The sequence below is a fragment of the Pseudoalteromonas sp. J2K-J031 genome (assembly GCF_058197095.2).
The window spans coordinates 346,028-403,698 of sequence record NZ_CM200280.1 but is presented as its reverse complement, the minus strand read 5'-3'; the positions used below and the strand labels follow the sequence as shown (position 1 = coordinate 403,698).

The following is a 57,671-nucleotide window of genomic DNA, read 5'->3' as shown; positions in this document are numbered from 1 at the left end:
CATCAGCGACATCAGAGGAAACAAGTAACCTCATCGCCTTTCGTGAGCAAATCAATCAACAAATGCAAAATAGCGCTCAGTGGATTGATAATTTAATTGCTGATGTTCCCAGTGACCAAAAAGCTGCCGCTAAAGGCTATTTACGCTTAGGGTGGCTTCCTCGCAATAATGATTGGAGTGAAACACAAGTTCGTTTTACCGTATCACTGAGTTTACCCAATTGGAAAAAACGCTTAAAGCTGATTGTTGATAATGATGCAGATGAATTTGGGCGCTTGCCATTTGAAACAGAAAACCCCATTGCTGGCAATAATAATCAAGGCAATGACATTAATGCATCATTGCAATACTTAGTTGAAAAAAATGATAATTTGAATATCGATCATCGTATTGGTATTTCACGTACCCAGCTTTATGCTCGCAGTTCTGCTGTGTGGGAAAAACAAATTGAAAGCCATTTTTTTTCTGCTAGGGCAGGTCTTGAGTATTTTTATTCTGATGGCTTTGGCCAATTTCTTAAATTAGCCTACGACAAAGAACTTTCGCCTACACTGAGTGTAAATTGGTCGGCAAACTTGCGTCATTTGCAAAGTGAACCTGAGAGTGAACTTAGAAGTGGCTTATATTTAAGTTATTTACCTGATCAAAAGCGTGCCATGATCACGGGCGTTAACGTAAAACATACTTTTAACGGTTTCAAAAATTACACCGTGTCTTATCGCTACCGCCAGCAATTTCTTCATAGTTGGCTTTATTACGAAGTCGAGCCTTTCTTAGAGTATCGTGAGTTAAAAGATTACAAAGAGGAATTTGGTATCGCGCTGCGAATTATCGGCTATTACGGTCAATAATACCGACAACGTAACATTCACTTTTAGCATAACAATTATGTAAAACATGCTGTTATCTCAGCCCATAGTCGGGTATCTTCAATCTATCGGTTTTTAATAATATGCTATTGAAAAATAGCGTATCTATTTATTTTTTGGTCAGAACATGCCACTGTTTCTCTCTCGTTTTTCTCGTTTTTTTGGCAGTACTTACTGGTTTTTAGTGAGTGTTTGCATATTTATTGTTTTACTCTGGCTAAGTTGGCAAGTGTTAAAACTACAGAATTTTCATTATTCATTATGGTATGACTGGCTTGATATAAAACAGCATATTGAGCTTTATGGCCCGCAAAATATTCATTTTTTAGGACTTGAACATTTAGCCAAAACAGAACATATCGCGTTATTTAGTTACATTGTTGATGCAATTGACCACCATGGGGAAGGCTTATCTCAGATCACCTTTTATAATGGTTCTGTGTTACAACCGTTATTAACTCAAGCAGAAATAACGCATTTAGAAGATGTGGCTAACCTGATTAATGTTACAAATGGCGTTGCTTTCGTTAGTTTTTTTGCGTTGGTTTTATTGCTAGCTTTACCTCGCTTTATCACTGGTCGCTATCCTAAGTTTAAAGCCTTGGGCTTGTTCAAGATTTACTTTTGTCTGCTTTTTTTAGTGGGGGGTAGCCTTTTTGTTGTTGGCCCTACAGCTGTTTTTTATTGGTTTCATACTATTATTTTTCCAATTGATCACCCTTGGTTTTTCTACTATCAGGATTCATTAATGACCACCTTAATGAAAGCGCCTGACCTATTTGGAGCCATAGCGGCAACGCTAATGCTGTATTGCAGTGTATTTCTCGTCATTGGCCTTTTACTTATGGCTAGATTAGGTCGATTATTCAAAATGAGACAATAAAATAGGTTGACCTAGAAATATCGGTAAGTAATCGCTAAAAAAACCAAGCACAATTTGATTTTTCTTTAATGATTGAACCTTTTTGCGCGATAATCAATTCCTTAGGAGGTTTAACTCTTGTTTATAAACAGCTAATGACTTTAAATTGTATTTTTATCAAACTGTTAAACTTAATTTCTGTTGAATTTATAAGGAAATAAAAATGAAAAAAGTGATACTACCGAGTTTGATTTTTGCTTTGAGTTTAAGTGCCAACTTGGCACAGGCGAATGAAATTACGGCTGATTTTTTAAAGCAAGAAATCGAATTGGCATATAACCATTATTTAAATGCTGAGCCTCAAAGTGCACTGTACGCTCTTGAAGCATTAGCACGTATTATCAAGTCTGATACCACAGGTGTTTTATTATCAGAAGTGGGTCCTAATACGCTTTGTTTTACCTATGTTCGAATAGGTCTACTTTATGAAAAATTGGGCAAGCAAGAGCAAGCGACGAGTGCATTTAACCAAGCTGTGAAAAATTTCGGTGGCAACGCTGAGTTATCAGTGTTAAAAGCCTTAGTATTAAAGCTTGATGAAAAAGCAGCCTAGATTTTTCCTGAAGCTGCAATCATCATTTTCAAATTTTTAGCCGGTGATTAAGTGATAGACCACAGCCATAATGAGTGGGCTGTGGTCAAAATTAAGAGCGGGTTAATTAGACGTATGGTGGTAATAATTGGCTTGTTTAAGGCTTGCCAAATCGTTGTGATGCACGCCGTTTTTGAGCATCACCGGAATAATTTTTTTACTGATCCACTGGCGAATATAAAACGGCTGGTTAGGAATAAAATGGTGAATGGTATGGGTATGGCCAAAGTTAAAACAAAACCATTGAAAAGGCGCAAAAAGCCAGTGATTAAGTACATAGGTTTGTTGTAATACGTTCGTCACACCGCCATAGTAATGCATTGAAGAGGTGACAAAATTTAAGCTGGCAGAGCGAAGAATATTGGGCGCAATTAAAACCACCATTAAAAAATTAACCCAGCCCATAATCTCAAGCAAATAGGCAGGATAAGCAAGTTGCCCTGCTGTCGCAAAATCAACAACATGAAAAATAATAAAACTATAAAGCACTAAAAAATAACTACTTGTAATAGGAAAGCCCGCATTAAACACCTTTAAAAAGTGAAAGCCTTTAATTTCAGCGCTAAAGCGTTTTTGAAAAATCAACAAGCCCAGCAAGCCATCAACAATCACAATAAAACGCAGCAGCGGGTTTTTAATGCCATTGCCGACTAATCGCTCTTCTAAATCTTGATTGGTACCCGATACTTTGTGATGGTTTAAATGCATCACGCGCCGCGCCCACGGATTAATGGTATTAGGGCGCATCAGCCACACCACCAACATCATCAGGTTATGCATTACGGGTTGTTTATTAAAATATTGTTTATGAATTAGGTCGTGCTCAAGCTCATGGGAAATTGAAGCAAACAAAGCTGCAAGAATAATCGTGAGCCAAGCAGGAATAAGTGCCAAATAATATAAAAAACCAATACCTACCATGGCAGATAAAGACACAATTAATAAGGTCAGTGCAATGGTATTTTGGTGGGCCAAAAGAGGGTGACGTGCTCGCAGCAGTTGCTCTTCTTTTTTTATCGCTTTGACGATAGTTTGAATACGTTGATTGCTTGATGAAGAATTCATGGTTCGTTTTTAACAGCAAAATGTGCGCTCATGATACGGTTTTAGGGCTTCATATCAACAAAAAGCGTTTAACGGCTGGCACTAAAATAGGTCAAGGGTTTAAATAAGTTCAGCACACAGACAGTTGAAAGCGGCCATTTTCTTACTTTTCAGACACTTTTAAACAATGTTATGCTATCCAATCAAAAAGGGGACAAGACAAAGTGCTCACGAATAAAGGCTATCCCAAAAATTTTTTAGGAGAAGAGATGCTACTGTTCGGTGCTGCATTACTGATTTTAATCGGTGTGATTCACTCTTACTTAGGTGAAAAATACCTGCTTATGCGTTTATTTAAACGTGATAATTTACCAAAACTGCTAGGCAGTGAGCTATTCACTAAGCGGGTGTTGCGTTTTGCTTGGCACATTACAACCTTGGCGTGGTGGGGCTTTGCCGCCATTTTATATTTTTTACATAGCCCGAGCGCACAGCTTAAAGTTGATATTTTGCTGAGCATTGCATGGGTGTTTACCTGTAGTGGCCTAGTATCTTTGATTGTGGCACGAGGTAAGCACTTGTCTTGGTTGTTCTTTTTTGTCATTGCAGGTACATGTTTTATGAGCGTTTAGGCCGTAAAGGTTTAGCGGCAATTACTTGGTTTACGTGATTTTTATTTGACCGCTTGGGCGGTCAAAAAGATAAGTAATACTAATTGACGAGAGAAGCTCGAATTTGTATGTGCACTCAATCATTTTTTTTTGCATTATCGAAAGCCAGATTACAGTAATGACAAAGGTAAAAACGCCAACAAAAATGGGTTTATAAACATCAACAGTGATTTATGGGTGGGCGAGTTGTTGATAAATTTTAGTACCTGTTGTGATTCCAAGAGCAACGCTTGCCGCAAATTTAATGTTCTTCATTTTGCTATTATTCTTATTTGTTAGGTTTAAATATTTTATTAATTTTGATTTATTTCACTATCAAAGCTTTTCGCTTTTTCTAATATCAGCAAAATTTCACTATATTTTAACGCAGCTAACCTGCCACCTTGGGAGCAAAATAATTGCAATGATTACTATCGCTGTGAGCGTTTTAGACTGAAACATTGATTCAATTAAACCGACTTCAGTTTGCATTTTAATTAGGTCTTTTGGCTCAACACCTTCTCGAATGCGAGGGTTATTTGTTTCGGTATTCATTAGCCACTCCGTATGATAAATATTCAAGCATTGCTAGGCATTTTTTTAGAAAAATAATTAAAAGACAGCCAAAAATATCTCAACCAAATTTAGTCCTATTATTGTTATTTTTCAACGAGATATTTATGGGTGTCACGTTTTTTCTCTCGTGCATTATTGCAACCATTTTAAGGTACTTTTTAGCGATAATTATTTCATGCTCAGGAAAGTTACATTTGGGCTCCGATATAAAAAGATCCATTACATAAACGTTAGCGAAGACTTCTTCAATCAATCTTTTCTTAGCCTTTTCAAGGTCACCATTAGTTAAATGCATTAAGGGTTGAAATGATTGGTGAAATGACAAAATAACATTTTGTTAAAGCGAGGAAGTACCATCGTTGTTGTGCGGACATGAATCATCTGCCATAGAATTTGAGCAAAATAGTAGTAAGCTAAGTGTTAAATATTTCACCGTTAACTCCTTAGATATTGATGGGTGTCACTTATTTTTTTTGTTAGGGCTTAATGCTTGAATGGATTTTAAGAACTCCTTACTAAAGTCGAAGTTATCCCAAATTATCTGAGTACCACCACAAAAACCAGTTATCCAATTAGAGCTGTCTGTGAAAGCAACATACTCTTTGCCCAATGAAAAAGACATTCCGTGGCATGCATTACCGTCCATTGCAGAATATATGACTTTTGTGTAATTGCCCTTAAGCATATTTTTGTTGTCTAAAGTGATTTTTTGATAAGGCATATTGTCTTTATCAAATAAAATCTCCAACTTCATTATGCGCCCATTTAGCACATTGCTAGCGTTACTAAAGTACACTGAAGGTGGTTGTTCTGCACAACTACAAGCAAGGGCGTTAACACTAAAAAGTACCAACGAAATAAAAAATGCTAATCGATACAACGAAACCCTCCTTGGGCCTAACGGGCGGGAAAAAGTGGGGGAAAAGTGGACACTCATAAATATCTCACTGATTTTAATTGTTATTTATAAAAATACAAATCAAAAATTGAGCTCATTGTAGAAGCGAGTTGAAGTAAACAGATCTTGATGAAATTGATACGGCGGATTTGAACTATCCAAAACGATCTGGTGAATATTTTGACGTGAAATTGATGAGTAACTAGTTTTTTGTGAAAAGCAGCTTTTACAACTAAACACAGTTGTTGATTTGAAAACGAACATAAATTTTAAATCAATTTTTCGGGCTAAAACCCGACAATTCACCAACAATCGAGCCCTAAAAAGCTCTGCGCGCGCAGCGCCTCGAAGGCCTCTGTGGTGAAAAATCACCATACAACAGCGGCCGAGCTGCGCTCGCCTTCGCAAGCAGGCTTGCACCTACCAAACAAAAAATAATACTTAATTTTAGAGATGGCTGACTTCAGCCCTAAGAATCTACTTTTTAACCATTAACCATTAACGATCATTTGAGTATTTTAGGTTTAACAATCGGCTGTTGATCTGGATTAAAAAAAGCATTTGGGTTGTTTAGTCCTTTTATTTTCCAAAGCAAAAGTTTGAGAATAATGCGTAGGGTAATGTTAAACGGTTTGGCTTGTAAGTGTTCGGGTACTTTCTCGTTAGCGAATTTAATATGAACATAACCTCGGCTTTTGCCAAGTTCTACCTCTCTGAGTTCCGCATGAGCCATAAAGTTGTGAATAACACCGATAAATGGCATTTTAGGGCCCATAGTGTTGCCAATAGGTGTATTGCAGCAGGTTGTGTACCAGCGATGCATGCCTTTAGCACTCAGCTTTACACAGGCGATTTGATCATGCCCTTGATTAATTTTTAAATGAGATAGAGGCATTTGAAAGATATCTGTACCACCAAAATGATCGACGATGCTTTTTTCATGATTTAAGTATTGAGAAAATGCTTGGCAGTCATCACAACAACAGTGAATTCTTGTGCCTGAATGCTCATTGATATCAGCTGTTTCACCCGTTACTTTTCCACATAGGCATTTTAATTGTACTTGTGGCATGAGGTAGCACTCCATGTTGGTATGATGATATTTAACCGTATTGTTATGTGGCGTAATTGAGATCACGCTGAGATGGTTTTCCATACTAAAACAGTTTTTGGCGCAAAACCCTGAATTAAGGTTCATGAAATGAGGTAGTTAGGGGTTGCTTGCACCAATAATGCATCCATGTTTTGTTAATGTAAACACTCGTTTATAAGGAGTGAGAGGTTAATCTGTAATAATCTGTTTCAGTATCTGGAATTGATGTTGTAATGTTTTTAACTTAGTTTTTTGCATCAGGCAGTTGTAGGAGTGAATCTCGCATAATCACTTTTGGTTCAAATATATGCTGAATTTGATGCTTTTTCTCGTTAAATACTTGTTTTAGCGCCAAACGTGCAGCCATCTGGCTCATTTTCATCACTGGGTTTTCGATGGTGGTGAGGCGTGGATAGAGGTATTTTGCAAAAATAATGTTATCAAAACCAATAATAGATAAGTCTTGCGGCAATTGATAGTTAACTTCACGGGCAAGTTCCATCGCACCTGCCGCTGTTTCGTCATTGGCACAGGCAATGGCAGTAAAAGGGCGATTAGATGCAACAAAGTATTCAAAGCCTTGTTCGCCGCCAGACTCATTAAAATTCCCTTCATAAAATAAGGTGTCTTCAAAGCGAATACCAAATTCACTCAGTGCTTGCTTATGGCCAATTAAGCGGTTACGGGCATCGGGTTTGAATAAGGGCCCTGCAATATACGCAATGTCGCGATGACCGTGCTCAAGCAAGGTTTTAGTGGCTAAATAGCCGCCTAATACGTTGTCTAAACTAATGCACTGTTCGGCTAGTTCGGGCACTAACCGACCGACTAAATAGATAGGAATACTCTGTTTGCTCAGCGCAATAAGGTAGTCATCACTGACTGCTTCAACGTGTAAAATTAGGGCATCACATTTGCGACTAACTAAAAACTCAATGCCTTCGATTTCTTTGTCTTCTTGTGAGTGACCGGTGGTGATGATGACATGCTTGCCTGCGGCGCGCACCTCAGATTCGATGCCACTCATCATTTGGCCAAAATAGGGGCCCGATAATTCGGAAACTAAAATACCCACGCTGTTAGAGCGATTAGAGGCCAATGATTGCGCCACCATATTGGGGCGATAGCCTAAAGAACTCATGGCATCTTCGACTTTTTTACGGGTTTTATCACTTACGCGCCCTGTGTTGTTCATTACTCGCGATACGGTTGCTAGTGAAACGCCAGCCAAAAGTGATACATCGTAAATGGTTGCCATGGGAGTCCTTTACTATTACAGGGAGTTGCTAGTCATTATTTAGTACAGGGTTGCAGTGTATCATGTTGGGGTTTTTCGTCACTGTTAAGGCGAATTTTTAGCTGTAATTCATCTAGTTTTTCAGTGGTTAGTGTGTAACGCGTCATGATGATGGCAACAATGAGTGAGCCAATAGCAGGAAAGAGAGTAAAGGATAACAACATTCCATTTTGTGTGGCCGCGGTTTGCGCTGTATCAGCTTGATAACCATAAAAAGCCAATAGCCATCCGGCAAGTGCCCCGCCAATGGCAACACCAAATTTAATAAAAAAGATCACACCAGAATAGACAAGTCCGGTGATCCGCACTCCGGTTTTGTGATGGCCATAATCTATGGTGTCGGCCATTTTGGCCCAAAGCAACGGCGTGGCCATATCTAAAAAGAACTTCCAAACAATAAACGCGGCAAAGGCCAGCTCGATTTGATCAGGGCGAATAAAATAGCCCAGCGCGCACACCACAGCTGCAATGGTTTGTAGCCAAATATAGGCTTTGATTTTACACACGCGTTTAGCAAGGGGTTGCGCCAAGGCGCAACCGACCATGCTGGCAACAACGCCTGCGGTCATAAAGGCGGTAATTAAATCTTCACGGCCTAAAAAATATTTTACATAGTAAACCGCTAAGCTTAATTTAAGTACTTGCCCTGTAAGCAAAAAGAACGCCGCAATACATAAAATACGCCATTGATCATTGCGCCAAAGCGAGGCCATGCTGTCTTTAAACGTATGTGATTCGGGCGGCGGGCTAATGCGCTCTTGAGTGCCCAAAAAGCACAGCAAAAATAAAATAAAGCCTAAACTGCTCATCGCTATCATGGTCATTTGATAGCCTTTTGCGCTATCACCTTGGCCAAAATACTCAACTAAGGGCATGGTGCAACTGGCAACAATAACACCACCGAGCATGCCAAAAACAAATCGATAAGATTGCACGCTAACACGCTCTTTTGTGTCGGCACTGAGGACGCCACCAAGGGCGCAATAAGGAATGTTAATGGCGGTATAGGCGAGCATTAATAAGGTATAAGTAACAAAGGCATAAATGATTTTGCTTGAGCCAGATAATTGTGGCGTGCTAAAGGCTAAAATACTAATGAGTGCAAATGGCAAGGCTAACCATAAAAGATAAGGGCGAAACTGCCCCCATTTGCTGGTGGTTTTATCGGCCAATCTGCCCATTAATGGGTCGGTGATGGCATCAAGAATGCGCACCACTAAAAATAAAACCCCGACGACTGCGGGCGAGAGTCCAACTACATCAGTATAAAACAGCAGTAAAAACATCATCACTGTTTGAAAAATAATATTACTTGCTGTGTCACCGAGCCCATAGGCTATTTTTTCTTTTATAGTGAGCATCATTGTTTCTCGTAAGTGGGTTAATGACCTATTGAACAGGTAATATATTGCTTTTACGCTATTTTTTATCCTGATTACGCTGCGAAATAAGATTGCGATAAGCAAGGCCACTTGCTTTTATAGTACGCTGTTGTGTTTGGTAATCAACATAGACAATGCCAAACCGTTTTGCATACCCTTCGGCCCATTCAAAATTATCCATTAAGCTCCATGCAAAATAGCCTCGAATATCGACTCCAGCGTTAATGGCATCATTCACAGCATCGAGATGTGATTGATAATAGTCGATCCTGTCTTGATCGTGCACTTGGCCATGTTCAAGCGTATCGACCATAGCTGCACCATTTTCAGTGATATAAATGGGTGGCAAGGCATAGCGTTGGTGTAACTGAATCAGTAATTGACGAAAAGCGTCAGGGTAAATTTGCCAGCCCATATCGGTTTTTGGGGCTTGTGGCGGCAACTCTTTAAAAATATGCATATTGTCTGCTTGATAGACTGCACGAGTGTAATAATTGATGCCGATAAAATCGAGTTTTTGGCCAATAATGGCCATATCGCCGGGTAAAATGTCTGGTTGTTGCGCTTGTGGTAGCGTGTTCATCAGCTCGGGATAGCAGCCATCAAAAATCGGCTTTATATACCATTGGTTAAAATAATCATCGGCATAACATGCTGCGTTGATGTCAGCTTTACTATCACTGGCAGGGTAGGCGGGTGTAAAATTTAATACGATACCATTTTGGCTTTTGGGGCTGTTTTTTTGCAGCGCAAGCATGGCTAAACCGTGGCCAAGCAATAAATGATGCGCCGCTTTTTTACCATATTGTTTGCCTTTTACTCCTGGGGCATGAATGCCTGCTTCGTAGCCTAAATATGCACTACAAAAAGGCTCATTAAGCGTGGCATAGGCATAAACCCGTTCACCAAAAGCTTGGCTAATTAAATCGGCATAGTGGGCAAATTCATAGGCGGTATTACGGTTAAGCCATCCACCTTGATCTTCAAGGTATTGGGGTAAATCCCAATGATAAAGCGTGACAAACGTTTTGATATTATGGGCTTTTAATTTATCTAACAGCTTAATGTAAAAATCGACACCTGCTTGATTTAACGTGCCTTCTTGGGTCATCACTCTTGGCCATGCAATGGATAACCGATAAGCATCAACGCCTAGGGATACAATTAAGGCGATGTCTTGTTGCCATAAATTAACATGATCGCAGGCAATATCGCCGTTCGAGCCATCTGAAATATTGCCTTTAGTGCGACAAAAGGTGTCCCAAATATTGGGTAAACGGGTACTGGCAGCCCCTTCAATTTGAAAAGCAGCCGTTGCGACACCAAAAATAAACTCAGTCGAGTTCATTTTTGATGTGGGCGCAAGAGTTAATTTATTCATTATGCTCGATTACCTATTTTTAGATTTATCATTTTTGTAAGCGCTTACAATTAAACTTGTAAAATGTCCAATTTGGTTTTAAATTGTAGAGCAGTGAAAGCGCTTACATTTCAAGGTTAGTGCTTTATAAACCAAATATCAACCAATCTTGCATAAATACCATGTTAAACAATTAAGCAACGATGTTGGTACAACTAATAAACGAGGATCACCCGATGGCAAGCACCACTTTAGGGCAATCAGGTAAGTTGCAATCCGATAATACAAATGAAAATTATACGTTTGCACTGCGCGCACTAACAACGCTGTTTTTTATGTGGGGGTTTATTACCTGCTTAAATGATATTTTAATTCCACATTTAAAAGGGATATTTGACCTCAGTTATAGCCAAGCTATGCTGGTGCAGTTTTGTTTTTTTGGTGCGTATTTTTTAGTGTCGGTTCCTGCTGGTTTTTTAGTTAAACGCATTGGGTATCAAAAAGGCATCGTGATTGGGCTGGTGATTGCTGCGCTTGGGTGTGCAATATTTTATCCTGCAGCAAGTTTAATGAGCTATCCGGTCTTTTTGTTCGCATTATTTGTTTTAGCGTCTGGGATCACGGTGTTGCAAGTGTCGGCTAACCCGTACGTGAGTAATTTAGGTCCAGTAAAAACAGCGTCAGCACGGCTTAATTTAACGCAAGCATTTAATGCTTTAGGTACTACGGTTGCGCCTTTTTTTGGGGCGTTACTGATTTTAGATCATGCTGCAACGGCATTATCGGCGGCAGAATCAGCCGACAGTGTTAAGCTGCCTTATTTACTGCTTGCCAGTGCATTACTGATTTTGGCTGCTGTGTTTGCGTGGTTAAAGTTACCAGATTTAAAGATTGAGCATTCGGCAGACATGGTCGTTGTCAATCCAGATGTATCTATTTGGCAATATCGCCATTTAGTGTTGGGTGTGATCGCTATTTTTGTTTATGTTGGTGCAGAAGTGGCTATTGGTAGTTTTTTAGTGAGCTTTTTAAGCTTGCCTGATATTGCTGGGCTGACAGAGCAAACGGCCGCACATTACATAGCCTATTATTGGGGCGGTGCTATGGTTGGGCGTTTTATTGGTGCTGGTTTATTACATAAAATAGATGCGGGTAAATTGTTGTGTTTTAACGCGGTAATGGCGATGGTTTTTATCGGTATTGCAATTGTTACAACTGGCAGTATTGCAATGTGGGCAATTTTATTGGTTGGGCTATGTAATTCGATTATGTTTCCAACCATTTTTAGTTTGGCGATAAATCAACTGAAAGAGCTGACCAGTCAAGGGTCGGGCTTGTTGTGTTTAGCAATTGTGGGCGGGGCAATTATTCCATTGTTGCAGGGTATGTTAGCTGATGAAATTGGGGTGCAACTTGCCTTTATTTTACCAGTATTTTGTTATGGTTTTATCGCGTATTACGGTTTTTTTGGGGCTCGAGTTGTCACCCCTCGCGCTCATGTGCAGCCAAAATAATAAGGATTTAAAAATATGAAAAACAATCGGTTATTTATACTCAAACCTATTGCACTACTGTTAAGTACAAGCTTTTTATTATTGGGCTGCCAACCTGCCAATGACACTAATACCGCTGCTCAAACTGATGAAGCAACTAATACGCTGCCAAATACCGCATCTAATCTTGCTATCTGGCCTAAATTAGACATTGCCGTTAAGCCAGATGATGCAATTGAAACCAAAGTGAACTCGCTTTTAAGTACCATGACCTTAGAGCAAAAAATTGCGCAAATGATCCAGCCTGAAATTCGCGATATTACCGTTGAAGATATGCGTAAATATGGCTTTGGTTCATACCTCAATGGCGGTGGTGCATTTCCAAATAATAACAAACATGCCACGGCACAAGATTGGATTGCATTAGCCGATGCACTTTATCAGGCGTCGATTGATGATTCTCTTGATGGCAGCACCATTCCCACTATGTGGGGCACTGATGCAGTACACGGCCATAATAATGTGATTGGTGCAACGTTGTTTCCTCATAACATTGGCTTGGGTGCTGCAAATAATCCTGCGTTAATTGAAAAAATTGCCGAAGTCACCGCAACCGAGGTGATGGTAACGGGCATTGATTGGGTATTTGCGCCCACTGTGGCCGTGGTGCGAGACGATAGATGGGGTCGCACCTATGAAGGTTATTCAGAAGATCCAGCCATTGTGCGCGAGTATGCCAAAGCCATTGTGAATGGTTTGCAAGGTCACGCCTCGGGGGATTTTTTATCTGATAAACGCGTGATAAGTACGGTTAAACATTTTATTGGTGATGGCGGTACACAAAGCGGGGATGACCAAGGTGATAACATTGCCGATGAGCAAACCTTATTTGATATTCATGCCCAAGGCTATGTCGGTGGACTTAGTGCTGGCGCGCAATCTGTGATGGCATCATTTAATAGCTGGCATGGCAAAAAAAATCACGGTAATGAATATTTATTAACTCAAGTGCTTAAAAATAAGATGGGCTTTGATGGCTTTGTAGTCGGAGATTGGAATGGTCACGGTCAAGTTGCAGGGTGTAGCAACGAAAGCTGCCCGCAAGCAATCAATGCCGGGCTCGATATTTTTATGGTGCCGACCCATGCGTGGAAACCATTACTTGAAAATACCATTGCACAGGTTAAATCTGGGCAGATCGCGCAGTCGCGGGTTGATGATGCGGTGCGCCGGATCTTACGGGTAAAATTTAGAGCTGGCTTATTTGATAAGCCAAGCCCAGCAAAACGGATGTACTCGGGTAAAACAGAACTTATCGGATCGCTTGCACACCGAGCCGTTGCAAAACAAGCGGTACGAGAGTCGTTAGTGTTACTGAAAAATAATCAGCAATTATTGCCACTCAATCCCAAGCAACACATTTTATTAGCCGGTGATGGCGCGCATAACATTGGTAAACAATCGGGTGGTTGGACAATTTCATGGCAAGGCACAGGCAATACCAACGAGGATTTTCCGGGTGGCAGCTCGATTTATGATGGATTTAAACAACAAATAGAGCAAGCGGGTGGTCGCCTTGAACTTAGTGTCAGTGGTGATTATGAGGTTCGTCCCGATGTCGCTGTGGTGGTGTTTGGTGAAGAACCTTATGCTGAAGGCAATGGGGATTTAGACAATCTTGAGTATCAACGGGGGCTTAAAAGTGATTTAGCTTTACTCAAACGTTTAAAAGCGGCGGGCATTCCTGTGGTATCGATTTTTATTAGTGGCCGCCCGATGTGGGTCAATGCAGAGTTGAATGCATCAGATGCCTTTGTGGCAGCGTGGCTACTTGGCAGCGAAGGCGATGCTGTGGCTGATGTGCTGCTGCAAAGTGCGCAAGGTCAAATTCAGCACGATTTTAAAGGTAAGCTCTCGTTCTCTTGGCCTAACGATGCAATGCAAACAGCGGTTAACCAAGGTGATGGACAAACGCCGTTATTACCATTTGGTTTTGGTTTACGCTATGCAGATAAAAGTAGCTTAGCAAACGATTTAAATGAGAAAAGCGAATATGCAGCCAATGAAACTCAAGAGCTAGTGCTGTTTGAGCGAGCGGTTAAAGCACCGTGGCGTATGAGTTTAGTGGATCAGCACGGTATGACCGCTGTCGCCAGCAGTATTGAGCAAAATAGCGCCCTTAAAATTAAATCAATTGATGTTGATATTCAAGAAGATGCTCGCTTAGTGCAATTTAATGGCACGCAGACCGGTGCATTGGAAATACATGATAACTTCCCCTTTGATTTAAGAGGGCTTGATGAAGCAAACAGTGCGGTGGTGATGACAGTGAAAGTACCAGCTGCGGTGGTTTCTCCAGTAGCATTAAGTATGCGCTGCGAAAATCAATGTGATGTGGCTATCGAAATCAGCCAAGTATTAAATAACCTTGTTGGAAATGAGTGGCATGATGTGAGTGTCGATTTGGCTTGTTTTAAACAACAAGGCGCTACGATGGATAAAATTTATGCCCCATTTATGTTTAAAACCTCGCAAGCGATGGCGTTTGAATTTAAACGCATTGCAGTAGTGCCAAACTTAGGCAGCCAAGCAACTATTAGTTGCCGATAGTTTACCAACCCGTGCCGTGATTGCAGATGCAGTCACGGCCAAAGCTATGATAAAATGCGCGGCCAAGTTATGAAGAGGGTTGAGCAAGATGGCAAATACCGCCCATGCATTACATATTTTAGTAAAACATAAAGAACAAGCCGATGATATTATTGTGCAATTAAAAAAGGGCGCAAAATTTCAGACTTTAGCAAAAAAATTCTCAAGTTGCCCATCGGGTAAAAATGGCGGTGATTTGGGCGAGTTTAAACGCGGCCAAATGGTACCTCAGTTTGATAAAGTGGTATTTAGTTGCGAAGTACTTGAGCCACAATTGGTGAAAACCCGCTTTGGTTGGCATGTTATAAAGGTCTTGTATCGCACCTAGTAGCAATTTTTACCTGTGCTTAGAGTGGGCTGTTTGCTCTAAGCTGCAAGCTATTTTTTACTCCTTACCTTTTTCAAAATTATGTCATTCGACACCTAGCGTTACAATTAATCGCTGTCTCATTATCTGGTTTTCTGGATAATAGTGTTAACAGTTCATTAATGAGAATTATAACAATGTCACAGTTTTCACTGGCTTCTTTTACCAAAAGCACGCTAGCAACCAGTTTATTTGTATTAGGTGGGTGTGTGATCCATATCTCTCCAAGTAATGCCTCGATTGAGCGCCAACAGCAATTGAGTTTATCTGCAAGTGAGTTAACCGAACTTATTATTGAAGCAGAAGCTGGGCAACTCAGTATTAAAGGCGATGAAAGCGCCACCGACATTCGCTTAGATGCCAAAATTTTCACGGTAAAAAGTGATGACCCCTATACCCTTACTTTAGAGCGCCGCCAGCAACGAGCTGTTTTGGTTGCGAAAAACCAAGATTCATCGGGTATGCGGTTTTATAACGGCCAATCTCCCAGTATTGATTTAGTGGTAACGGTACCCAGTCGATTATTATTAGACATCACGGATGGCTCAGGTGATTTAGAAATCAACAATATTAGCGGTACTATTCGTATTAACGATGGCTCTGGCAATATCGAACTCACTCATGTGGGTGCACTTGATATTGAAGATGGCTCGGGCAATATCAGTGCGTATTCGGTTCGTGGCGATGTCAAACTGATTGATGGTTCAGGTAATATCACGTTTAACCAGGTATCGGGTAAGTTAGTACTGGAAGATGGCTCGGGTGATATTGACATTAATCAAGTGCAAGGCACGGTAACGATTGATGATGACTCAGGCAATATTGATTTAAATAATGTGGCTCAGGCTGTGGTAATTAACGACGGCTCTGGGGATTTAACGGTTGATGAGGTTCAAGGTATCGTCACCATTACCGATGGTTCGGGTAATATTCGCGTTACCAATACCAAAGGGCTCACCATTTTAGAATCGGGCAGTGGCAATGTGAGCATCGATAATATCAACGGCCCAGTCAAGCTTGATTAACATACAGTAAATTTGTATTTAAAAATAAAGGTAATGGGGCTTATTGCCCTAAACGGGTGTGTTAAATAACCACTTGTTTAAGGTGCCTAAAATTTTATTTATGACCGTTGGGTCACTAATTATTCATTTATCAATCCAAAGTCGTGTTAACTTCGTAGTGCCATAATGATGGTGTATTGTCGTGATCTCAACAATAAGGAGGGAGCAGGTTAATGAAAGCGATATTTGGTTCTGTTTTGTGCGCTGCGCTGTTACTGAGTTTTTCGGCTGTTGCAGAGCAAGGTCGGGGTGAAGCGCGAGAGCGCCTAGAGCCTGAGGGCTTTTTGTACGGTATTGGTTTAGGTATTAATCAAGAGATCTATAAAGGGTATGACAGACGGGTGATCCCGTTGCCTATTTTGGGCTATCGTGGTAAACGATTGTCAGTTTTAGGCCCATTTGTGAGTTACGATTTTTTACAGCAAGATGGGGTTCGTTTTGCTGTGCAAGCAGCGCCTAGATTCCAAGGATTTGATAGCTCCGACAGCGATGTATTTATTGGTATGGACAAGCGGAAATTTTCGTTTGATGCAGGGCTTGGGGTGAAATATCAACGAGATGACTGGAAAATTGATGCCTCAACAATGTTTGACATATTTAATAAATCGAATGGTTACGAGCTTAAAACATCGATAGGGCGGGCTTTCCAACAAGGTCCCATTTTTATTGAGCCAACGTTATCGCTCAGTTATCTCGATGCAAATCATGTTGATTACTATTATGGGGTGGCAGCCCATGAAGCGAGCGCTATTCGACCTCAATATGAAGGAAAAAGTGCAGTGAACACCTCGTTGGGTTTATCTATCGGAACACCAATCTTTTTTGGTGGTTTTACACGCTTAGGGGTTGAATATACTTGGCATGACTCAAGTATTACTGATAGCCCTCTGGTTGAGCGAAATACCAATCTATCATTAATTTTACTTTATTCGCGCTTTTTTTAATTATTCAACTTAGTCACCAGATATTCAGCCTTGCTGCACGCAGTCAGTAAGGCCAAAGTTTGCTGGCTATTTAGGATTACTGAATACTTTGGTCCCTAATGACCAAGGAAAAGTCGATTTCAAAAAAGTAGCCGAGTACCGCAAACAAAATCCAAGCACCTTAGGGCAGTTTAACTGGCTACAAGCGCATAATCCGCCAAGCTCTTATGCGCATACCACCTACTTTGGTATTCATACTTTTTATATGGTCAACGATGAAGGGAAGCACACCCCTTTTAGATGGCAATTAGTACCAGAAACCGCTCAAAAGCAATTAACTGATGAGCAAATGACGTCATTTGAATCATCCTTTTTGGCTAAGCAACTAGCAGAGGATTTAACGCAAGGCCCTATTCATCTGCAACTGCAAGCGGTAATTGGCCAACCTGGCGACCCAATCAATGATCCTTCAGTACAGTGGCCGGCTGAGCGAAAAGTGGTTACTTTAGGTCGGTTAACTCTGTCTGCGAGTGGTAACAATCAATGTGACCCAACTAACTTTGACCCTAACTTGTTAGCAACGGGTTTTGCACCAAGTGATGATGCGGTATTAAAACTGCGTTCAAGTGCTTACGCTATTTCGTTTGGTAAGCGCTTAACTGGGCAATAATGCCCCTGTGTTACCAGATAATACTTTATAAGCTCTGATTTTATCAGGGCTTTTTTATGCTTGGTTTAAATCACCACAGACTTTATCAAGTAGTTCAATTAATGTTTGGATATCGTTTGGGCTCACCGATGGAAAGGCGCATTGAATTTGCGCTGGAACAGAGGCTGCCTTGTGTTTTAAATCGTGCCCTATTTGCGTTAATTGGATGTGTTTTTTTCGTTTATCATCTTCATTTGCGCTAATTCTAAGTAATTGTTTGGTTTGCATTTTCTTTAATATTAACGTCATTGCGCCACCATCAATGGCTGTTTTAGCTAATAAGGTTTGAATTGTAATATCGTCTTGTTGCCAAAGGGCCATCATGACGACATATTGCGGATAGGTTAAATCAAGCGCTTCAAGTAAAGGGCGATAGGCGCGGATAACCCCATTTGATGCCATGTAAAGGCGGTGGCAAAGTTGTTTATCAAGCTGTAGTTGTGAATAGGGCATAAGTACTCCAAAAAGAAGTTTATTTTATTTTGTGTGCAAAGTATTTGCAATCAATAAAAATTGCTGTATATTATTTTGCATGCAAACTAATTTGTGTTTTATTTTTTAAATAGGAAATGATTATGAACGTTTTAGATACCGTACTTTATACAGCAAAAGCAACAGCAACAGGCGGCCGTGAAGGCAGCGCTAAATCTGACGATGGCCGTTTAGATGTTAATTTATCAACGCCAAAAGGGTTAGGTGGAGATGATGGTGCCGGCACAAATCCTGAGCAATTGTTTGCAGCGGGTTACGCGGCGTGTTTTATCGGTGCACTTAAATTTGTTGCAGGCCAAGCTAAAATTGCATTACCAAAAGAGACACATATAAATGCTGAAGTGTCTATTGGGCCAATTCCAGCAGGTTTTGGTATTGCGGTAAAATTAGCGGTATCACTGGGTGAAATGGATAAAGCTCAAGCGCAAACACTTGTTGAACAAGCTCATGCTGTTTGCCCATATTCAAATGCAACGCGTGGTAATATTGCAGTTGAATTGTCAGTTATTTAATAATGCAAAAAAGTGTATTGGTTTGAGTAATACACTCAATTATTGATAAAAAATTAAGCGCATAACGCGCTTATTTTTTTGCCCAATTTACTGTGAGCGAAAATTGGTCGCTGTGTTGTTTTATCGTTAGCGTCAGGTCTAGCCTGTTTGCTATTTGCTGAATAATGAAGAGTCCAACACCATGCCCCCGCGGTAAATTGTTATTTATTTCGGGGGTATTAGTAAAACAAATGCTATCCGATGTGAGGTTTACATCGACTGATTTTAATGCGCTATATTTTGCAGCATTTTGTAAAACATTATTTATTAATAATAACCAAAGTTGTTGATTGCTATGGATATAGCAAGGGTCTACGGTGGGTTTTATATTCAGTGCAATAGAATAGCCCGCTTCTGCCAGTTGCATTTGGCTTTGATTAAGTAACGGTAACAGATTAAACCTAGTTGTTGGTAATGATTCAGTTTGCCAAAGTAGCAGTAAGCCTTGACTTAATTGTTGCATTTGATTGTTTGCGCACTGTGCTTTTGCGATTGCATTTAAAACTGGCTCAGTAATATCATCTAGTTGCGCAAGTCTTGAAAACGCTGCCTGTTGCACTGCAATCGGGGTACGTAATTCATGAGCTAAAAATTGAACTAAAGTTTGTTGGTTATGGAGCGACGTTTGTTGTTGTTGAACTAAGTCAGCATTGTATTGCTTGATGTGATTAAGCGCATTAAGTGGCTCGATAACTTCATTAAAAATAAGGTTGTTTGGCAATGCAATGGGCTTTGCACTGTCTGCCAATTGTGAAATCCACGGTGTGGTTACGCAAAGCTGGTGTGCAATAAAATTACTGATGTGTTGTAAGAAAATTAACAAGGCACCTAGCCCCAGTAAGCATCCGACAATGACCCATAAGGTAAGTGAATTCAGGTCATCGGCTATAAAATAATGCAAGACATAAAACGGCGTTGCAGTGGGTGTCGCTTGATAAGGATAGACATAAATCACCTGTTGTTGATGTTCAACAATGGAGAGGGTATTAACTGGAAAAGGCTGTTTTGTTTGTAAATTAGCAGGTAATTCGGTCGCTGAAAAATAATATTCTTTAACACCTTGGTCAAATTCAATAATGCTATCCCCGAGTGTATAAGCCTTGCTAAGTACTTCGCCATCGTAGTGCATGTAATACTCGGTCGTATCATCGAGTGCCAAGTAGTGGCTATGAATTAATAATGTAATTACTAATAAAGTGATGGCAACAAATACAATGCTCAGCTTAATTTTCAAGTAATTAATTAAGGTTTTAGGCTTGTTCATCTTAAAGCGACTCCGACGCCGCGAATTGTTTTAAATAGCGCTTGTTCATCAGGGTGGTCAATATTTTTTCTTAAGCGGTTTAATAGGGTTTTGTACATATCAGGATTGGCATTTTGGTCGGGCCATAAGTGAGTCAAAATAACCTGTTTTTTCACTATCTCAGGGCTGTGGTGTGCTAACAAGGTAAGCAATTGCCATTGTTTAGGTGAGAGAGTTAATGAACGATGACCACGCATTACCAAACGTAAGTTGAAATCTATATGTAGCGAATCAAGCTCAAATATACGAGGTGTTTGAGGAGTTAAAGAGTGAGTTACTATCCTTAAACGTGCGACTAGTTCAGCTAACTCAAAAGGTTTTGTGAGGTAATCAAGTGCTCCGAGCGCAAAAGCAGTGAGTTTATCGTCTAAATGCGTCCGTGCTGAAATAAACATAACCGCAGGTGAATGCGCTAACGCTGATAGTTTTGAGCAGACGGCAAAACCATCTAAGTAGGGCATTTCAATGTCTAAAATTAGGGCATCATAATGATTAATTTCGATTAAGTGCAAGGCCATTTTCCCATTGTCGGCATAGTCACACTCAATACCTTCTGCCGCAAGATAATCAATTATTAACGCCGCAAGGTTTCTTTCATCCTCAGCTAACAGCACTATCATTATGAAACCTCGTTTAAATACTGTGTAATGAATAGGAGTTTAGCATTGATAAAATTACCATCGTTACCTTTTGGTTACCTTCTGTTTGTTAAGGTTTACTTCAATGAATTAATTGAGGATTGTTCGATGAAAAAAACCAAACAACTTTTAGCTATATTGATGTTAAGTACGTCAAGTCTTGCACTTGCGGGCTGTTTAAAAAATCAGCCAGAGTCAAGGCTAATAGATGAAGCTGTTGCTGAAGAAAGTCTCGCAGATAGTGTTTATATCAATGGTGCAGTGTATACCGTCAATGCGGCACAACCGAGTGCGCAAGCAATTGCAGTGCAGGGAAATAAAATCGTATTTGTTGGCAGTATTGAGCATGTAAATCAGTATATTGGTAAAAATACTCAGGTGGTCGATTTGCAAGGGCGTACTTTAATGCCCGGCTTTCATGATGTGCATATTCATCCTTTGGAGTCTGCATCTACAAGTACACAATTTACGTTAGATGAGCAACAGTCTGATCCTGAATATTTTATTGATGACATAGCGAATGCCAGTGCTAATTTTGCCACTACCCTTTGGTTAATAGGTTATGGACATACAATCCATGCGTTACACAATGCGACTCGTTCGCCTTTAGACATTTTAGATGAAGCTGAGCCAAATCGTCCGGTGATTATAATGGAGCAAACTTCGCATTCTATGTGGGTTAATTCGAAAGCATTGCAGTTGGCACAATTAAATGACAACAGTGCCGATCCGATTGGTGGGGTACTGGGGCGTGACCAATTAGGGCATTTAAATGGCGTTTTATACGATAATGCCGGTGACTTAGTAATGCAACAGGCTTTAAAATCCCTTGGGAATAGTGCCCAAAATGAGTATTTGGGGTTAGTGGAATACACGCTGCCTGAATTTGCCAAATATGGTATCACCTCAGTTAGTGATGCACGAAGTTATTGGCAACGTGACCAACAAAAGGTGTGGCTTCGCGCCGAACAAGAACATAAGTTAACCGTGCGCGCTAACTTAGGGCTTTGGGCTTATCCTGAGTTGAGTGATGAAAAACAGTTAAAACAACTAGCCGCTCTGTATCAAAACGACCCGACAAAGTTAGTGAAAATAAATCAAATCAAACTCTATAGCGATGGTATTTTAACAAATACGACAGCAGCAATGCATGAGCCATACCAAATTGATTTACTTGGACTTTATGGCAATAAAGGATTGAATTACTTTAGCCAAGAGCGTATTGCTAAATATATTAAAGCGCTAGAACCTGTCGGTTTTGATTTTCATATGCATGGCATTGGCGACCGAGCTATTAGCGAAGCGTTAAATGCAGTGGAGATGGCATCAAAAGGGCTGGGTCGTCATCGGATCACTCATGTTGAAGTGGTTGACCCAGAAGATTATAAACGTTTTCTAACGCTTAATGTCACTGCCGATGCCCAAGTTGCAGGCGAATTTACCAATCCAGAGTATTGGTCAGAAAATAGTGAATTGATTGGTGATGAGCGTTCAGATCATTTAGTACCGATTAAGTCACTAAGCGATGCAGGTGCTCGATTAACACTCAGTAGTGACTGGAGTGTCAGCCATTTTAACCCGTTTTTAGGACTTCATAATGCGCTTAATCGAGCTCCTGAAGCAATATCACTCGATCAAGCTATACGCGCTTATACCATCAATGGCGCTTATACCATGCGCCAAGAACACTTAGTTGGTTCGATAGAAGTGGGAAAATTAGCGGATTTTGTTGTGTTAGATCGCGATATTCGTAAAACCCCAATCAGTCAAATAAAGCAAACTAAAATTGATATCACTGTTTTTGATGGTGAAGTGATTTATCAACGCTAACAAAAAAGTGATTGCGTAGCGTTACGGGTAAATAATTTTAGAGATTATCTCGTGAGATACCTGTGCTAAACAACTGATTTATTGCGAGTTAAATCTCAGCCACTCACGCTATAAATTTTCCGTGTGATTGATTTATCATTCATTTTTAAGTTGTTTAGCATGTATTTAAACAGGCAAAGCCTATTTTGAAACGTTTTTTTGTTATTTTCCACCCGCTAAATCAATAAACGCACCCGTTACAAACGAGGCCTGTTCACTTAAAAGCCATGCCACTGCACTCGCCACTTCGATAGGTTGTCCGGCCCGACCGAGTGGGATTATCGGAGTAACCCGTTGCAATCGTTCAGGCTCACCACCATCTTGATGGATCTCAGTAGCAATAAAACCAGGTCGCACAGCATTGACTCTTATCCCTTGACTGGCAAGCTCTAACGAAAGACCTGTGGTAAATGAGTCCATAGCACCTTTTGACGCTGCGTAATCAACATATTCATGCGGTGCGCCCAGTCTTGATGCAGCAGACGATACATTTACAATGGCGCAGTTTTTGGTTGGGTGGTGCTGCATGTGGGCAATAGCCGCTTTAGCGCATAAAAAAGCACTGGTGACATTTACACTTAAGATGTGATTGATACGTGCAGCGCTCATTTGAGTCACTGGCATTTGAGGTAACAAAATCCCGACGTTATTAACTAAATGGCTAACAGAGCCAAGGGTTGTTTTAATGTTGGCAAACAAGGACTCGACTTCTAATTCTTGCGATACATCAGCCTGAAAAACTTCAGCTTTTCGGCCCATCGCTTCAATTGTATTACGAAGCTGCAGCGCTTGTTCTTTTTGTTTGTAGTAATTAATTGCAATATCAAAGCCTTGTTCGGCTAACATTAATGCACAGGCTTTATCGATACCACGGCTTGCTCCTGTGATAAGAACCACTTTATTCATAACTGTTGAGTTGTTTTGATTGCAGTGACTTTGAGTGTCTCTTAATGGCTAAAAACGTGCAAGTAGATAAAGCAGATTGTATTTATAAATCAATAAAATAGTATTAAAAAAGCCAGTCTGGTGCGACTGGCTTGGGTGCAACTAGGTTAAAACGAACCACAGTTGCAACAAGGGATAAATCAATTAACGCCCTCAATATGCCACTTAGAGACTGAACCTTTGCTTAATTTAGATACTTAAGGTAACAAAAGTGCTTGTTGGTAGCGATGATGCAAAATACTGACACGTTTTACATACGCTTGTGTTTCTTCAAAAGGGGGAATACCACTGTACTTTTTAACGGCATTTGGGCCTGCATTATAAGCTGCTGCGGCAAGTTTAATATTGCCTTTAAATGTTTCGAGTAATTGAGCAAAATATTTAGTACCACCATCGATATTCTGGCTGGGTAATTTGATATTTTTGACACCCAACTCTTTTGCCGTGTTTGGCATCAACTGCATTAAACCGACAGCCCCTTTTTTAGAAAGTGCATCGTATTTAAAAGCTGATTCGGCATGGATCACTGCTCGGATCAATGCGGGTGATACGTTATGCGATAGGCTTGCTTGGTTTATTTCGAAGCTAAAATCATCTTTAAATAATTTTGTGTGATACCAATCTACGCTTGAATCAATACGGCATGCAAAACAATCGAACTTAAGCACGTTATATTGATGTTGCATCGGTTTTTGGTCGGTAAAGGCAATCGTACCGTTAGCTTGAATATATTGATAAACAATTTTTTCTTTTGCATCAAGACAATAGCTAGATAAAAGCAAAAGACTAAAGAAAAAAGTTCGAAACATGGTAGTTAACAAATTAAACATGATGGCTAATTTTACGTCAGTCGCGTTAATTGTAAAGGGGCTTTACAATTAACGCGACTGAGCCTCTGGCAGTGGGAAATAATTGAGTATTGCTCTATTTAATGGCGCAATAAGGTGTTGGTTTCGCTTATGAATAAAATGATATAGGGATTGCTCTGCTAAGGCAGGTTGCCATGTTTCAATTTTGAACGTGGCAAATTTTTGTAATGGTGTAGGCACAATAACGATATCGACGTTGTTTTTTTCAAGTAACTCAAATGCTTGTGCGGCCGAGTTAACTAAAGTCAATTTGGGGTGTTCTTTTAATTGTTGTTCAATGGCGATAAACCCACGCACTGCAGCAACCTTAAATGGTTTAAGATTGTCCCAAGAAGCTTGGTTAGGCTGCTTAGTTTTACTAAAAGCATACACTTGCATCATATAAATGGGCGTCGCAACTGAGATAAAATCAGTCACTTGGTCGGAAAAGTTTTGATGACGAATTAGTTCGCCATCAATTAAGCTATCTTTATTCGCTTGATGGATCGCGCGTTTTGCTGGCATAGTGGTTAATTTAAAATCACAGCCAATGCTTTGGTATGCTTGGTGAAGAAGCTGTATTTCTTTGGTGAGAATTTGAACTTCATTCGGTGCTGCGATGGTGAGCAAGCATTTAGCAAATAATGTGGGTGAAAGAAAAACCAATACAAGGTAAAAAAATCTGTTGAGCATCATTGTTCCCTAAAACATACTTACAACAGAGTCAGAGTGTAAAGTGCAGATATAAAAAAAGCCACAAAGTGGCTTTTTTATTTACCCATTATTACACCATATCGGCAAATGGGTTGGTTTTAGGTAGTGCTATTGCATTATTAAAACCAGGTAATTCAATAGTATCTGATGAAATTGTCATCTCATTTTCATCAATTTGGCCATCACCAAACTTATAAATTAAATCAAACTGACCTAGATTGGCTTGTTGTTGGTATTGAGCCTGTTTTGCTTCAACACTGATAAGTTTGTGTTGATATTGGGCCATTACACTTGAGCCATAACGTTTATGCAACATGTTCATCGTGATTGTCGGTGACAATACCGGTGCAGTTGCGTTGTTACCGCCAAAGCCTTTTGAGTTAATAAAAGCCACGTCCATGGCATCACACTGGTAATGTTCTGTGCGAATATCAAGATGATCGGCGTAGACATCATCAGCTACTTTATCAATCGTGGTAATGCCCGGCATGATGTTATGACTAAAAATACCCAGAGCCATTGCCATCTGATCACCACTTGCAGGGCCAATTGTATGACCAACAAAGGCTTTAGGTGCGGCAAGTTTCCAGTTATGGATATCAAATGCTTTTGCAACACGGTCATAAATCAACGATTCGGTAACGCGATTTTGCGGTGTACTTGAGCCGTGAGCCAAAATAAAACTGCGTTTTTGTACTGCTTCGGTGCCTAAAATACTTTGGGCTAATGCGACAGACTTTGCCATGGTAATGTAATTACCCGGGCCTGGTGCTGTAATTGATTTTTTGATGCCATCGGCATTGATAAAAACATCAGGCACTGCCGCCATCACTTTAGCGCCTGTTTCAATGGCTAACTTATCATCCATTAAGATCACAAATTGTGCGCCTTCACCGATAGTAAACCCGCAGTTTTCCCCAAATGGACGGCTGGTACGACGGTGATCTGCCACCTCAGTACCATCAAGGCGTTTTAAACCTTCTTCGTTGGCAAGGGCGCTCATATTGCCAAACCCTTCAACGATCTCTGGAGTAATCGCCGTTTCTGCGCTGCCTACAATCGCAATACGAATACGACCCGCTTGGATATCGTTCACTGCGGCACTTAGATTATATAAAAAAGTGGCACAGGCGCCGGATGCGGTAAACGTTGTACCTACATTACCAGTGACATACGCATTGATAAAATCGGTTGACATAGTATTTAAACCAAGGGCTAAATTTTTAGTACTGACTCGGTCGCCGAGTAATCGACTTTTCATTAAGCCACCAAAAGCTTCATCATGCATTTGACCTGCCACAGAAGCTGAATAAGTACCCACCTGATCAGGCGTAATGTGTTGCATAATATCTTGCCAATCAATACCGACAGAATGAATGGCATCACTGGCTGCAAAAATGGTGGCTTGCAAACCGCGTGGTTGGTAACGGCTATTGTACAAGTTTGCAGGCTCGAATCCTGTAGGGAATTGACCCGCCGCTTTAATTGGATTATCGCGGTAACTGTCGTGGGTGATCACTAAATTGTCGCTAATCGCTACTTTTACTCGGCCTTTTTCAATTTCGGTCACAACCCAACTTGCAGGGACGGGTGTGGGTAAGTCACGAGTGCGCACTTCAAATTCAATTTGGCCATTGCTGGGTGTTAAGGTTAATTTTTGGTGGCAATGGGTGGCATCTGGATCAAAGTGATTTTTTTCAATTTTACGAATAAGCGTACCTGCAAGGATTTGCTCACCAAAGCGTGATTCAATGTCATCAGCCGCAACAGGATTGTTATCGTTATCAAGCAGCTGATTATTGTCAAAACGGACTAAATTCATCAACGTGGCGAGGCCTAAAAACGTTTCTTGACGAGCTTGTGCTGTCAGTTTATCGATTACAATTCGGCGAAAGCCTTGATGAAACGAAGTGCGCCCAGCAGCATTGATGCCGCCCATTCCAACAACAAGAGGTAATACAGCCATAAGATCCTCCACAGAAAATAAGTTAAAATCGAATATTGCGACAGTGTATGCTTATTCTGCGTTAAATGATGGGGTAATATGGCCATATTTTGTGTCATAATGGCCTAACTGGCAATTATTGGTCATTAAAGTGTCATGCAAAGTCCCAATTTAGAACGAAAAACGGTTAAGGTTGCCTTATTGGTTTACCAACATATGCTTGCGACAAGTTTAACGCTACCGCTTGAAATGCTGCGTGCTGGCGAGGCTTTTGCGCTTCGCCATAATAAATTAGCGGCCGATTTATCGATTCAGTTGGTCGGTGCCAGCCTTGAAAAAATTGCGTCACGGGCTGGTTTGTCTATTTTTCCTGATGTCACGGTGGAGCAAGCAGATGTGCCTGACATTGTGATAATCCCTAGTTTATGGCGTAATCCCCGGCCGATACTGCGGCAAAATCCGCAACTTATCGAATGGTTAGCGCAGTGTTGGCAGCAAGGCGCCACATTGATTGGGGTTGGGACAGGTATTTGTTTTTTAGCTGAGTCAGGATTACTTGATAACCATTCGGCAACAACCCATTGGCATTATGTTGAACAATTTCAGCGAGATTACCCCAAAGTCTTACTAAAACCTGATTTTTTTATCACACAATCAGAGCGCATTTATTGTGCTGCGAGTTTAAATGCGTTGGCAGACATTGTGGTGCATTTGATCCATCAACAATACGGGCGCACGGCAGCCCAACATGTAGAGCGTAATTTCTCCCACGAAATTCGCAAACCCTACGAAGAGCAACGTTATTTAGAAGGTGCGGTCGATCGCCACCCAGATGAGTTAATCGCGCAGATTCAATTTTGGATGCGTACTAATTTAGCCTCTAGTGCAACTTTAGCCGATGTTGCTGAGCAATTTGGCATTAGCCAACGCACCTTTACCCGACGTTTTAAAGCCGCAACAGGGACTCGCGCCACTGAATTTTGGCAACAACTCAAAATTAATGCCGCCAAAGAGCTACTGAGCTCATCGAATCTGAGCATTCAAGATATTGCTGATATGGTGGGATATCAAGACCAAGGGCATTTAACGCGTTTGTTCAAACATGCGCTGGGCTCTACACCCACAGAATATCGCGCAATGGTGCGTAAAAAACTGTTTAGTTAACCAATTTCATAGCAAAATTGGTGGTTTGAGGAGGCTATTCTACACTTGTGTTAATTTATAGGTTTATTATTTTCTTATGATTAAACACGTTGTGCTTTTTTGCGTATTTCTATTCGCTGCTATTTTATCTGCTAAAGACGGATCACCCCTTGGTGTCAGTTATATTATCAATGCAGAGCATCAATTTATACCGGGGCATAAAAAAGCCAATCGCTATATTTTTAATCAAGAGTCCAATCGTATTGTTCGTTTGGTCACACTCGATTGGCCACCTTACATTGGTGAGGATTTATGCCATAAGGGTTGGGTGTTTCAATTTACGGTCGCCCTGTTGGTCAGCAAAGGCTATCAAGTTCAGATAGAGTTTTTACCGTGGGCGCGCGCCGTGCGCGAAGTTGAATTAGGCCATGCTGATATTTTATTTCCTGAATATTTTATTGAAGATGCTGCGCCATCGGATAATGTAACAGGTAAAAAACGCCATCAGTTATTAGTGTTATCTAATCAGTTTCCTGGAGGTGAAATTGGCTTTATTAAACGCAAAGGTGACGAAGACAAGTTTGCTGGAAATCTAAAACATTTAGTGGGTGAGCGCATTGGTGTGGTGCGTGGTTACCAAAATACCCCTGAATTTGATGCCATGATGGATAACAATCAGTTTGAGATTATTGAAGCCGTAGATGATTTACAATTGATGAGGCTGTTAGTCGCCAAACGGGTGAACCTAGTGATTGGCGATCCTAAGGTTTTGAGATTCATTGTTAATTATTCAGATTTGCCCCGTAATGAAAAAGCAGAAATCATAACAAGTATTGAAGATGTGACACCTGCCTTAACTTATAACCCTCTTTATTTTGCTCTAAGCAATAAAAATCCCCAGTGGCCACAACTGCTGTCAGATATTAATACTGCGCTGTACGAATTTTATAATAGCGGTGAAACGCTACGCATCAAAAATGAAGCCCCTTCAATGTGTATCAATAATTAACCCGTTTTTAATTTGTTAATGTTCACCAAATCGTCAACTTAAAACGGTTTTATGACAAATAATCGATTTAATACGCCTAAGCATTTTACTTATTAATCAAGCTTGTAATAATAGGCGCCTATTTGTTGTTGAGATCATTATGAAAATCCTGCATACCTCTGATTGGCATTTAGGCCAGTATTTTATGGGCAAAAGCCGTCAAAATGAACATGCCGCATTGATACAGTGGTTACTTGAAACGGTAGAGCATCTATCGATTGATGCCGTCATTATTGCGGGCGATGTCTTTGATACTGGTGCACCGCCTAGTTATGCAAGGGAGCTATATAACCGCTTTATTGTCGCGATGAATCAGCTAAAGTGTCCGTTGATTATTCTTGCGGGTAACCATGATTCGGTCGCCACCTTAAATGAATCTAAAGAATTGTTGGCGCATTTAAATACTCAGGTAATAAGCACTGCTCTGGATGATCCCACGGAGCAAGTATTAATGATTCAGAATCAACAAGGTGAACCTGGCGCACTCATTTGTGCTATTCCGTTCATTCGACCAAAAGATGTGATTAAAAGTCAGGCGGGTGAGTCAGCCACAGATAAACAACAGGCACTTGGCCAAGCCATTGCCGCTCATTACGAATCGGTTTATCAAGCTGCGCTGGCGAAAAAAGCCGAGCTTGGATTACCACTTCCCATCATTGCGACAGGGCATTTAACGGCAATGGGCGTGACGAGCTCTGAATCGGTTCGTGAAATATACATTGGCACGTTAGAGGGTTTTGCTGCAAGTGAATTCCCGCGTGCTGATTACATTGCACTTGGCCATATTCATCGTCCTCAAGTTGTGGCTAAATCTGAACATATTCGCTATTGCGGCTCACCTATTGCGCTTAGTTTTGATGAACTTGGCAGCCAAAAGCAGGTGCTGGTAGCAGAGTTTAAAGACGATAAATTGGCTAAAATCACCCCCGTTCTGGTGCCCACTTTTCAAGCGATGGCGGTGATTAAAGGTGATTTAACTCATATTGAACAGGCGCTGGCTCACTATAAGCAAGCCACAGAACAAACTTGGCTGTGTATCGAAGTTAAAACCGATGACTATCTGCCTGATTTACAGCAACGCATCAGTGAGCTGTGCCAAGACTTGCCCGTTGAAGTATTGCAATTGCGACGGGCGCGTAATGCGCGTAAAACCGCGTTAACCCAAAGTGAACAAGAAGTGCTGACAGAGCTTAGCCCGATGGATGTATTTGAACGGCGCTTGGCGACAGAAGAGGTGAGTAATGACGCGCAGCAACAACGCTTAGCCCGGATCCGCCTGCAATTTGCCAAAATTGTTGCCCAAGTTGAGCAAGGAGTGTCAAATTAATGCGCATACTGAGTCTACGTTTTAAAAATATTAACTCGCTAAAAGGGGAGTGGAAAATTGATTTTACTCAGCCACCTTTTGCCGATAATGGCTTGTTTGCGATTACAGGGCCAACCGGTGCGGGTAAAACTACTTTACTCGACGCCATTTGTATGGCGTTGTACCACCGTACCCCAAGGTTAAGCGCTATCTCAAAAACCAGCAATGAGTTGATGACTCGGGGCACTGCTGAGTCTTTAGCGGAAGTTGAATTTGAGGTTAAAGGACAAGGTTATCGGGCATTTTGGAGCCAACGTCGCTCACGAGGCAGCAGCGAGGGTAATTTACAAGAAGCCAAAGTAGAACTGGCGAAAATAAGTGATGGCAGTATTTTAGCGTCACAAATTAAGCAAAAAAATCAGCAGGTCGAATCTATAACCGGACTCGATTTTGCCCGTTTTACCAAATCGATGATGTTGTCGCAGGGTCAATTTGCCGCCTTTTTAAATGCTGAACCAAACGAGCGCGCCGAGCTACTTGAAGAGCTAACCGGCACGGAGATTTATGGGCTTATCTCTGAACAAGTTCATGTTGAATTTACAGAGGCGAAGCATGCCTTAGCGCAGCTAAAAGCGCAGGCGCAAGGCGTAGAGTTGCTAAGCGAAGACGCTTTGGCGTCATTGAAAGAGCAGCAAAAGGCGTTAACCGCCAAATTGCACAATGCTGAAGCCGAGCAAGCAGGGTTACAACGCCAGCAAGCTTGGTTAAAACAATACCAGCACGCCCATTCGGCATTTGCTGCGGCGCAATTACAGCTAACCAACGCTGAGCAAGCGTTACAGGCACATCAAGATCAATTAGCGCTTTTATCAAACAGTGAACCTGCAGAAGCACTTCGCCCCGCGTATCAGGTGTATCAAGACCACGCGGATCAGGCTGATAAACGAACGCAGCAATTGGCAAGTTTAGATGCCATAGTGTTAACACAGCATCAAGCTGTGGCAGTACAACAAGGTGTGTTTGATGAAGCAAAAGCGCAATTAGCGCAGTTACAAAATACACAATATACCCAAGACAAACTGTTGCATGACGAAGTGATCCCCTTGGATCATGAGCTTAAAAATATCGAACAGGCCATCACGCAAATTCAACAGCAGCTAGAAGACAATACCAAGCAAAAAAATCAGCTTACGATAGAGGTTGAGTCGCTTGAAACGAAGCAACACGAAATAACTCAACAATTACAACACTGTGATGATTATTTAGCGCAACATCAACATGATGAGCAATTAGTGAGTTTGTTACCGCGCTGGCAAGATCAATTGCAACAAGTTGTCAGTAACCATGAGCAATTAACACAAAAATCTGAACAAGAAGCAGCGCAGCGCAAGCAACATGAAACAGTAATGGCGCAGTTGCAATTGTGCGCGACTCAATTGACCCAAGCAAGGCAAAACCATAGCCAAAACCAGCAACAGCATGCGTTACAACAACACGCACTCGATGACTTACTGGGCCAGCGCACCTTAACGTCTTTACAAGAAACAGTGCAGCAGCTGCAACAGCAAGAGGTGTGGGCGCAACAGTTACCGCCTCTATTTCGTCGCCTAAAACAATGCCTTCCTCAACAAGAGCAGCTGCAACAAAGTATTGCCCAAGCAACGATAAACAATGCTCAGCATGAGCAACAATTACAACAGTTTAGAGCGCAGTATAAATTAGTGCGTGAACAGATTAATTTGCTCGAACAATTACAACGTCAAGAGCAGCAAATTGCCGACTTTACGCAAGCGCGCAAACAATTACAGCCAGATCAAGCCTGCCCGTTATGCGGCTCAAGCCAGCACCCTTTAATTAATGAGTATCACGCACTTGATATTAGTATTAACCAAGACAAGTTGAGCCAAGCTAAACAGCAATTGATCGAAATAGAACAGCACGCCAATCAAATAAAAGAACAAAAAGCGGTTAGTGCTGCATTGCACTTGCAACACACTGAGCAATTAGCACAATTAATTGCAGAAATTGAACAATTACAGCAACAATGGCAGCAGCTAAATCAGTCGTTATCGGTCAATCTACCTTGGCACAATGACGATGAGTTAATGGCATATTTAGCGCAGCAACAACAAACGTTGCTTCACAATGTCGAACTTATTAAGCAAGTGCAGCAATGTGAAACAGCCCTTAAACAAAGCCAACTCAACGTCCAAGCGTCGCTTGAAAAAGTCAAAGAGTGTGAACATCAGCAAGCGCTGTTAACGCAAACCATGCAACAGCAGCAAGATGCGTTAGCGCAGCAACGTACTGAAATTGAAAAAAACCAACAGTTATTAACGAAGCAAACCACACAGTTGAGCCATGAACTGGCGCAGTTAGGGCTAATATTACCTGACTTAGCCGACATTGAGCCCTGGTACCATACTCAGCAAGCAAAAGTTGTAACGTGGCAACAGCAACAGCTGCAGAAAAAAACGCTGATCCAAGATCAGCAAGTTATGCAGTTACAGCTCACTGAAAAAACAACACAATTGCAGCAATTAACGCGCTTACACCATGACTACAGCAACAAACGAGCGCAACACATTACCAATCAAAGCCAGTTACGTACCAAAAGACAGGCTCTGTTTGGCGATAAACTTGTTGATACAGCCCGCAAAGAGATGCAGCACGCCGTGGTACAAAGCCAGCAATTTTTTGAACAGCAGGGTAGTGCGCTTAATCAATTAACACATCAGTGGCAAAGTTCGCAAGGTGAGCAAAAAGGCCTTCAACAGCAATTACTAGCCTTAAAGACCGACCTCGTACAGCACCAAACTCATTGGCTTGACGTGCTCAATCAAAGCATATTTTCCGATTTAGACCACTTTTTGACGGCACTATTGCCTCTTGAACAAAAACAACAGCTGCAACAGCTAAAACACGATTTATACACTGAGCAAACCAAAGCTGCAGCATTATTGAACCAAGCAGAGCATGCCTTAGCACAGCACCAATTAGAGGCACTATCGCCAAATTGGGCCACGCTTGATTGGGAGCAGGTGAGCGAGCAATTACAGCATGCTGGGGATCAGGTCCGAGCGTTGCTTGAGCAAACCGGGCAAATAAAACAAGCATTACAAGACAATGAAAAACGCCATTTAAATCAAGCCTTGTTATTAGAAAAAATGGCACATAGCCAAGTGCAATACGATGATTTAGCGTACTTACATGGTTTAATTGGGTCGCAAAAAGGCGATAAATTTAGAAAATTTGCACAAGGGCTGACTCTTGATCATTTGGTGTATTTAGCCAATAAACAATTAGCACGGTTACATGGGCGTTATTTACTTGAACGCAAAGCTTCAGAGGCACTCGAATTACAAGTGCTTGATACATGGCAAGGTGACAGTGTACGCGATACAAAAACACTCTCAGGGGGCGAAAGTTTTTTAGTCAGTTTGGCATTGGCTTTGGCGTTATCTGATTTAGTGAGCCATAAAACCAGCATCGACTCACTCTTTTTAGATGAAGGGTTTGGTACTTTAGACCGAGAAACCCTCGATATGGCGTTAGATGCGTTGGATAATTTACATGCCAGTGGCAAAACCATTGGCGTGATAAGCCATATTGAGGCAATGAAAGATCGCATTGCTGTGCAAATTGAAGTGAAAAAACAAAATGGCTTAGGCTATAGCCGATTAGCTTCGCATTATGCCTTTTGTACTGAGGAAGCTTAACATGGGCAATCAAAAGGATCGTTTGAGCTCAATCGATGACCAGCAAAAAATATTTATTATTGGTTTGCCACGTACCGCGACGACCAGTGTGTGCGTTGCAATGCTCCAATTAGGGTATCGCACGGCGCATACCGCCTATGTAAAGCAAGCTTTTGAGCAAGCTCAAGTGATAGCCGACACGCCTATTTTTTGTGATTACCAAGCGTTAGACCGTCTTTACCCGGGTGCAAAATTTGTGTATTTAGAGCGAGATTTAGCTCATTGGTTACCCTCAATTAAGCAATTATTACAACGCATGTCGGACAATTTATTGAGCCAACAAGGTGGTTTTAATCCAATTATTAAGCGTTGTTTCAGTGCCACATTTTCGCCATTTACCATAGAGAATATTGGCTCTGATGCATTTTTGGCTGCATGTTATCAGCGCCATATTGGCGAGGTGCACGATTATTTTAGCGGTCGCTCAGCTGATTTTTTATCTATTAATGTGGCCAAGCCAGAAAGCTTTGCGTTACTGTGCGAGTTTTTACAGCAAGATGTCAGGGGGTTGCCTATCACAGGGTTTGAAAAAATTAATATCGCGGGCAAAGTGACCGCTTGGAATGACATCAAACACCCATTAAAAATAGCGTCTACTCGTGGCGGTAAAATAGATAAGTTAGATTTAATGCTTTTTCCTCAGCCGTAAGGCGGGTAAAATGCGCGTTTTTGTAGCCGCAGGCTGCCAGTGATACTCAAGTAGTTTGGGTATATTGAGATAGATTTGAGGTTGTATGTTTGAACTAAAATACCACACACCATTTGCGTGGACCCAGGCAGTGCTTGATGATTTTGATGCATTTTTACAAGATCACGCCGCAGCAGAAAAAAAAGCATCGGGCATGGCGGTGTCGATGTTGTCACATTATCCCGACCGTGAAAAATTAGTGCGTGCGATGACAGATTTAGCATTAGAAGAATTAATTCATTTTAAGCAGGTTATTAAAATTATTTATGGCCGTGGCGCTATTTTAGGTGATGATAAAAAAGATCAATACATCAGTGAGATACGTCAATTATTTCGCCGTGGCCGTGATGAGTTTTTATTAGACCGCTTACTTGTTGCTGGCGTAATTGAAGCCCGCGGCTATGAGCGTTTTTCATTAGTTGCACAAGCGTTACCTGCAGGGAAAGAAAAAACATTTTATGAAGCGATAGCTAAATCTGAAGCTAAACATAAAGACTTATTTGTTGAATTAGCCTATGACTATTTCGATAAAACAGTGGTTGATGCGCGCCTAGAAGAGATTTTAATTGCTGAAGCGAAAATATGTGAAAGTTTGCCTTTCAGAGCCGCTTTACATTAAATTTTTAACATTCAATCTAGTTACCTTCTTACTCGATAATCATTCTTGGTTAAGCAACCACTTTCAACGTCAACAGCGCGTTCCTAGGCACAAAAGGCCAGCGATTGAGGCGTCGTATGTTTTGTTAGCATTGAAAATCTTGGTAGAGAAGCATAACGAAGAAATCAAATTTTAATTGAAATTCAATTTATTTATCAATCACTTATCCATTGTTTGGGGTGGGTGATTGCCTATTTTGCAAAAAAGCATCGTTGTTGGTGTTTTGCCCTCATTTCATTTTATCCTGCCTTTTTATTTTGTTAGTCATTATATTAAAAAGTTATAAAAACAAGAGAAAAACTTTTTATTTAATAAAAACAGATGGTTAAATTTAAATTTGCTCAATGAATGAGTCATTGTTGCTAAGTGTAAAATGACAGCGGTGTCTTTGTGTTTTTAGTTAAATATCTAATTATTTCAGTTTGTTATGTATCAAATTCATGTTTCTAAAATATGTTAATTGTAATGATTATTTTACATTGTTGTGTTTGTCTGTACTTTAGGTTCACATTTACTTTACATGGGCAGCAAGGTTAAATGGCTTCGTCCTATATAGGGACGCGGGTTGTTGAAACTAAAATAATAAGCTCAGGGGAAATTATGATTTTAAGAAAATCGTTACTTGCAAGCTCAATTGCATTGTTAAGTGCACATGCAGCTGCTGACATCACTCATTCTACGTTTGCATTGGCTGGTGGCGATCCGCTAACGCCGCAGCAATGGCATTTACAAAATACTGGACAGTCAGGTTTTTCATTATCAAACGGCATTTCTGGCAATGATCTTGATTTAGATTTTGCACATTTGATGGGTATTAAGGGCCGCGGTATTACTGTTGCGGTAATTGACAGCGGTGTCGAAATCTCTCATCCTGATTTAAAAGCCAATATTGTGCCAGGGTCATTAAATGTGGCTGATGGGTCTGATTTTCCAACTGACTTAAATGGTCATGGTACATCGGTTGCGGGTTTAATTGCGGCCGTTGAAGGTAATGGTATTGGTGGCCGTGGTGTTGCCCCACTTGCAAGTTTGGTTGGGTTTAACTTTTTAGCCAATCAAACGGTGGCGAGCTGGTTAGTATCGCACGGTTTATCTGAAGATTTTCGTGCGCTAGATCGTTTTACCGATCCGCGTGTATTTAACCAAAGTTATGGTAGTACGCCTGCGACACCTCGCGCGTATGATTATGTTTCAAATCCATTTTTAGAATTAACTGACCAAGTTCAAGCTGATATTTCGTTAAATAGTCACTGGGGTCGTGGTGCTGTTTATGTTAAATCGGCAGGTAATTCATATCGTTCATATACAACTGGTTACCGTGGTCAGACAATTCAAGTGCTGCCGTATGAGGGGGCGCAGTTTTATAACAATAATGGTTTGCCGTTTCACAGTGCCAATATCAGTACAGACAATAACAACTATTGGAATTTAGTGGTATCAGCGTTAAATGCAGAAGGTAAGTTATCGTCTTATTCATCTGTAGGTTCAAGTGTGTTTTTATCCGCGCCAGGTGGCGAATACGGCACTAACTCACCAGCAATGGTGACCATTGATTTAACCGGTTGTGATAAAGGTATGAACGTTGCGGGTGAACATCCAAATGCGTTACATGGTGGCACTGAGCTTGACCCTACCTGTGATTACAATGGGACTATGAATGGTACATCATCGGCGGCACCAAATACTTCAGGTGCGATAGCCACTGTGATGTCGGCAAACCATGCACTAGATGCTCGTACTGTCCGTCATTTGTTAGCTCAAACCGCTCGTAAAACCGATGCAACAAACGCAGGTGTTGATTTAACGTTTGAAAATGCACAAGGCGAAGTAGTTACTTACAATGCAGTGCCTGCTTGGCAAACTAATGCGGCTGGCTACAATTTTCACCATTTTTATGGTTTAGGCGCAATTGATGTTGATGCTGCGGTATACAAAGCGTTATTTACCGGAGTGTCACTACCAAAGCTTCAGATTACTGACTGGGTGAGTACACAAGCAAATGCTGAAATTCCAGATGCATCATTAGTCGGTGCACAAAGTGCTATTAATGTTGAGCAGCCTCTAACGGTTGAATCAGTACAAGTAAAACTTAATATTGATCACAGCCGTTTACGTGATTTAGCGATTGAGTTGGTGTCTCCATCAGGCACGCGCAGTATCTTAATGAGCGCACGTACAGGCTTTTTAGGCGGCAATAACGGTGGCTATACAGATGCTGTAATGCTAAATACCCATTTTTATGGTGAACAAGCACAAGGGGAATGGACGCTTAATGTAATGGATACCGATAAAGGCACAAGCTACACTTTAGGTTATAGCCCATCTCTCGGTTTAATTGGTTTTAACAGTCGTAACAATGAAATTGCGGGTGTATTAAAAGATTGGTCTATTCGTATCTTTGGTCATTAATTAGGAGCTAACATTATGAAAGTATTTTTATTTGCTGCAAGCTTAATCAGCGTCAGTGCCATTGCTTCTGAACCAACAGAGCAAGAGTTATCAAAATTGAACATTATCTCGGCTGAGCAATTAGCGCTTTTTCAAGAAACCATCACAATCAACGGTATTGATTACAGTCGCAAGGCTTCACCTCAGAGACAAGCTGTAATGCAAGATCTTGACTTACCAAAAACAGTTGTGATTGGTGAAGTAGTATCAACAAGTGATGGTTTTACTTCTTATCAAGTAACAGGTGAGATTATTGTAAAACTTAAAGGTAATGTTGATTTCACCGCTTTTAACCAAAAAAATAACTTAACTATCAAACAAGCGTATGAACAATTTTATGTCTTAAAAGCTGCCGATAATAGTAATTTGCTGTCAATCGTTAATCAATTAACGGCGTTAAAAAATGTTGAGTCAGCCACCATTGATTTGGCTGATTTAACGATTACAACACACTAACTACTCGCCTACCTGAGTAGCGTAAGCCCAGCATCATTGTTCAATATTAAATGGTGTTGGGCTTTTTAGCTGGTGTTCAAATGCAGCAGCACTGATAGGTTTTGAGATATAAAAACCCTGCACAAAATCACATTGTGCTTGGGTTAACAAATCAAGCTGAGCTTTATTTTCTACCCCTTCAGCAATCACTTTTAAACCGAGTTTATGGGCCATCACAATAATCGCTTCGCAAAGGGCTTGATTATTTAAGTTGCTTTCTAAATCGTTAACAAAAGCGCGATCTATTTTTAAGAAATTGATATTAAATTTTGTTAGGTAGGATAATGAAGAATAGCCAGTACCAAAATCATCAAGTGAAATATCAATACCATGGCTTTGAAAGTAGGTAAGTTTATCTTTGATGTCTTGGGCGTCATCAAGCAGTAACCCTTCGGTGATTTCAATGCAAATACCCTCTTTAAGCCCGATATTTTTATGAAGTTCAATCCATTTCTCATCAGCATGAGGGTCGGGATTTTGAAATTGGATTGGTGAGCGATTGATACTGATTTGAAAATGTGGGTCGAACAGTTCTTGCCATTTTTTTGCCTGTTTTACAGCATTATAATAAACCCAATTTCCAATCTCGAGGATCATGCCTGAGCGCTCAGCAAGCGGGATGAATTCAGCAGGGCTAACTAAGCCCAGCTCAGGATGTTCCCATCTAACCAGTGCTTCTGCTTTGAAGACTTTGCGGCTAGGCAAAGCCATAATTGGCTGATAAACAATGTGAAAATGCTGTTCAATAATGGCCAAGTGTAATTCTTGAGTGAGATTTCGTTTTTGCTCGGCTTGTTCTTGCATTGCAAAAGTAAAATAGCTAAAACGTTTACGACCAGTTTCTTTTGAACGATACATGGCTTGGTCGGCAAACTTCAGTAGCTCATCGATTTTATCGCTGTGATCTGGAAAAAGAGTAATGCCAATACTCGCTGATATAAAAATTGATTCACCATTAATATAAAAAGGCAGTTCGATGGTTTGAATGAGTTTTTGAGCAAGTGAATCGATATCACCTGTTTGACTTATATGGGGGATCAGGGCCGTAAACTCATCACCTCCAATGCGAGCAATGGTATCAGACTCACGCAAAATCAGTTGGAGTCGTTCTGCGACTTCAATTAAAAGTTGGTCGCCAGCATTATGACCAAGCGAATCATTGACCTCTTTAAAATGGTCTAAATCTATAAAAAAAAGAGCAAACTTTTGTTTGTATCGGCTACTTTCGCAAATCTCTTGTTTGAGCCTATCACTAAACATATTGCGGTTTGGCAAGCCAGTAAGGCTATCAAAATTAGCTTGTCGCCATATTACGTGCTGTGATTGATGCTTTGAGGTGATGTCAACCACTGAGCCGACCATCCTGATCGGGTAACCATCTTTATCCCGAAGTGCTTCACCTACAACAGTAAACCACAACACCTCTTTTTTTTGTGTAACAAGACGGCACTCAATGTTGAAAAGATTATTTGCGTCATCTAAATGATTTTGTAAATGAGTTTCAAATAAATCAATATCCTCAGGATGAATTTGATCTGTCCATGAAGACCAGCTTGTGCCAAATAACAGGTTATCAAACCCCAATAAATCAGAAAATTGAGCAGAATAATGAACAACATCGTTGAGAATATCCCAATCCCAGATCCCAGCTCCTGAACTTTTAATGGCTAATTGGTATCTTTGCTGGTTTTCTCTAAGTTGTATTTGGGCCAAACATAACTCTGAAACATCTTCAACACAGCCTATAAAAGCCACCATGTGTTGATTTTGAAAAACAGGAATGGCGTTGACGGTTAAATGTAATAGACCTTGCTCAGGTAAATTAACCCGAAAAGTGTAGCTAAAAGCCTGCTGTTTTTTAATGCAACGATACCAATGCATAATCACGGCCATTTTATCTTCTGGGTGAAAATAGCGTGTATAAGCAAAGCGATTATTGATGTGGCTATCGATACCTAAAAGTTGTTTAAATGTGGCATTGCTAAAGGTACAGCTACCAGCCAAATTGACTTCAAAAATCCCGGTTGGTGCAGATTCTGCTAGGTGCTGAAAGTTGGTAATAAGCTTATCGTTTGACATCATGGTGAGCACGAAGTCCTCTTAAAGTCGCTAATATTAATTGAGTTAATGAGAAATAAAAAAGGACACTAATTTGAGGTAACTGACTAATTATCTTAGTACACGTTTTATTTTTTTAAATAAACAACTATGTTTAATAAACAAAAATAACGGTATGTCATTAATAATACCTAGTTCAATAATCGTTATTACATCAGTCAATTTATTAGGGGATTACATTGTCAGATATAAAAAAAGTAATGGTTGTGGATGATAGTCGTGTTTCTCGAATGATGATAAAAGCGAATTTATTAGCCAAACATCCTAATTGGTTAATCTTTGAAGCCCAAGATGGGCAAGATACTTTATTAAAAGTAGCCGATTTAACCCTTGATTATTTTACTATTGATTTAAATATGCCTGGCATTGATGGATTAAGTTTAATTGAGCAATTAAAGCCGCTTTTTCCGAGGAGTAAATTCGTTTTACTGACCGCAAATATCCAGCAAGCGACTCATGATAAAGCCAATGTGCTTAATATTAAGTGCATTAATAAGCCGATAACGGAATCATGCATTACGACAATATTGGACTTTTTCAATGCCTAGTACTGTAGTTTTAAATGAACTTGAACACGATTTATTGGTTGAACTATTTAACATTGGCGTAGGACGAGCAGCAGACTCGTTAAGTCAGATTGTGAACCAAGAAATTAAACTTTCAGTACCCAATATTGAGCATATTTCCGTTGATGAACTAGCTGCTAAATTAGGGCAAGGTGAAGATATATGTAGCGTATCGCAATGTATGAAAGGCAGCTTTGATGCCAATACTATTTTGCTTTTTCCGCAGCACAGTAGCATGGAAGTGGTGAGCAAAATGCTTGGCGAGGGGATCTCAGCTGAAACCTTAGCTGAGCTTCACCAAGAAGGGTTTTCTGAAATTGGCAATATTGTTTTAAATGCCTGTATTGGTGCATTTGCAGAGTCAATAACAGAAGTCTTTGAGGTGAGTTTACCCGTTTACAGTATGGGTTCTGCCCATGATGTCATCGCAACTGGTGAACTTAACCAAGTGTTGTTTATTCGTATCAATTTATTTTTAAGTACCAGTCAGGTTGAAGGTTATTTAGTTTTTTTACTCGAGCATTTTTCGTTTGAGAAATTAAAAATGGTTCTACAAAAAATAATTAATGGGCTGAGTTAATTGTGGATACAACAACGTCGCAATACGCAATATTAGATCAACTCAGTATTGGGGTCTTTATCGTTGATGCTGATTTTACCATCTTATTTTGGAATGTATGGATGGAAAAAAGCAGTAATATAAACGCTGCACAAGCCCAAGGAAAGTCGCTATTTGTTTTGTTTCCACAATTGGTCAACACGCGGTTAAATTATGCGATTGTAGACTCAAGTACAAAAAAATTGCCTTCCGTTCTTTCTCGAGTATTTAACCCAAGCCCGTTGCCCTTGTTTGATCAATCAAAAAATCTTATAAAGCAAAGCATTACAATAAAACCAACCAACATGTGTGAATGCTGTTCAATTATACAAGTGATAGATGTCAGTAATGCCGTTGCCCGCGAAAAAGCGTTAGAAAAACAGGTATTAGAACGCCATCGTGCAGAAGCTGCAAAAAGTGCTTTTTTGGCAAATATGAGTCATGAAATTCGCACCCCACTTAACGGGGTTATCGGGATGCTGGAACTTGTTGTTGATGAGCCATTGCCAGATAAGGTCCGCCAATTTTTAAATATTGCTAGTAATAGTGCTGAGTCGCTCTTATTTATTATTAATGACATATTAGACTTTTCAAAAATTGCAGCGGGTAAAGTAGATATTGACCCTGTTGAGTTTGAGTTGTTATCTTTTTTTGAAGATATTATTGCGAGCTTTATTCCTGCTGCAAATAAAAAAAATATTAATCTCTTGCTCGATAGCGCTAATTTAAACACCACGCTCGTTCGAGCAGACAAGCAGCGTGTTAGGCAAATTTTAGTTAATTTACTCAGTAATGCGATTAAATTTACCGAACAGGGTGAGGTGGTTGTTGAGGTTTATTTACAAAAAATTGACAGCCATACGGCGCAATTGGTATGCAAAGTACTTGATACCGGCATCGGAATTGCGCCAAATGTTATACCAAAATTATTTGAACCTTTTCAGCAATCTGATAGTTCTATTTCTCGCCGTTTTGGTGGTACAGGGCTTGGCCTTGCTATTGCAAAGCAGCTATGCCAGTTAATGGGGGGCGAATTAACTTTATCAAGCAAAGTCGGGATCGGAAGCTGTTTTGAATTTGAAATATTATTGGTGACACAATCACTGCCACTCACTACTCAATTTCTGATTAATAAACAATGCGTTATTGCGCACTCAAATCCAACGCAAAGTGCATTACTACAAAAACAGTTAGCATGTTGGGGGGCTGAGGTTACACAGGTTGTTGCAAGCATGCAAATTGGCTTAGTGCTCACTAAACAACTCAAAGTGAGCCATGTATTCATTGATGAGCCATTATTTTTAGCCAACAAAGTGTTTATAAAAACGTGGCAAGCCCAACAAAAAGGGCAAGTTGTTGTTCTCAAAAATCAATGGGAGGACACAGTAGAGCAAGATAATATTTGGTCTATCAGTAAACCAATCTTTAAAAGTAAGCTGTTATCGGTGCTGCATCAGGATCTTTCTTCGATTGCAGAAGTTCAACCAAATAACCCCTCTTTAGTGCAGCCTGATATCGCATCACGAAAAACGTTTAATATCTTGGTAGTTGAAGATAATCCCATCAATCAGATTGTCGCAAAAGAATGTTTAAAAAAATTAAATTATCAATTTGTTGTGGTTGAAAATGGGCTGCTTGCCCTTGAATACTTAAATACACAGCCTGAACCACCCATCAACTTAGTTTTAATGGATTGCCAAATGCCAGTGATGGATGGCTTTACCGCAACAGCAAAAATTCGCGCCGCCGAAGCAAGTTTGTTTTATCAGCATATTCCAATTTTAGCTTTAACAGCCAATGTGATTGAAAGCGAGCGTGAGCGCTGTATGCAGATGGGGATGGATGACTTTTTAGGGAAACCATTATGTTTGCAAACCCTTTCAGCTTTACTTGATAAATGGCTGATCCACACACCTCGATAACTGACCTTATTTTGACCGTACACCCTATTTTTATGCTCACCCACACCAATCACTGGGTTTGATTGGTGTGGGTGAGCATAAAAATTTGCTGGGCTAAAAACGCAATTTTAATATTCGACAATTGACGGTAATCAAAATAGGGGCTCACAATCACCTTGTTCATAATATCAATGGCAAATTCTTCATTAAGCCAAACCCACTGGCTATTAATTTGTTTGTTGCGTTGTAATTCGTTGGCATAAGTACGGCCACAAATAATGTGAATGGTATTGTTTTGTGGCGCTAAAATTGGAGGTGAAAATAATAATGCGGTGCCGCTGTTTGTTTGCAGCAATTGTTTATCGCGAAATTGTTGCCAAGTAGGCTCAGTTTGAAACTGTGCAAAGTGTTTATGATCAAGGCTATATAAAAGTTTGGCGTAAACATTAAAGACTTTACGCCAGCCATTGCCGCATTGCTTGCCAATAAAGGTTATTTCATCTTCACAGACACTGTGCAGTGAAGTTAAAAAAGGGTAAGGTTCAATCGTTGGGCGGTTAGCTATGTACACCGCAATGTCGAAATTTGAGCAGCCTAGGCCAATAATATTTGTTGTCATAATGAGTAAAACGAGCAGTGATGCTGCTCGTTGTTAAAAGGCACTGGGCCGTTTAGTAATATTTAAGGGCCTGTACTTTACCCCAAAATACCCGATAAGAGTATGCGGTATAGAGTAAGATAGTCGGAATAACCACAATCGCACCCCAAAATAAAAAGCTCAGAGATTCAGGGGCTGCCACAGCTTGCCAAATGGTCAGTTTATTAGGCACTATGTCAGGAAAAAAACTAAAAGCCAGAGCAAAAAAACTGATACAAAAAATAGCCACAACCGCAACAAAAGGCTGCCAACACCTTTTTTCAGGGTCGAGAGTTAATCGAGTCAGCTGCAAATAACACACTATAAAAAGTAAACCACAAATAATAGGCAGTGGCAGCAACCACAGCCCATTGGGCCAGTTAAACCATTTGGCAAAAATCTCAGGTTTCAGTGCTAAATTGACAAACGATACCGCTAAAATGCCGACCAAAGAAATCACGCTGGCTTTTTTGGCCCAGCCAATTGCACGCTGTTGTAATTGGTGCTCTGTTTTCATTACTAACCACGTTGCACCAATAAAACAATACGCGGCAGAAACACCAAGCGCACTTAAACACGCAAAAGCATAGGCTTGCCATGTTTGCTCAAACGCCATGATGTATAAACCCAACATATAGCCTTGGCTCAGTGCTGAAATTAATGAGCCATATTTAAAGACTTTATTCCACGTTGGTTTGTGGCTAAACACCGCTTTGGCACGAAAATCAAAGGCCACTCCGCGCATAATTAAACCAATAAGTAATACCACTGCGGGTAAATACAGTGCTTTGAGTACCATGCTGTGGGCTGTGGGAAAGGCGATGAGCATTAAGCCAACAGCGAGCACTAACCAAGTTTCATTGGCATCCCAAAATGGCCCAATAGAGGCAATCATGGTATCGGATTTGTGATCATCATCGAGGGGAATGAGCATGCCCACACCTAAGTCGTAACCATCTAAAATGGCATACAATAAAATAGACAGCCCCATTAATCCGACAAAAATAATGGCAAGTAGCGATTGATCAAGCATGGCTTTGCTCCTTAACTGTTAAATGTTGTGGATTTAAACGGTTATCCTCAGCATCACTAATTTCTTCAATTTCAACCGCATGGCGTGCCATATTAAAAATAGTATGTAAATACGCAGCCATTACAATCACATAGATGATGATATAAAGCGCCAATGAAATACCCACATTAACGGGGGCAATGTCGGTTGCTGCCTCTTTAACGCTCAGCACGCCTGACACTAAATAAGGTTGGCGGCCAATTTCGGTGACATACCAACCCGCAAGCGTCGCCACCCAACCCGAAAAACTCATCGTAACGGCTACTTTTAATAGCCAACTTGGCAGCTGACCTCTTTTAAATAAGTAAAAGCAGCCGAGCCATGCAATCGCAATCATTAGCATGCCCATGCCTACCATAATGCGAAAAGCAAAAAATACGGGTTTAACGGGTGGGTGCTTGCCTTCAAATTCGTTTAAGCCTCTGATTTCACCGTCAAGTTCATGAGTTAAAATAAGACTCGCCATTTTTGGGAGCGCAATTTCAAAATGATTTTTTTGCTCTTTTTCATCAGGGATGGCAAATAACAGTAGTGGAACGCCTTTTTCGGTGTGCCAGATACCCTCCATCGCTGCTATTTTTTGTGGTTGGTGCTGAAGTGTATTAAGGCCATGTAAATCTCCGACAAAAACTTGTAGTGGTGTCAGGAGTGCGGCAACAATCAGGGCGATTTTTAAAGTTAATTTTGGTGCGCGTTTAGTATCACCGCGTAGTAAACGATAACTACTTATACCAATAATCAAAAATGAGGCCGTAATGCCAGAAGCAATTAACATGTGACTTAAACGATAAGGAAACGACGGATTAAAAATAATCGCCAGCCAATCGGTAGGAAAGGCCACGCCATCGCGCATTTCAAACCCTGTGGGTGTTTGCATCCACGAGTTTAGAGATAAAATCCAGAACGCCGATAAACTCGTGCCCACTGCCACCATAAAAGCCGCAAAGGTATGTACTTTAGAAGGGACGCGAGTTAAACCAAACAGCATAATGCCCAAAAAAGTGGCTTCTAAAAAGAATGCTGTTAACACCTCATAGCCCAGTAAAGGGCCTGCAATATTACCGACTTTTTCCATAAAACCTGGCCAATTGGTGCCAAATTGAAACGACATAGTAATACCGCTCACAACGCCAATGGCAAAAGTGAGGGCAAAGATTTTGACCCAAAAGCGATAAGCTCGCATCCAAATAGGGTCTTGACTTAAATCAAAACGCAGTTTGAAATAAAACAAAAACCAACATAGCGCGATGGTGATGGTTGGAAACAAAATATGAAAACTGATATTGGTAGCAAATTGAATACGCGACAACATCAAGGTATCTAACATGGCAACCTCCTGCCAGTACACGACGGTAAAAAAAACGGCGCTGTTATTTAACAGAGCCGCTTTTCATTATTTTATCTTTTAGGTCTAACACTTTGCCCACACCAGACCCTAATTTCATTAAGGTATTAAGTTTTTCTGGACTCATGCGTTGTAACTCACTGGCCCATTGAGTAATGGTTTCGAGTAAGTCATGAATTTCATGCATTTTTTGTTGGGCATACACTTCTTGTTGGTTAGCGGGTTCATCAAGCAAGTTGTCGCGTAATAATGACAATGTAGGGTCCATTTCACGCTTACGGCGCTCTTCAAATACACGATTAGCCATTTCCCAAATGTTGCCTGCAGGGACGTAATAATCTTTGCGATCACCGGCTTTATGTTGCAAGTTAACCAGCCGCCAAGACTGTAACTCTTTAATTCCCATACTGACATTACCGCGCGAAATATTGAGCGCTTCGGCAATATCGACAGCGCTCAGTGCTTCTTCACTGATTATAATTAAGCCATACATTTGGCCGACGGTACGATTAAACCCCCAGCGACTGCCCATTTCTCCGCAGTGCATCACAAACGACTCAATTTTTGGTGACATTATCAACATTGTTTTAATTCTGAAGTTTCAGTATTTTCTGAAAGTTTAAACTGTTATTGATTTAGGTCAAGGGTTGTATGAATAAATTTTGAGTAATACCAATCACGATAAGTAAGTGATCAAAAATAGCGTAGGAAAAACGCTTGAGAACAAGGCATATTTTTTCGATAAGTAGTTATTCTACAATCAAAAAATCTAACGAAGTTATCGAGTGTTTTAACAAGCTAGGGTGATCAGTTATTTATTACGATTGGTATAATCAAAATGGTCATAACCAGTTAAAACAGCAAGGTAAAATGGCTCAATGCGATCATTGAAATGCGTTTTTAACGTCGGTTTTGTGGGAGGGTTTTGTGGTTATGTCGATATTTTTTAAGAGGAATATGAGTTATTTAACTCTAATTGAACATGTTGGTAAAACGCCATCACTGAAGTGGCGTTAAACATAACCGTTATTTGTAAAAGGCAAAGCTATTTTTACCCTGATTTTTCACTTTATACATCGCTTCATCAGCATATTTTAATAATTGAGGTAGAGTGCGCGCATCGTCAGGATACATTGCGATGCCGATACTCACTTTAGGTTGGATTTCAATGCCTTTTATGGTCACTTTTTCGTTAATACTTGAAAGTAATTTTTCGCAAAGTAATCCGACCTGATTTTGTGACTCAATACTGACAAAGGCCATCACAAATTCATCACCACCGATCCGCGCGACACAGTCACTTTGTCTTGAATGATTACTGAGTTGCTTTGCAATATGCACGAGCAATTGATCGCCTACATCATGTCCAAAGCTATCGTTGACTGCTTTAAAACTATCTAAATCAATGAACAATAGCGCTATCATTAAGTTATTTCTAAGAGCAATGCTGCTGCAGTGCTCTAATTGCTCAAACAGAGCGGGCCGATTTAATAAGCCAGTTAAAGGATCATGATTAGCTAAAAACCGCATTTTTTCTTGTTCTTTTACTTTTTGGCTAATATCTGAAAAGCTAATAACACAATTAGTATCACCAGCCATTTTTATTAAGCTAATGTTTATCCAAAATGTACATGGCTGACCAAAACGATTAACAATATTGAGTTCTCCAGACCAGCTAAGGTGCGAATTTAAATATTCTTCTAGTGTTTCTTGGGAGTGATTAATCGTAATCGTTTGTTTAAAAATGCTATTTTTTAATGAATTGTCATTGTTGAGTGTAAAATTAAAAGTGTTTTCAAATACCTTATTGACTTGAAGCAATTGATAATCTTGATTGCTAATGCACATCGCTTCTTTAGTAAAGGCGAAAACTGCTTGAAATAACTTTTGTTGTTTTTCGATTTTTTTCTGATCAGCAATATCATGCATACTGCCAACAAACATGCGTCGGCCAGCCAAAAATGTTTCAGAAACTGAAAGCGAGATGTCGATTAGCTCTCCCGTTTTACTTTGGGCTTGTAATTCACGTTTTGTACCTATGATGTGCTTAATACCGGTAGTTATATAATTGGATAAATACTCATCATGTTTATCTGAATGCAGCTTAGGCATTAAACACGACACATTTTTACCGATAACCTCGATTGCATTGTAGCCTAGCAGCTTTTCTGCCGAGCGATTAAACGTGCTGATAATTCCTTTTTCATCGATAGAGACTATCGCATCATTCACATGATTAATGATGGTCGTTAACTTGTACTCGCTCCACGTTAATGCTTCGGTTCGCTCATTCACTTTAACTTCTAGTTTTGCTTGGTTTTCTAATAAAGATTTGGTGAGTCGATTAAAGCTCGCAGCTAATTCTCCTATTTCATCATGGGAATTTTCTTGTGCTAAAACGATGAAATCACCTGCATGTATTTGCCGTGTAACATTGGTCAATGCGATGATAGGACTCACAATTTTTTTTGTTAAGGTGAATGAGATCGCTATGCCTAAAAACATGATAATGAGCCCTAGTAGCGCAATTTTTAACTCGATCACTTGAAGCGGGCTAAACGCTTCTACTTGTTCAATATGCGCCATAATGCAGCCAGAGCCAATTTCGGGTATGAATTGATAACCGTGGATCACATCCACATTTCGATAATCAAGATCAATCACTTGTTGGCTTTGCCCCATAAGACAATCTCGCATTGGCTTGGCCATAATCGACCCTTTTGCTCCTTGTTGGGAATGGTATCGGGGTGGGGTTATAAACAAACCATCGCCATCGGCAAGAAACACCTCGCCACTTTGGCCCAGTTCGGCAGGAGGCGTAAAAATTGAGTTGAGATTGTCGGCTTGAAATGTCAAGAAAAGCGTTAATTTATGGGTCTTTGCATTTAAGGCATATAATCTTGTTGGAAAATCCCCCTTTTTTGACATGAGTGCGAGTTGTTTTTTATTAGAAAAGTCTTCTATTTTCTTGATGAGCGATTGGCCATATTTAAATATTTCATCACCATTGGCATCAAATAAAATTATTCCAATCGCTTGCTCTATCGTGAAATATTGTTCAGTTTTGCTTTTTAAACACTGTTTATTGAATGTTTGATCAATTTCACAGGCAAATAACAGGCTGTCACTAAATAACTGGAGTCGCTGCTGTTTTGAGATGAGTTTATTAATCAAGGTATCATGCTTGGCTTTGGCAATTAATCCAACGGTTCTCATTTTTTCGGTACGCAGATTTTGAAAGACATTAAAGTAGGCAAATCCGCCTAAAGCAAAGGTGGGCAGAAGAATAAACACAAGTAAAGTTACAATAATTTTCCGCTCTAGCATTATTTCGTACGCACTATTAAAAAAATACTTTTAGTATAGGTTTGTTTTGCCTGATTTTTAAAAAAACAATAATGATTGTAAACAATATACTTTAAGCGTGCGCAAGCTATGCCATTACTCAATCACACAGTATTTTAGTTAGCATTGGGCTTGAGAGAGTAATGCACTATAGAACTGAAAGGCGTTTAACAAAAAAGCGAGTTTGGTTAAGGACATCAAACTCGCTTTTTTGTTGTTTGTGGGAAGTGTTAAAGGGGGCTAATCATTTTCTAACAATTGCTCCATGCTCAAACCCGTTAAGCGGGTAAGGGTGCGCCAAATATAAAATAAAATACCAATCATCATAAACCAAGCTGGAATAGCAATCATCGGGTAACTTAGTAACGTAAGCTCACCGAGTTGTTCGTTAAATGCTTCACTGCCCGTTGGGGCCGTGACTAACCAAGTTGCGAGCACAAAATTCATCACAGATGAAAAGACAAAGGTTAATGATAAAAAGAAGTTAGCTTGTCGAATACGGTTATTAAACTCTTGCGTAGTACCGGTTTCTACTAAGCGTTGATTAATAAGTGCAGTATTCATTACGCCTGTTTCGAGCAAAAACTTACGTACCAGTGGGCTTTTACCAAAACCTGATGCAAATATAATCAAGCCAAATACTGCAGGTACCAGGGCTTCTTTAATGGCAAGCCATTTCGTATCAAGCTCAAATAAACCGATACCACCGGTAAGCAGTACACTGACTAAACCCAGCGCAGCGATAAAATTCACTGTTTTACTTTTAGCTAAATCGTACGCACCCCAACCTAATGGGAATGCCAAGGCGATGAGTAGCGCATATAACGGACCGAGTTGCTCAGGTGAACTAAGCTTCATTAAAATGACAGAAGGTGCGACGACACTGAAGATAATATCGAGCAATAGGTTGTTTTTCTTAGCTGGCATAGTGACCCTTTAAGTGAGTTAACGTGCAGATTGTGCATGATTTTACGATGGAGTAAAAGGTTACATAAGATAATTAAATTGGGCTGTAATTAAGTATGCTAGGCGATACTGCAGTGCATGCGCCTAGGCTGGTGTTTTGTGTATGTAAACCATCGCGGTTATGGGCGGTTAGGTTTTATGCAAAAGTGATTATCTAATTGCATTCTAGGTTAGGGGTAGCTCGGTTTAGTTTAGAAATGACGTAAAAAGTTGTTGGTAAGTAGCCAGACCCCATACTAAAGCTGTAAGACTTAATGCAATAAACACAGCTGCGGAGCCCATGTCTTTTGCTCGACCTATGAGGGTGTGATGCTCAAGCGTAATGGCATCGGCTAATGCTTCGATCGCAGAATTGATAATTTCAGCAAATAAAATAAGCAATAAACAGCCAATCAGCATAACAAGATGATGGGTTGATGTGGCTAAGATAAAGGCAAATGGCAATAAAACCATCACCAAAATGAGCTCTTGTCTAAATGCAGATTCGTATTGCCATGCTGCTTTAAAACCTTTTAACGAACAATAAGTGGCTTTAAAAATGCGGTTTAGACCAGCCCCATTGGGTTTGTTGACTTGATTAACATCTTTGATTTTATTCATTTTATCTCCTTACTTTATATTTATTTAAAGACTATGTTTTACTTGTACGGCCCATTGCCAACTATCGACATTGACCCCTGTTGTTAAGGGTTTTATGAGGTCCATATGCACCACGTTGCCTTCGCTTGAATGTGATGAGAATAGCCTCAGACCAAGGCCAATACTTTTTAAGCTTGAATCTGTTAGGTTCTCGGTATTAGTTTGCCCCAATGCTTTACCATGATCGACAAACGCTGCCCAAGCAATATTCACAAGCTGATACAGCTCCCAATGGGGGTTATAACGCAGCTCTGCGCTGGCTGACCAAAGCTGTTCTGCGTGCTGGAATTGATTTGAATAGCCCCTAACTCCTGTATCGCCACCTAGGGTTAATGGGTTGTCAAGATAGTGATTTTTTTCACTTATCCAGTTTGTTTTTAAATAGCCAGCCCACTGTGGTGTGAGGTATTGATATAGCTCAAATTCAGCTGCGTATTTATGGTGGTCTGGTTGTTTTTTTTGCCAGTGGATTGTGTTGCTGGCTGAAAAAATCATTAGCGTATCGTGCCACTGCATCCCTTTAGTTAGGTTGTTTTCAAAGTGATAACCCGCGTTATTATCATCGTCTGTGGTATTAAGATCTTTGCCTATTTTGCTGATAAATTGCCAACCTAAGTTAATATCTTCTCGATGATTGATAAAACGGATATTTGAGAAGGTTTTGTAATCTGCTTGGCTAAACTCGACCCCAACCCAAGGAAAAGTAAAAGATCTATCCGTGGGCAGAGTCGATAATACGTCGCTTGTTAAATGAGTAAACTGATGTTGTTCTTTGGTGAGGCCAAAGTGAGCTCGAATGACGCCATCACTCGTATGTGACATTAAGTGGCCATAAGCCAACTCGGTTTGCTCAGTTTGATGAGAGAATTGCCATGCAAGTTGACCATTTTGATAAATACTATCAAGGCGCTTGTCGGTGAATGTTGACACCAAAAACTGCTGCTTTGACGATGGTTGATAAAACGGCTGGTGATAAGATAAATAGGTTTTTCGGCCATCGTCATTATCAGTGAACTCAAGTGCAAGAGTGGCTAGTTTGGCAATGTTTAAAGGAATGCGAAAATCCACTTGATAGCCTGACCGTAAATGGTCTTTTTTATATTGGATCCCGGCGTGAATACCCAAGCCTAAAAAGTTATCTTCTTTAAATCCTACGGCAAATTTATTATTGCCAGCACGACGACCAAAACTAACACTTGGGATCAATGACCAAGTGTCCCAAGTTTCTACTTTGAGCTGCTTTTTATTACTGCCATTACACGCATCGATGAGGCTTATCTGACTTTTACGCAAAAAAGAATGGTCATTGAGGATCCGTTCAGCTTGCGTAAGTTCCATAGTTGATATTTCGTCATGCACTGTAAAGGGCAGTAAATCTTTAATAACCTGTTCTTGAGTATTGATATGTAACCAATTGGCTACGCTATGAAGGTAGAGACTGTCAGCCTTGTTTTCGTCAAATACTGGGTGGCTAATCAGTTGCATGGATTCGATTGTAAATAGCGCTTGGTTTTCAGTGCCTTGATTACATTCAAGTTCATCACTCGCAGCATTAAAACAGCTTAAACATACAAAAATCAAAGCAGTTTTATATCGACTAAAGCGAATAGCTTGCATGTCATGCATGCGTGTTTCGATGTGAGTGCGTGTAATAAGTTGTTGATGTGTCGTTGTATTGTTCATGTTAATGGCCCACATCGGTCTTAAAATAAAAAAGAGTACTGCTGATGTCTTTGGGCATATCAAGATCTGTACTTACTTCAAACAACGACAGCAAGGTGCTTGACAAAGCATCGTGGGAATAAGGATGACGTTGGTGGGCTTTTGTTTTTTCTGCGTCGATATAGGGCGCAGATAACCAAGCAACCATGGGAATATGAGTTTGTGCCTTTGGAGCAAACGAGTAAGGCATACCGTGTAAATAAAGGCCATTTTCGCCAAGCGATTCTCCGTGATCACTGACATAGAGCATAACCGTATTGTATTGCGCTGAATTTGCCTTAAGTAGCCCAATAACCTCTGCCAAAAAGTGGTCGGTGTATCTGATTGCATTATCATAGGCGTTGATAATCTCGTTCTGGCTGCAATCTGACAGCTCTGCTGATTGGCAAGCTGGGGTGAAAAATTCAAACGATGTCGGATAGCGTTTGTAATAGGCTGGTCCGTGGTTGCCCATTTGGTGTAATACAATGAGCGTATCTTGGTTTTGCTGATTGATGTACTGCTGTAAACCAACCAGCATACCTAAGTCGCGACACTCGACATCACACTCAGTATTGACGTCTGAGCTGCGATAACTTTGGTAAGTTAGTCTATCTGCGACCCCTTTTGAACTTGAGTTATTATCACGCCAAATAACGCTTACTCCGCTAGTGGCTAATACATCAAGCACATTTTGGGTGGTTTTAGCGCTGTTAATATCAAAATCCTCTCGGCCACTAAATGAAAACATGCAAGGGACCGATACCGCGGTGGAGGTACCACATGAACTTACGTTGCTAAAATTAATAAGATCTGGCTGCTGTGATAAATTGGGAGTGGTATCACGTTGATAGCCATTTAAGGCGAGATGATCGGCTCGTACTGTTTCGCCAACTACCAAAATCATTAATTTAGGCTGTTTGGTGGTACTGTTTTTTTCAATGTACTGGGTGAGCGTGACAAACTCTTTTTTATGTGCGCTTGAGAGGGTATTTGCCGCATAACTAAAAGCAGAATAAATCGGAAACAGCGGATTAGTATAATAGCGAAGTTCTTTGTGCAGTCGAAAAAAGCTACTGTATTGTGCGCTAAATGGCGCAATTAATAGCGGAATGATGATAATAATGGCCAAAATACCAAGAGCTTGCTGACGTAAACACTGTAATCGCGAGATGCTTTGTAACTGAAATTGGCAAAGTATTGCCGAGGGTAGGATAGCAAGCAAAAGTACTTTTGCGCCTAAACTGAGGGTGATGATATCTTTGGCTTCAGCAATATCGGTTTCGGCAATATTTTGCAGCATGGTTTTATCGATCAGTACGCCAAAAGCAACGGCATAATAATCGACTAACGCACTGATCAGTAAAAGCGTTATAACGACGGCTTTTGCAGGTAAAATAAAATGCAGTAATAGCATGAGTAAAAACGTGAGCGCCATCATCAGTAAGCTCAGTGAAGTGATAAAGCTGATGTGATCCTGCCAAGGATAAACCGCAGTGAGCTTTGCAAAAAATACGCTATTGGCTAGCAACACAATAAAAAAAGAAGTGATTAAAAAGAGGACTAAAGGTGGAATAACCAGCCTATTTTTGAGCTTGGTAAGAGCTGTCTCTAATTTGTATTTTTTTGATTGTAAATAATAAACCTCTATTTTTTCCATGGTCTGTTACCTAAGTTGTTTTATAGGAACAGCTTAATGGGACGAGAAAATTAAAGACGTAGTAAGATGTTGGAATAGTTCAAAGAATGTAGCTTCACTACATCAGAATGTTTTATTTTGTAGCAGTATGTAGCAACCACTTAACTTTGTGCTTAGCGAGGAAACAACACGTTAAATTGGGCGCCGCCTAATTCATCAGACTGGCCAATGCTGACCTGTGCCCCGTGCCAAAGTGCCACTCTTTGTACAATGGCAAGTCCCATTCCATATCCTTTATACTCAGGCTGATTATCACCTCGATGAAAGGGTTTAAATAGTTGTTCTCGTTTGTCTGGCGCAATACCAGGGCCATCGTCACAAACACATAGAAGTACACCTTTGTTAATATGCTGGGTCGTGATCTTTATGTGTTTTACAGCGTATTGTTGCGCATTGCAGAGCAAATTATTAACTAGCATAGTGAGATAATTTTCATCTCCTTTAATGGTTAAATTCCCATTGGTTAATTGAGTGATGTCGATAGCGACAGGTGACTGTTTATTTAGCCTCAAATGCAATACCGCTGATTGAATTAAAGTGTTTAAGTTCAATGGTAAACGTTGCACTTTGATCATCTTTTGTTCAAGGCGGGCATAATTGAGTAATACACCCACTAAGGTTTCCATTTCAGCAATATCTTGACTTAAATGACGAATATATTTTTCTTTATTGTGTAGGTTATGTGTTTCGCTCAGCGCTTCAATCCCAAAGCGAAGTCTTGCTAAAGGGGTGCGTAAATCATGAGATACGGCATTACATAACAGCTTGTTATCTTCTAGTAATCCTTCTATTTTATCAGCCATATTGTTAAATTCATTTTCAATATCAATAATATAAGATGTATTAGTGATTTGAATTCGTTTAGCAAAATCGCCCTCTCCAAACGCTTTAGCTGAATGGCGCAGTAGCTGTAATCGTTTGATCAAAGGGTAAATCCATATTATTACGCAGAGTAAAATACCCACATAAAATACAGCGGTTAAAATCATTTGCAGTGCTAATGTATCTTGAGGATTTGTGTGTCGCCCAATGCTCAATGATAATACCCGTTGTTGTGATGGCAGTAGTTGATTGACCGTGATAAAAGTTTCTGATTCAAGCACTAAAGGTAAGCCTTGGCTAAAAGTGTTTTGTAGACTTGCTGGTAAGGGAAATTCAGCCAAGGGAATTAGGCTCAATTGATGTTGATTTAGGGTTTGCCATGTTGTAACAAATTGATCAACGTGATCGAGTTTATCTAGGGTATTAGCTAATGGGGTAATAAGTTGCCTGTAGGCGCTAAATTCATCAGCATCTTCTTTTTTTTGATATTCATTAAATACGCTATCTATTCCCCATCCTAAAAAAATAATGGCGGTCAGCATAGCAATAACTAACGTAAGAGTGAGCTTTTTCATATTAAGACCAAGCGTCAGCGGCAAGTAAATAGCCCTTGCCCCAGACTGTTTTTATGCGATAAGGATGATTGGCGTCATCGCCTAATTTTTTGCGTAATCGAGAAATAAAAATATCGATGCTGCGATCAAACCCATCATATTCACTACCGCGCAGCTGATTAAAAAGCACTGTTCGGCTCACAACTTGTCCTGCTGATTGAGCTAAATACCATAAAAGGTCAAATTCATTTGATGAAATGGTGATAGCTTGACCGTGTAACTTGACAGCGCGGGAATGTGCATCAATAGAGAGTGAGCCAAGCTCAATAAGACCTTCATTTAAATTAGTTTCAGCTTCCAGTTGATGGTGGGTGTTTGAGCGGCGCAATAAGGCTTTTATTCTTGATAATAAAACGCGCGGTTTTACCGGCTTGGTGACGTAATCATCAGCCCCTAATTCAAGCCCTAATATTTCGTCCATTTCGTCATCACGGGCAGTCATCATCAAAATGGGGCCTTGATAAAACGCGCGTGCTTCTTTGCAAACATCAAAACCATCTTTGACTGGTAGCATAATATCGAGCACGACTAACTCTGGTCGATCCGTTTTAATGAGCTCAACAGCCACATCACCCCGATTGACTAAGGTCACTAAATAGCCATGTTCGGTGAGATAATCACCAAACCATTCGGCCAAAGACATATCGTCTTCAACCAGCATAATATGTTGCTTGGGGATAGCTTCAATCAAAATAGTTTCCAACTAGATTTTGGGCGTTTAGAGGATTTATATACCCATGAGACGGTGACGGTTGATGAGACGAGATTGGTTGGCTCTCCATCTTTACGTAATGCATAAGTTAATGATTTTTCTGAATTAAAGTCGGTGCTATACTCACCTCTTGTTGCATGTTGCCAGCATTTTAAAGGCTGTGAGGTCGACAACTCAATTAAGCAATAGTTTGCGACTT

Annotated in this window: 50 protein-coding genes (2 of these 50 running past the window's edge); 23 read left to right on the top strand and 27 right to left on the bottom strand. The window is 40.4% G+C overall.

Annotation, left to right across the window (positions count from 1 at the left end; all coding sequences use genetic code 11):
- The 3 genes from AC3KZC_RS18990 to AC3KZC_RS18980 form a co-directional block, all read left to right on the top strand.
- Positions 1-851 carry the 3' portion of a hypothetical protein gene (locus AC3KZC_RS18990; RefSeq protein WP_490577572.1) on the top strand. It extends 136 nt beyond the left edge of the window, so only the last 851 of its 987 coding nucleotides appear in the window; the start codon falls outside the window, past its left edge; it ends in the stop codon at positions 849-851.
- Positions 852-996: 145 nt separating this feature from the next.
- Entirely contained in the window at positions 997-1,752 is a 756-nt protein-coding gene (locus AC3KZC_RS18985) for a lipoprotein intramolecular transacylase Lit (protein ID WP_490577573.1), read from the top strand.
- 202 nt (positions 1,753-1,954) lie between these two features.
- On the top strand, positions 1,955-2,344 hold the full coding sequence (locus AC3KZC_RS18980) for a hypothetical protein (RefSeq protein ID WP_490577574.1): 390 nt from the start codon (positions 1,955-1,957) through the stop codon (positions 2,342-2,344).
- A 102-nt stretch (positions 2,345-2,446) separates the two neighbouring features.
- Here AC3KZC_RS18980 and AC3KZC_RS18975 read toward each other — a convergent pair whose 3' ends face one another.
- Complete coding sequence (locus AC3KZC_RS18975; protein ID WP_490577575.1) at positions 2,447-3,448, bottom strand: fatty acid desaturase; 1,002 nt, start codon at positions 3,446-3,448, stop codon at positions 2,447-2,449.
- A gap of 248 nt (positions 3,449-3,696) precedes the next feature.
- Here AC3KZC_RS18975 and AC3KZC_RS18970 point away from each other — a divergent pair, with 248 nt between their 5' ends.
- Positions 3,697-4,059, top strand: coding sequence for a hypothetical protein (locus tag AC3KZC_RS18970; protein ID WP_490577576.1), 363 nt, complete (start codon positions 3,697-3,699; stop codon positions 4,057-4,059).
- A 393-nt stretch (positions 4,060-4,452) separates the two neighbouring features.
- Here the strand turns inward: AC3KZC_RS18970 and AC3KZC_RS18965 are convergent, their stop codons facing one another.
- The 6 genes from AC3KZC_RS18965 to AC3KZC_RS18940 form a co-directional block, all read right to left on the bottom strand.
- A complete protein-coding gene (locus AC3KZC_RS18965; RefSeq protein WP_490577577.1) occupies positions 4,453-4,632 on the bottom strand; it encodes a hypothetical protein in 180 nt (59 codons plus the stop codon).
- A gap of 481 nt (positions 4,633-5,113) precedes the next feature.
- A complete protein-coding gene (locus AC3KZC_RS18960) occupies positions 5,114-5,407 on the bottom strand; it encodes a hypothetical protein (RefSeq protein WP_490577578.1) in 294 nt (97 codons plus the stop codon).
- A 649-nt stretch (positions 5,408-6,056) separates the two neighbouring features.
- Complete coding sequence (locus tag AC3KZC_RS18955) at positions 6,057-6,623, bottom strand: DUF6151 family protein (RefSeq protein ID WP_490577579.1); 567 nt, start codon at positions 6,621-6,623, stop codon at positions 6,057-6,059.
- Positions 6,624-6,888: 265 nt separating this feature from the next.
- Positions 6,889-7,902: a LacI family DNA-binding transcriptional regulator gene (locus AC3KZC_RS18950; RefSeq protein ID WP_490577580.1), complete on the bottom strand. Its 1,014-nt coding sequence runs from the start codon at positions 7,900-7,902 to the stop codon at positions 6,889-6,891.
- Positions 7,903-7,937: 35 nt separating this feature from the next.
- The gene (locus tag AC3KZC_RS18945) at positions 7,938-9,302 is read right to left on the bottom strand and encodes a glycoside-pentoside-hexuronide (GPH):cation symporter (RefSeq protein ID WP_490577690.1); all 1,365 of its coding nucleotides are present in this window, start codon (positions 9,300-9,302) and stop codon (positions 7,938-7,940) included.
- Between the two features lie 58 nt (positions 9,303-9,360).
- On the bottom strand, positions 9,361-10,704 hold the full coding sequence (locus AC3KZC_RS18940) for a GH1 family beta-glucosidase (RefSeq protein ID WP_490577581.1): 1,344 nt from the start codon (positions 10,702-10,704) through the stop codon (positions 9,361-9,363).
- 215 nt (positions 10,705-10,919) lie between these two features.
- Here AC3KZC_RS18940 and AC3KZC_RS18935 point away from each other — a divergent pair, with 215 nt between their 5' ends.
- The 6 genes from AC3KZC_RS18935 to AC3KZC_RS18910 all read left to right on the top strand — a co-directional run bounded on the left by AC3KZC_RS18935 (position 10,920) and on the right by AC3KZC_RS18910 (position 17,849).
- Positions 10,920-12,197, top strand: coding sequence for a sugar MFS transporter (locus tag AC3KZC_RS18935; protein ID WP_490577582.1), 1,278 nt, complete (start codon positions 10,920-10,922; stop codon positions 12,195-12,197).
- Positions 12,198-12,212: 15 nt separating this feature from the next.
- The gene (locus AC3KZC_RS18930) at positions 12,213-14,786 is read left to right on the top strand and encodes a glycoside hydrolase family 3 protein (RefSeq protein ID WP_490577583.1); all 2,574 of its coding nucleotides are present in this window, start codon (positions 12,213-12,215) and stop codon (positions 14,784-14,786) included.
- Between the two features lie 88 nt (positions 14,787-14,874).
- Positions 14,875-15,153 carry a peptidylprolyl isomerase PpiC gene (gene ppiC / locus AC3KZC_RS18925; RefSeq protein ID WP_490577584.1) on the top strand — a complete coding sequence of 93 codons (279 nt, stop codon included), beginning with the start codon at positions 14,875-14,877 and terminating at the stop codon, positions 15,151-15,153.
- A 176-nt stretch (positions 15,154-15,329) separates the two neighbouring features.
- On the top strand, positions 15,330-16,217 hold the full coding sequence (locus AC3KZC_RS18920) for a DUF4097 family beta strand repeat-containing protein (RefSeq protein WP_490577585.1): 888 nt from the start codon (positions 15,330-15,332) through the stop codon (positions 16,215-16,217).
- 212 nt (positions 16,218-16,429) lie between these two features.
- On the top strand, positions 16,430-17,200 hold the full coding sequence (locus AC3KZC_RS18915) for a MipA/OmpV family protein (protein WP_490577586.1): 771 nt from the start codon (positions 16,430-16,432) through the stop codon (positions 17,198-17,200).
- A gap of 88 nt (positions 17,201-17,288) precedes the next feature.
- The gene (locus AC3KZC_RS18910; RefSeq protein ID WP_490577587.1) at positions 17,289-17,849 is read left to right on the top strand and encodes a catalase; all 561 of its coding nucleotides are present in this window, start codon (positions 17,289-17,291) and stop codon (positions 17,847-17,849) included.
- 54 nt (positions 17,850-17,903) lie between these two features.
- On the opposite strand, the gene AC3KZC_RS18905 is transcribed toward AC3KZC_RS18910, so the two are convergent.
- Complete coding sequence (locus AC3KZC_RS18905) at positions 17,904-18,341, bottom strand: MarR family winged helix-turn-helix transcriptional regulator (RefSeq protein WP_490577588.1); 438 nt, start codon at positions 18,339-18,341, stop codon at positions 17,904-17,906.
- Between the two features lie 122 nt (positions 18,342-18,463).
- Here AC3KZC_RS18905 and AC3KZC_RS18900 point away from each other — a divergent pair, with 122 nt between their 5' ends.
- A complete protein-coding gene (locus AC3KZC_RS18900) occupies positions 18,464-18,892 on the top strand; it encodes an organic hydroperoxide resistance protein (RefSeq protein ID WP_490577589.1) in 429 nt (142 codons plus the stop codon).
- A 70-nt stretch (positions 18,893-18,962) separates the two neighbouring features.
- On the opposite strand, the gene AC3KZC_RS18895 is transcribed toward AC3KZC_RS18900, so the two are convergent.
- Positions 18,963-20,195: a sensor histidine kinase gene (locus tag AC3KZC_RS18895; RefSeq protein WP_490577590.1), complete on the bottom strand. Its 1,233-nt coding sequence runs from the start codon at positions 20,193-20,195 to the stop codon at positions 18,963-18,965.
- Positions 20,192-20,854 (bottom strand): response regulator transcription factor, encoded by a 663-nt coding sequence (locus AC3KZC_RS18890; protein ID WP_490577591.1) that lies wholly within the window; start codon positions 20,852-20,854, stop codon positions 20,192-20,194. The genes AC3KZC_RS18895 and AC3KZC_RS18890 overlap by 4 nt, the downstream gene beginning before the upstream one ends.
- Positions 20,855-20,980: 126 nt before the next feature.
- Between AC3KZC_RS18890 and AC3KZC_RS18885 the strand changes: the two genes are divergently transcribed.
- The gene (locus AC3KZC_RS18885; RefSeq protein WP_490577592.1) at positions 20,981-22,702 is read left to right on the top strand and encodes an amidohydrolase; all 1,722 of its coding nucleotides are present in this window, start codon (positions 20,981-20,983) and stop codon (positions 22,700-22,702) included.
- 201 nt (positions 22,703-22,903) lie between these two features.
- Here the strand turns inward: AC3KZC_RS18885 and AC3KZC_RS18880 are convergent, their stop codons facing one another.
- The 4 genes from AC3KZC_RS18880 to AC3KZC_RS18865 form a co-directional block, all read right to left on the bottom strand.
- Positions 22,904-23,647, bottom strand: a complete 744-nt coding sequence (locus tag AC3KZC_RS18880) for an SDR family oxidoreductase (protein ID WP_490577593.1) — start codon at positions 23,645-23,647, stop codon at positions 22,904-22,906.
- Between the two features lie 236 nt (positions 23,648-23,883).
- The gene (locus AC3KZC_RS18875; RefSeq protein WP_490577594.1) at positions 23,884-24,495 is read right to left on the bottom strand and encodes a lytic transglycosylase domain-containing protein; all 612 of its coding nucleotides are present in this window, start codon (positions 24,493-24,495) and stop codon (positions 23,884-23,886) included.
- A gap of 69 nt (positions 24,496-24,564) precedes the next feature.
- Complete coding sequence (locus tag AC3KZC_RS18870) at positions 24,565-25,227, bottom strand: substrate-binding periplasmic protein (RefSeq protein WP_490577595.1); 663 nt, start codon at positions 25,225-25,227, stop codon at positions 24,565-24,567.
- Between the two features lie 91 nt (positions 25,228-25,318).
- The gene (locus AC3KZC_RS18865; protein WP_490577596.1) at positions 25,319-27,214 is read right to left on the bottom strand and encodes a beta-ketoacyl synthase; all 1,896 of its coding nucleotides are present in this window, start codon (positions 27,212-27,214) and stop codon (positions 25,319-25,321) included.
- Positions 27,215-27,349: 135 nt separating this feature from the next.
- Here AC3KZC_RS18865 and AC3KZC_RS18860 point away from each other — a divergent pair, with 135 nt between their 5' ends.
- From AC3KZC_RS18860 to AC3KZC_RS18825, 8 genes are all read left to right on the top strand, one after another.
- Positions 27,350-28,357, top strand: a complete 1,008-nt coding sequence (locus AC3KZC_RS18860; RefSeq protein WP_490577597.1) for a GlxA family transcriptional regulator — start codon at positions 27,350-27,352, stop codon at positions 28,355-28,357.
- A gap of 76 nt (positions 28,358-28,433) precedes the next feature.
- A complete protein-coding gene (locus tag AC3KZC_RS18855) occupies positions 28,434-29,345 on the top strand; it encodes a substrate-binding periplasmic protein (RefSeq protein ID WP_490577598.1) in 912 nt (303 codons plus the stop codon).
- A 139-nt stretch (positions 29,346-29,484) separates the two neighbouring features.
- Positions 29,485-30,711: an exonuclease subunit SbcD gene (sbcD, locus tag AC3KZC_RS18850; RefSeq protein ID WP_490577599.1), complete on the top strand. Its 1,227-nt coding sequence runs from the start codon at positions 29,485-29,487 to the stop codon at positions 30,709-30,711.
- Positions 30,711-34,409, top strand: a complete 3,699-nt coding sequence (locus AC3KZC_RS18845) for an AAA family ATPase (protein ID WP_490577600.1) — start codon at positions 30,711-30,713, stop codon at positions 34,407-34,409. Before sbcD ends, AC3KZC_RS18845 begins: the two co-directional genes overlap by 1 nt.
- 1 nt (position 34,410) lies before the next feature.
- Positions 34,411-35,097 carry a sulfotransferase family protein gene (locus AC3KZC_RS18840; protein ID WP_490577601.1) on the top strand — a complete coding sequence of 229 codons (687 nt, stop codon included), beginning with the start codon at positions 34,411-34,413 and terminating at the stop codon, positions 35,095-35,097.
- An 85-nt stretch (positions 35,098-35,182) separates the two neighbouring features.
- Entirely contained in the window at positions 35,183-35,755 is a 573-nt protein-coding gene (locus AC3KZC_RS18835) for a MiaE family protein (RefSeq protein ID WP_490577602.1), read from the top strand.
- A gap of 639 nt (positions 35,756-36,394) precedes the next feature.
- Complete coding sequence (locus AC3KZC_RS18830; protein ID WP_490577603.1) at positions 36,395-38,203, top strand: S8 family serine peptidase; 1,809 nt, start codon at positions 36,395-36,397, stop codon at positions 38,201-38,203.
- Positions 38,204-38,218: 15 nt separating this feature from the next.
- Entirely contained in the window at positions 38,219-38,698 is a 480-nt protein-coding gene (locus AC3KZC_RS18825; protein WP_490577604.1) for a serine protease external chaperone, read from the top strand.
- Positions 38,699-38,731: 33 nt separating this feature from the next.
- On the opposite strand, the gene AC3KZC_RS18820 is transcribed toward AC3KZC_RS18825, so the two are convergent.
- Positions 38,732-40,819 (bottom strand): sensor domain-containing protein, encoded by a 2,088-nt coding sequence (locus tag AC3KZC_RS18820; RefSeq protein WP_490577605.1) that lies wholly within the window; start codon positions 40,817-40,819, stop codon positions 38,732-38,734.
- A 215-nt stretch (positions 40,820-41,034) separates the two neighbouring features.
- Between AC3KZC_RS18820 and AC3KZC_RS18815 the strand changes: the two genes are divergently transcribed.
- From AC3KZC_RS18815 to AC3KZC_RS18805, 3 genes are read left to right on the top strand one after another with little or no spacing between them, the layout of a single operon-like run.
- Complete coding sequence (locus AC3KZC_RS18815) at positions 41,035-41,403, top strand: response regulator transcription factor (protein WP_490577606.1); 369 nt, start codon at positions 41,035-41,037, stop codon at positions 41,401-41,403.
- Entirely contained in the window at positions 41,396-42,001 is a 606-nt protein-coding gene (locus tag AC3KZC_RS18810) for a chemotaxis protein CheC (protein WP_490577607.1), read from the top strand. Before AC3KZC_RS18815 ends, AC3KZC_RS18810 begins: the two co-directional genes overlap by 8 nt.
- A gap of 2 nt (positions 42,002-42,003) precedes the next feature.
- A complete protein-coding gene (locus AC3KZC_RS18805) occupies positions 42,004-43,941 on the top strand; it encodes an ATP-binding protein (RefSeq protein WP_490577608.1) in 1,938 nt (645 codons plus the stop codon).
- 49 nt (positions 43,942-43,990) lie between these two features.
- On the opposite strand, the gene AC3KZC_RS18800 is transcribed toward AC3KZC_RS18805, so the two are convergent.
- The 12 genes from AC3KZC_RS18800 to AC3KZC_RS18745 all read right to left on the bottom strand — a co-directional run.
- On the bottom strand, positions 43,991-44,539 hold the full coding sequence (locus AC3KZC_RS18800) for a DUF6942 family protein (protein ID WP_490577609.1): 549 nt from the start codon (positions 44,537-44,539) through the stop codon (positions 43,991-43,993).
- Positions 44,540-44,591: 52 nt separating this feature from the next.
- Complete coding sequence (gene cydB / locus AC3KZC_RS18795; protein WP_490577610.1) at positions 44,592-45,590, bottom strand: cytochrome d ubiquinol oxidase subunit II; 999 nt, start codon at positions 45,588-45,590, stop codon at positions 44,592-44,594.
- Positions 45,583-46,956: a cytochrome ubiquinol oxidase subunit I gene (locus tag AC3KZC_RS18790; protein ID WP_490577611.1), complete on the bottom strand. Its 1,374-nt coding sequence runs from the start codon at positions 46,954-46,956 to the stop codon at positions 45,583-45,585. The genes cydB and AC3KZC_RS18790 overlap by 8 nt, the downstream gene beginning before the upstream one ends.
- A 43-nt stretch (positions 46,957-46,999) precedes the next feature.
- Positions 47,000-47,548 (bottom strand): GbsR/MarR family transcriptional regulator, encoded by a 549-nt coding sequence (locus AC3KZC_RS18785; protein ID WP_490577612.1) that lies wholly within the window; start codon positions 47,546-47,548, stop codon positions 47,000-47,002.
- Positions 47,549-48,000: 452 nt separating this feature from the next.
- On the bottom strand, positions 48,001-50,268 hold the full coding sequence (locus tag AC3KZC_RS18780) for a diguanylate cyclase domain-containing protein (RefSeq protein ID WP_490577613.1): 2,268 nt from the start codon (positions 50,266-50,268) through the stop codon (positions 48,001-48,003).
- 291 nt (positions 50,269-50,559) lie between these two features.
- Positions 50,560-51,246, bottom strand: coding sequence for a VC0807 family protein (locus AC3KZC_RS18775; RefSeq protein ID WP_490577614.1), 687 nt, complete (start codon positions 51,244-51,246; stop codon positions 50,560-50,562).
- A gap of 225 nt (positions 51,247-51,471) precedes the next feature.
- Entirely contained in the window at positions 51,472-51,885 is a 414-nt protein-coding gene (locus tag AC3KZC_RS18770) for a diacylglycerol kinase (protein ID WP_490577615.1), read from the bottom strand.
- 24 nt (positions 51,886-51,909) lie between these two features.
- Complete coding sequence (locus AC3KZC_RS18765) at positions 51,910-53,607, bottom strand: ShlB/FhaC/HecB family hemolysin secretion/activation protein (RefSeq protein ID WP_490577616.1); 1,698 nt, start codon at positions 53,605-53,607, stop codon at positions 51,910-51,912.
- 1 nt (position 53,608) lies between these two features.
- Positions 53,609-55,285, bottom strand: coding sequence for a phosphoethanolamine transferase (locus AC3KZC_RS18760; protein WP_490577617.1), 1,677 nt, complete (start codon positions 55,283-55,285; stop codon positions 53,609-53,611).
- A gap of 152 nt (positions 55,286-55,437) precedes the next feature.
- A complete protein-coding gene (locus AC3KZC_RS18755) occupies positions 55,438-56,721 on the bottom strand; it encodes an ATP-binding protein (protein WP_490577618.1) in 1,284 nt (427 codons plus the stop codon).
- A 1-nt stretch (position 56,722) separates the two neighbouring features.
- Positions 56,723-57,421, bottom strand: a complete 699-nt coding sequence (locus tag AC3KZC_RS18750) for a winged helix-turn-helix domain-containing protein (RefSeq protein ID WP_490577691.1) — start codon at positions 57,419-57,421, stop codon at positions 56,723-56,725.
- A 26-nt stretch (positions 57,422-57,447) separates the two neighbouring features.
- Positions 57,448-57,671 carry the 3' portion of a DUF3019 domain-containing protein gene (locus AC3KZC_RS18745; RefSeq protein WP_490577619.1) on the bottom strand. Its footprint extends 211 nt past the window's final position, so the window shows 224 of its 435 coding nt (coding positions 212-435); the start codon falls outside the window, past its right edge — the gene reads right to left on this strand; its stop codon occupies positions 57,448-57,450.

Coding starts and splice junctions, on each gene's coding strand:
- AC3KZC_RS18985 (WP_490577573.1), top strand. CDS start 997: ATGCCACTGTTTCTCTCTCGTTTTTCTCGTTTTTTTGGCAGTACTTAC.
- AC3KZC_RS18980 (WP_490577574.1), top strand. CDS start 1,955: ATGAAAAAAGTGATACTACCGAGTTTGATTTTTGCTTTGAGTTTAAGT.
- AC3KZC_RS18975 (WP_490577575.1), bottom strand. CDS start 3,448: ATGAATTCTTCATCAAGCAATCAACGTATTCAAACTATCGTCAAAGCG.
- AC3KZC_RS18970 (WP_490577576.1), top strand. CDS start 3,697: ATGCTACTGTTCGGTGCTGCATTACTGATTTTAATCGGTGTGATTCAC.
- AC3KZC_RS18965 (WP_490577577.1), bottom strand. CDS start 4,632: ATGAATACCGAAACAAATAACCCTCGCATTCGAGAAGGTGTTGAGCCA.
- AC3KZC_RS18960 (WP_490577578.1), bottom strand. CDS start 5,407: ATGAAGTTGGAGATTTTATTTGATAAAGACAATATGCCTTATCAAAAA.
- AC3KZC_RS18955 (WP_490577579.1), bottom strand. CDS start 6,623: ATGCCACAAGTACAATTAAAATGCCTATGTGGAAAAGTAACGGGTGAA.
- AC3KZC_RS18950 (WP_490577580.1), bottom strand. CDS start 7,902: ATGGCAACCATTTACGATGTATCACTTTTGGCTGGCGTTTCACTAGCA.
- AC3KZC_RS18945 (WP_490577690.1), bottom strand. CDS start 9,302: ATGCTCACTATAAAAGAAAAAATAGCCTATGGGCTCGGTGACACAGCA.
- AC3KZC_RS18940 (WP_490577581.1), bottom strand. CDS start 10,704: ATGAATAAATTAACTCTTGCGCCCACATCAAAAATGAACTCGACTGAG.
- AC3KZC_RS18935 (WP_490577582.1), top strand. CDS start 10,920: ATGGCAAGCACCACTTTAGGGCAATCAGGTAAGTTGCAATCCGATAAT.
- AC3KZC_RS18930 (WP_490577583.1), top strand. CDS start 12,213: ATGAAAAACAATCGGTTATTTATACTCAAACCTATTGCACTACTGTTA.
- ppiC (WP_490577584.1), top strand. CDS start 14,875: ATGGCAAATACCGCCCATGCATTACATATTTTAGTAAAACATAAAGAA.
- AC3KZC_RS18920 (WP_490577585.1), top strand. CDS start 15,330: ATGTCACAGTTTTCACTGGCTTCTTTTACCAAAAGCACGCTAGCAACC.
- AC3KZC_RS18915 (WP_490577586.1), top strand. CDS start 16,430: ATGAAAGCGATATTTGGTTCTGTTTTGTGCGCTGCGCTGTTACTGAGT.
- AC3KZC_RS18905 (WP_490577588.1), bottom strand. CDS start 18,341: ATGCCCTATTCACAACTACAGCTTGATAAACAACTTTGCCACCGCCTT.
- AC3KZC_RS18900 (WP_490577589.1), top strand. CDS start 18,464: ATGAACGTTTTAGATACCGTACTTTATACAGCAAAAGCAACAGCAACA.
- AC3KZC_RS18895 (WP_490577590.1), bottom strand. CDS start 20,195: ATGAACAAGCCTAAAACCTTAATTAATTACTTGAAAATTAAGCTGAGC.
- AC3KZC_RS18890 (WP_490577591.1), bottom strand. CDS start 20,854: ATGATAGTGCTGTTAGCTGAGGATGAAAGAAACCTTGCGGCGTTAATA.
- AC3KZC_RS18885 (WP_490577592.1), top strand. CDS start 20,981: ATGAAAAAAACCAAACAACTTTTAGCTATATTGATGTTAAGTACGTCA.
- AC3KZC_RS18880 (WP_490577593.1), bottom strand. CDS start 23,647: ATGAATAAAGTGGTTCTTATCACAGGAGCAAGCCGTGGTATCGATAAA.
- AC3KZC_RS18875 (WP_490577594.1), bottom strand. CDS start 24,495: ATGTTTCGAACTTTTTTCTTTAGTCTTTTGCTTTTATCTAGCTATTGT.
- AC3KZC_RS18870 (WP_490577595.1), bottom strand. CDS start 25,227: ATGCTCAACAGATTTTTTTACCTTGTATTGGTTTTTCTTTCACCCACA.
- AC3KZC_RS18865 (WP_490577596.1), bottom strand. CDS start 27,214: ATGGCTGTATTACCTCTTGTTGTTGGAATGGGCGGCATCAATGCTGCT.
- AC3KZC_RS18860 (WP_490577597.1), top strand. CDS start 27,350: ATGCAAAGTCCCAATTTAGAACGAAAAACGGTTAAGGTTGCCTTATTG.
- AC3KZC_RS18855 (WP_490577598.1), top strand. CDS start 28,434: ATGATTAAACACGTTGTGCTTTTTTGCGTATTTCTATTCGCTGCTATT.
- sbcD (WP_490577599.1), top strand. CDS start 29,485: ATGAAAATCCTGCATACCTCTGATTGGCATTTAGGCCAGTATTTTATG.
- AC3KZC_RS18845 (WP_490577600.1), top strand. CDS start 30,711: ATGCGCATACTGAGTCTACGTTTTAAAAATATTAACTCGCTAAAAGGG.
- AC3KZC_RS18840 (WP_490577601.1), top strand. CDS start 34,411: ATGGGCAATCAAAAGGATCGTTTGAGCTCAATCGATGACCAGCAAAAA.
- AC3KZC_RS18835 (WP_490577602.1), top strand. CDS start 35,183: ATGTTTGAACTAAAATACCACACACCATTTGCGTGGACCCAGGCAGTG.
- AC3KZC_RS18830 (WP_490577603.1), top strand. CDS start 36,395: ATGATTTTAAGAAAATCGTTACTTGCAAGCTCAATTGCATTGTTAAGT.
- AC3KZC_RS18825 (WP_490577604.1), top strand. CDS start 38,219: ATGAAAGTATTTTTATTTGCTGCAAGCTTAATCAGCGTCAGTGCCATT.
- AC3KZC_RS18820 (WP_490577605.1), bottom strand. CDS start 40,819: ATGATGTCAAACGATAAGCTTATTACCAACTTTCAGCACCTAGCAGAA.
- AC3KZC_RS18810 (WP_490577607.1), top strand. CDS start 41,396: ATGCCTAGTACTGTAGTTTTAAATGAACTTGAACACGATTTATTGGTT.
- AC3KZC_RS18800 (WP_490577609.1), bottom strand. CDS start 44,539: ATGACAACAAATATTATTGGCCTAGGCTGCTCAAATTTCGACATTGCG.
- cydB (WP_490577610.1), bottom strand. CDS start 45,590: ATGCTTGATCAATCGCTACTTGCCATTATTTTTGTCGGATTAATGGGG.
- AC3KZC_RS18790 (WP_490577611.1), bottom strand. CDS start 46,956: ATGTTAGATACCTTGATGTTGTCGCGTATTCAATTTGCTACCAATATC.
- AC3KZC_RS18785 (WP_490577612.1), bottom strand. CDS start 47,548: ATGTCACCAAAAATTGAGTCGTTTGTGATGCACTGCGGAGAAATGGGC.
- AC3KZC_RS18775 (WP_490577614.1), bottom strand. CDS start 51,246: ATGCCAGCTAAGAAAAACAACCTATTGCTCGATATTATCTTCAGTGTC.
- AC3KZC_RS18770 (WP_490577615.1), bottom strand. CDS start 51,885: ATGAATAAAATCAAAGATGTTAATCAAGTCAACAAACCCAATGGGGCT.
- AC3KZC_RS18765 (WP_490577616.1), bottom strand. CDS start 53,607: ATGAACAATACAACGACACATCAACAACTTATTACACGCACTCACATC.
- AC3KZC_RS18760 (WP_490577617.1), bottom strand. CDS start 55,285: ATGGAAAAAATAGAGGTTTATTATTTACAATCAAAAAAATACAAATTA.
- AC3KZC_RS18755 (WP_490577618.1), bottom strand. CDS start 56,721: ATGAAAAAGCTCACTCTTACGTTAGTTATTGCTATGCTGACCGCCATT.
- AC3KZC_RS18750 (WP_490577691.1), bottom strand. CDS start 57,421: ATGCTGGTTGAAGACGATATGTCTTTGGCCGAATGGTTTGGTGATTAT.